Source organism: Sulfuricurvum sp., from assembly GCF_036279695.1.
Taxonomy (GTDB): domain Bacteria; phylum Campylobacterota; class Campylobacteria; order Campylobacterales; family Sulfurimonadaceae; genus Sulfuricurvum.
Genome location: NZ_DASUIQ010000008.1, coordinates 1 through 57,671 on the forward strand (window position 1 = coordinate 1; position 57,671 = coordinate 57,671).

Below are 57,671 nucleotides of genomic sequence, written 5' to 3' on the forward strand. Positions count from 1 at the left end.
CCTTTTTGATACATACCACAACACCGAACTCCTCAGTAACGCTATTTATGTCGGTTATGTGTTGCGTTTTCACCCGATTTTTGAGCGGATCAAATCCCGCTTGGGCACCGAAACCCCAATCGCCGTATCCATCAAATCAGGCTCCTACCTCCCCTCATGGAGACCTCAGAGAGATTATCGTACCCTCTACAGCGCATCCAAAGAACAAGGGGGCGGTGTGTTGCTCGATCTGAGCCACGAAATCGATTATGCCCAATGGCTCTTTGGTCCTCTCACTCTCCTCAGTGCGTATCAAAGCAAAATGTCCGATTTAGAGATCGATTCGGATGATATAACCGTTATAACGGCGCAAACTCCCGCTAAAACACACATGAATATCTCTTTAGATTACATCAGCAAAATTCCCCTTCGCGAGATCGTTATCCTTACCAATACCCAAACTCTAATCGCCGATTTGATTGCAAACACCTTAAAAATCGGAACCCGTGATGGAGAAATCGAAACGATAACACTAGAGCCCTTTGAACGCAACGAGCTCTTTATCCAAATGCACCGCTCTGCACTAGGCGACAAAACCGATCTATGCACACTGAGCGAAGGGCTGAGCGTCATGAAAACCATCACCGAGATTCAGGAACATGCTCATGGCTAAAATTTTATGTACGATATGCGCACGCGGCGGATCAAAAGGGGTTAAAAACAAAAACATCAAACTCCTGGGCGGCAAACCGCTCATCGCCTACACCATCGAGCAGGCGAAGCAGTCAGGGCTGTTTGAACACATCGTTATCAGTACCGATTCGGATGCGATAGCACAGAGCGCACAGGAGTACGGTGCCGAAGTCTTTTTCAAACGCTCAGAGGAGATGGCATCCGATACTGCCGGAAAGCTCGACGTCATCCGCGATGCGTTCAAACGCTCTGAAGAGTATTACGGCTGCACGTTTGATACCTTGATCGATCTGGATGCCACCGCACCCCTTCGCAGTGTTCAAGACATCGTTGATTCCTACGGACAATTTCTACGAGATGACAACGATAATCTCATCACCGCAATGCCCTCTCGTCGAAGTCCCTATTTTAATCTCGTCGAGGTAGATGCTTCAGGAAAGGTAGCGTTATCGAAAAAGCTCTCCGAGGGTGTCGTACGCCGACAAGACGCCCCCAAAAGCTATGATATGAACGCATCAATTTACATTTGGAAGCGGGATATAATTTTGAATGAAAATTCTCTGTTTCTGGAAAAAACAGGACTCTATGTTATGCCGGAAGAGCGCTCGATCGACATCGATACGGAACTCGATTTTGAATTTGTCGAATTTTTGATGAGGAAACAGAATGATTAAAGACCATGTAGTCGTCATTACCGGTGGAGCGGGACTGATCGGAAAAGAGTTTGTGAAAGCCGTCGTCGCCAATAACGGTATCGCGATCATCGCCGATATTAATGAACAAATCGGTAACAGTGTAAAAGAGCAGCTATCACAAGAATTACAAACCAATGCTATCGATTTTATGAAAGTAGACATCACCTCCAAAGAGTCTCTCAATACCGCAATAGAGTATCTACACAACACATACGGCAAAATCGATGCATTGGTTAACAACGCCTATCCGCGCAATAAAAACTACGGGAAACACTTTTTTGAGGTTGAATACGCCGATTTTTGCGAAAATCTCAACCTCAATCTCGGCGGCTATTTTTTAGCGAGTCAACAGTTCGCCCTCTATTTCCAAAAACAAGGCTTTGGAAACATCATCAACATCTCCTCTATTTACGGTGTCATTGCCCCGAAATTTGAAGTCTACGACAATACCCCGATGAGTATGCCGGTTGAGTATGCGGCGATCAAATCGGCACTCCTTATGCTGACGCAATACATGGCCAAATATTTCAAAGGGATGAACATACGGGTCAATGCCATCAGCCCCGGCGGGATTTTTGATCACCAACCGGAGCCTTTTCTAGAGAGCTATAAAAAACAGTGCCTTAACAAAGGGATGCTCGATAAAAGCGATTTACAGGGAACCCTCATCTATCTGCTAAGTGACATGAGCCGATATGTCAACGGTCAAAATATTATCGTCGATGATGGGTTTAGTATATGATACAAGAGATCGTTTCCAAATACCGATTTGACAAAAACAGTGACCGCATCGGTCCGGATTGTCCGTTTACCCATTGGAAGCTTTATTTCAAATTTTCGATGGTGACTCTGTGCCAACAAAAATTTAGCTATTTTGGAAAAAATGCGGAGTTTCGCCCCGGAGCATACGCTATTTGCTGCAGTAAGATCTCTATCGGAAACAACGTCATTATCCGCCCCGGAACGATGCTTTTTGCTGATCCAAGAGAAGGGGAAAGCGGCTCGATCACCATCGAAGAGAACGTCATGATCGGTTCAGGGGTTCACATGTATGTCCATAACCATCGGTTTGATGATCCGAATCTTCCAATCATTGCTCAGGGTCACTACCCCTCAGAATCGATCACTTTGAAAAAAGGCTCTTGGATCGGTGCCAATGCAATCATCCTTCCCGGTGTCACCGTCGGTGAAAACAGTGTTATCGGAGCGGGAAGCATTGTCACGTGCGATATTCCCCCTTTTTCGGTTGCGGTAGGTTCCCCCGCACGCGTTGTCAAAAAAACGACGGAAAAGTAAAATGTCAGCGGAAGAGAGTCTTAAAAAACGCTACCTCATCAAGCTTCTCTCCAACCTTATCAACGGCGCGATCAATATCCTCTTTCTTGCACTTGTTCCCAAAGCGCTAGGACCCGTAGCGTATGGGCAATTTAGTTATCTCCAACAGTTATTTTCACAACTTTTCGGCTTGGCGGATGCCGGAACCTCGATGGCATTTTTCACCAAGCTCTCATCCCATCCTCAGCGCAAAGAGTTGATCTCTTTTTATGCTCTGTATATGGGGGTGGTTTTAATCGCTATCTCTCTTTTCATCTATCTCTTGTACACTACTGCGCTCACTCAAACGCTGTTTCCGAATATACCGAAAGAGTATATTGTTATCGGAATGGGACTGGGATTTCTGACGTGGCTCAACCAGATTTTTATTAAAATTTCCGATGCCTATGCCCTAACCGTATCGGTCGAAATCCTCAAAAGTATCCACAAATTTATCTCTTTGGGATTATTGCTTTATTTTCTCTACTATCTCACTTTCGATCTCACCGCCTATTTTCAGTTTAACTACATCGTCTCAGTGCTCTTTATCGCCCTCGCGTCCCTCCTTTTTGTACGACGAAATGTCTTTAGCTCCAACTTATGGCGACAGAGAATTCATATCGTCCAAAACATCAAAGAGTTCGCCCATTACAGCCATCCGATCCTCTTATTTTCCCTTGTCGGAGTAGGGATCGGAATGTTTGATATTTGGCTGCTCCAGAGCACCGGAGGAGCCGAACAAACAGGATTTTACACCTTGGCGTATTCCGTTGCCGCCGTCTCGTTTTTGTTTACAAGCTCGATGACCCCGATCATCACCCGCGAGTTTGCCCGCTCTTTTACTCAGGGGGATATGGAAAAAATTCGACTCCATTTCAAACGCTATATTCCGATGCTCTACTCGGTTGCCGCATTTTTTGCCGTATTTGTTGCCCTCGAAGCGGATCACCTCATTCACCTCTTTAGCGGTGAAAAATTTGCCCTCGCCGCACCCGCGCTCAGCGTCATTGCCCTCTACCCGATCCATCAAACGTACGGTCAACTCAGCGGATCGCTCTTTTTTGCCAACGGTAATACGTCGCAATATCGCAATATAGGACTCTTTACCTCATTGATTGGAGTTATTTTTACGTTTATTTTTCTCTACGTTTTAAACCTTGGTTCCCTCGGTCTCGCCTATAAAATGCTCATTACTCAGCTCATCGGGGTAAGTATACAGCTCTATTTCAATACGGTATTTTTAAAAATCAAAATAGCTCCGTTTCTCTTCCATCAGATCTATGCTTTGCTCTTTTTTATACTCGCCGCATTTGTAAGTATTTTTGTCACCTCATCAATACAAACACCGTGGATCAACCTAGCCGTTTGTGCCGTTTTTTATGCGGGTTTGACTATAATCGGAACAATCATTTTTCCTCAGATTTTTGCAACATCCCGAGGTGAAATCAAACGATTGTTTTTCAAAAAAACGAAGGATACTTCTGTCGATGCCTAACACCGTTGCTTCAATAGCTCCACGCAAATCGCACTACCGCAACATTTTTATTCTCGATTCACTCGAATGGTGGGATGCTGCACGCTATGACGCTTCCGCCGATTTGGTCCTTACCTATGATTTTGGACTCAAACATAAAATAGCCGCAATGGGGGGAGAGGTGTACTATATCGATCATCTCATCGACCCCTCGATCATGCAAGAAAATAATTTTTTGGTGACTGAGTTTTTGAAAAACTGGCATTATGACGCAAATAAAAAAGATATTTTTACCTACAAAGAGATTCCGTTCGGATTCTCATTACGGCTCGATATATGGAACGAACTGGTAACGCTCTCGCGTCTTGCCCTATGTCTGGAATCTTTAAAACACCTCTCTTTTGATACGTTGTATTTGGGAAGCGACGATACGCGGATCAAAACGGTTTTGGATCGATACAAAATCGAGACGCATTCTGTATCCAAATCAACCTCCGCTCCCATCTTTTATTTCCCGATAGCGCAGTGGCTGGATGACAAAATCCGCTCAAGCGGTTTACGCGGTTTTCTGGTTCGTGTTCGGGAAATCGTTACGGCATTCTACGGTTACATCGTCCCTTTTATAGATGCACTTATCCCCCGTTCCAAACCTCAACAAGCTCTTTTCATCCAAGAGTATCATCCGACGCGAAAGCTCATCGAGATCCTCAAAAAAGACCCCTTATTGCGTGTTATTTTGGTCAATTTTACCCGCGGCTCAAAACTGCTCGATCACCGCTTTGAGCGCCTTATTCCCATCAGCGGTTCGTTAAATACCTTTGAGCCTATTGCATCAACACTGCTCAGAGCCCTCAAAGAACATCGCCACGCGTCTCTCATCCTCACCAACGGCGAAGATATAAGCGATGAACTCTATACGATTATCGAAGCGCGGATCACACCCCGTATCGTACCTGTTCTTCGTACGCTTCACAGCGTTATCCGTTATCTCGACAACCATCCTATCCGGCTCGAGATCCTAATCGCCAATATGGGGCTAACCGCAACATTGGTCGATTGCGTCTGCAAAGCCAGAGGAGTTCCAAGCTATCTGATCATCAACGGTATGCTGACCAAAGAATTTATGGACGAAGCCAAATACGCTACCACGATCAACGCCTATTCTACAAGTATCAAAGAACACTATTTTCGCAACATAGAGAATATCGTATGTTTGGGAGACCCTCGGATGGACAACTATCCACCGCTCGATGCACCCAGAGTGATCAATCGCACCCGTCCGACCATCACCATCGGTACGTCGGGATTTAATCCGATCGATCTGAACTCCTACGTCGCGGTCGAATTTGAGTTTATGTACGACGTCTTGAGCGCTCTGCAAACCATGATTGAGCAAGATTTTCCGATGGAGATTATCATCAAAGTACGCCCGAACGGCTACCTCAAACAATATGCCGATTTTGTCTCCGCTTTTTTCCCGAATCTAAACGTTGAACTCATCAGTACAGCTCCGATGAAAAGTGTTCTGGATAAAACCGACCTCTACATCAGTATTTATTCGCAAACCCTTTTCGAGGCTTCTTGTCTGGGTATCCCTGCTATCTATTATAAAAAAGATACCGAGGTAATGGATCCTCCGTTCAATGGAGAGTGTGAGCTTGTCACTGCTCGAAACGTCGATGATTTACTTCAAGCACTACATGATTTCCAATCGGAACATACACGTTATAATGCTTTCTTGGATCGCTCCGTTATGGAACGCTATATCGGTCCTCTGGATGGGAACAATATGCAGCGAAATGTTGATTATGTGTATGAACTCTTACAAAAAGAGGGGCAAGCGTGATGATCTCAGCGATAAAAAAATCAGTGCGACAATGGCAATTACGCAGACGATTTCCTACAAGTACCATTTATGCAGGAGCCGTTGCAGACCACTCATCCACCTTGGGGTTACACACCGTTTTATTTCCCGATGCGATAATACTCCGCAGCGTGTTAGGAAAATACACGTATGTACAAAGCCGCTCGGTAATCAATAACGCGCACATCGGCCCGTTTTGCTCCATCGCCGCCAACGTCCATATCGGCTTGGCATCGCATCCGATTGATGGAGTGAGCAGTTCTCCCGTATTTTATGACGCCAGCCAACCGCTTCCTCACTTCTTTGCCACATCGGCATCCTCTATCGAAAACACTCCAAAAACTACCATTCATGCCGATGTTTGGATCGGTCAAGGGGCTATGATCAAAGCGGGTGTAACCATCGGAGTGGGTGCGGTGATCGGCGCGGGTGCGCTCATCACCCGTGATGTCGAAGCCTACAGCGTTGTCGGCGGTGTCCCCGCACGCGAAATCAAAAAACGGTTTGATGAGGAGACGATTGAACGCCTATTGATCTCTCGCTGGTGGGAGTTTGATGAAACGAAACTACAAAAGCTTTCCCCTTTGTTCGCTAACCCGAAAGCTTTTTTAGATGCTGTAGAGGAAAAGAACCAATGATACCTTTTAGCTTTTATCGGCGAGCACTAAACGCTCTAGGGCGCCGTTGTTTTGCCCTCTTTTTTTCCCATACGTTCAAGCGATTCGGTAAAAATGTAGCGATCATTTCTCCCGATATTATCGAGGGAGAGCGCTTTATTTCGCTGGGAGACAATGTCTCGATTAATACCCAAGCGTGGCTCTTGGCACTGCGTCAAAACGATACGCTCCCGCAGCTCGACATAGGGGCGGGGACGACTATCGGCAGATTTGCCCATATCGTTGCACTGCGAGAAGTGATCATCGGAAATAACGTCCTCATCGCCGATAAAGTGTATATCTCTGATAACCTGCATGGATACGAAGATACAACCATAGCGATCAAGAATCAGCCGATTCTTTTTAAAGCGCGTGTCGAAATCGGGGATAACAGTTGGATCGGCGAAAACGTCTCGATTATCGGTGCTTCCATCGGGAAACATTGCGTTATCGGCGCCAATTCGGTCGTTACTCAGGATATTCCTGATTACTCTATTGCCGTCGGTTCTCCCGCACGGGTAATAAAAAGGTATAATTCGCTCACACAACAATGGACAACCATAGACCAAGAAAGTACGCATGAATAAAACAGTTTTAATCACCGGCGGTGCCGGATTTATCGGTTCCAACCTCGCCCTTCGCCTCATCGAAAAAGGGTATCGAGTTACCGTTTTGGATAACTTGTCCCCCCAGATTCACGGCGATAAGGGAGAAAACTCCATCCTCTACCGCGCTATCTGCGATAAAGTCCGCTTCATCAAAGGGAGCGTTCTAAACTATGATGATTGGAAGAGCGCTCTCGAGGGGGCTCATATCGTTGTCCATCTCGCCGCAGAGACGGGGACGGGACAATCGATGTATGAAATCGAGAAATACACCGACGTCAATATCAAAGGGACTTCTATTTTCCTCGATATTTTGGCAAACGAAACCCATACGGTCGAAAAAATGATCGTTGCTTCCTCCCGTGCCATCTACGGAGAGGGGAAACATAGCTGTCCCGATCACGGCATCGTCTATCCGAGCGAACGGCAAGATTGTGATATGAAATCGGGGGATTTCAATGTAAAATGTCCCCTTTGCGCTAAAAATACAGAGCTCATGAGCACCGATGAAGAGAGCAAAATCCATCCCACCTCCATCTACGGTATCACCAAACAGGTTCAAGAACAGATGTTTATGGTAATGGGCAAATCGCTGAACATCCCCGCCGTCGCCTTCCGATACCAAAACGTCTACGGGGCGGGGCAATCGCTCTCCAACCCTTACACGGGGATCCTCTCAATCTTCTCCACCCGTATCAAAAACGGAAATGACATCACCATTTTCGAAGACGGCAAAGAGAGCCGAGATTTTGTCTATATTGACGATGTTGTAGAAGCCACTATCTTGGGGATTGAAAAAGAAGAGGCGAATTATCAGGTTTTTAACGTCGGTTCAGGCGTCGCGACGGATGTCCTCACGGTAGCGCAAACTCTCAAAAATGCCTACCGAAGTGACTCGCAAATACACGTTAGCGGAAACTACCGTCTCGGAGACATCCGCCACAACTACGCCGATTTGAGCGTGATTACCAAACAGCTCGGATTTAAACCCTCTATCAACTTTGAGGAGGGTATTCGTCGATTTACCGCGTGGGTTGAACAACAAGAAGTTGTAGAAGACAAATACGACAAAAGCATCGAAGAGATGAGGGAAAAAGGTCTTTATAAATGATCGATCTATCGGGGAAGAAAATCCTCTTTATCGGACCGAAATATTACGATTATCACACCAATATCGTCCGTAAACTGGAGCAATGGGGCGGAGAGGTCGATTATTATCCGGAGATGATTAACACCTTTTTCCAGCGAGCGGCAAAGGTAATCAAAGGGAAATTTCGTACCTTCGTTCAAGATCGCTATCTCCATCGTCTTTTAGACTCTATCGGCACCAGATACTACGATCATGTTTTACTGATACGCGGAGAGATTATCACCCCTCCATTTATGGAAGAGTTACGACGTCGTCTCCCCCAAGCGAACTTTACCCTCTATCAATGGGACTCACAAAAACACAACGACTACCTCCCTATCCTTCCCTACTTTGATCATACACTCACGTTTGATCCGATTGATGCACAAAGTTTTCAGCTCGATTATCTTCCCCTATTTTATACCGATGCGTATAAACAAATTGCCGAATCACCACAACCCAAAGAGTATGACATCGCTTTTTTCGGTGCGTATCATAGCGACCGCCTCGCCGTCGTAAAACAGATCGATACAGAAGCAAAACGGTATGGTTTGAAGTTTTATCACCATATTTACATTACAAAATTTTCCCTTTTCAGAGCCCTTTTACGGAGCAAAATCACCCTAAATGATCTACATTACCTCAAAACATTTACCGTCGATTCCTCTGTGATTCATGATATTTATGCCAAAACAAAAGCTGTTTTGGACGTAGAGATGACCCATCAAAACGGTCTTACGATCCGAACATTGGAAGTTCTCGGTTCCAATCTCAAACTCTTAACCACCAACACAACGATCCAAAAAGAACCTTTTTTTGATCCCCACAGAATAGCGGTTCTCAACCGTAGCTCTATTGAACTTTCTCCCGATTTTTTTGCCGCACCTCTGGCACAAGACCCCCGTTTGCAGCAATATCATATTGATCACTGGCTTACCACCTTACTCACACGAGCCGCTCAATCATGAAAAATCCTTTGATTTCGATCATCATCCCACTCTACAACGGTGAGCGTTTTATTGCCCAGACCCTTGAGAGCGTTTTGGCACAAACCTATCGTAACACCGAAGTCATTATCGTGGATGATGCATCGACCGATGGAGGATGTGACATTGTCCGACGCTATGGCGCCGATGATTCCCGAGTGAACCTGATACTATCCGAAACCAACTTCGGCGGTCCCGCAAGACCTCGCAATATCGGTATTGAAAATGCCAAGGGGGAATTTATCGCCTTTGTGGATGCCGATGATGTATGGAAACCTCATAAACTGCAAACCCAACTCGATTTCTTGATGGATAACCCAGACATCGATATGCTCTACTCACCCGCCGAAATCATTGACGAACACGGGGAAATTTCTCCTAGCCGAAAACAGCGGTTTCTCATCCTCCTCTTGCGATTGATGTCACCGAAAAATGCAATTATTTACGGCAATTTTATCAATATCAATACTCTGATGCTACGACAACCCCTCACTAGCCGCTTCATCGAAGATAGTCGCCTTGTCGCTATCGAAGACTGGATGTTTCATATCCTCAATTTGCAAGATGGAATGACAGCCGCCTCCGTTGAGGAAGCACTCATCTACTACCGTGTCCATTCCGCGTCCATCTCCAACCGACACTCCGATAAAAGCTACCGCAAAATCTTTTATATGCTCTCGCTCCTGTTCCTCGAAACGCGCATCTCCTTTGGTCATTTTTGCTTGGCAAATATCCTAAATAGCGCTAAACTGTTGCGACGTAAACTTGCTAACGGATGGAGTTCTCATTGACTACCCTCATCATCGGTAAAAACAGCAATCTGACCCAAGCGCTTCTCTCGGTGCTTCCAAACTCCGTAGCCCTCTCATCACGAAATTTATCCGATACGATAGAGTTGTTAGAACCTTACAAACATCAAACCATTAACCTTATTTTTAACAATTTTCAAACCGCGACACAGCTTGGAGAAGCCAGCCATATCAGCCAGTATATCGAAAATTCGATCCACATCACAGCCAAAGTATTGGAGTATTTCAACGAAACACCGATTGCAAAAATCATCTATACCAGTAGCAGTTCGGTGTATGGCAATAATATTTTTTGTGACGAACAAGATGAAGTCACCCCTCTCAATCTCCATGCAGCACTCAAAGTGAGCAATGAAAAATTGATCGAACAATACGCCAAAAATCGTCAAATCGATTACAGCATTGCTCGGATTTTTAACATGTTCGGAGGCAATGACACCTTCTCTATTATCAGCAAAATACTCACTGCCTACACAGAAGAGAAACCTTTGGTTATCATCAACAACGGCAATGCTATACGTGATTTTATCCACATTGACACCGTTGTAGAGGTCTATAATAAGCTCCTCACAACCTCAGGAATCCCACTTATTAATATAGGTAGCGCTAAAGGGACATCGATCCGAAACATCCTCGATTTTTTGAAAAATCATGGTATCGATCTACAAACACAAAACCTTTCGCGCGAAGAGCTCAAAATCTCTACCGCTAATAATGCGATCATGGTCGAACTCCTTGAGCATAACGGCTTTATCGATGTCGAAAATTACCTCCTAGAACGGCTCAAAAAGAACGGATGAAAAAGAAAATTTCGATTGTACTCACCGTCCCTCTCTCGATAGAGACATGGTTCAAAGGACAACCCCGCTATCTGAGCGACTATTACGATATTGAACTCATCACTTCATACAGTAACAGTATCGAAAAAATCAAAGCGCATGAGAATGTGACGGTCACCCTTGTCGATTTTACCCGCCAAATCAATCCCCTCAAAGATTTGAAAATTCTCTTTGAGCTTTGGCGCCATTTTCGGCATCGCCGACCCGATATGGTTTACTCCATTACCCCTAAGGCGGGATTGCTCGGTATGATAGCGGCATGGCTGGCTCGTGTTCCGCACAGACTCCATCTCATTGTCGGGCTCGCTTACTTCGGCTCAAGCGGAAAACGGCGGTTTCTTCTCAAAACGATCGAGAAAATTACCTATTGTTTTGCCAATCATCTTTATGCCAACAGTCTCAACCTACCAAAAATCATCGCTAGAGAATTGACTTCCAAAGCGGTGAATGTGATCGGACACGGCTCGGTCAACGGAGTCGATACCGACTATTTCAAAGACACCATGAGCACCGAGGAAAAATCTGCTTTACGCCACAATCTCACTATCACGGAGGATGCTTTCGTCCTCCTCTTTACGGGTCGTATTGTCGGTGATAAAGGGGTAAACGAACTGGTCAGTGCCTTTGATTCTCTCTCTTCAACCTATTCAAAACTTACCCTTTTGATGGTAGGAGATTATGAGCACCATTTAGACCCCATCTCAGCCGAGACGTATGAGCTAATTCAAAACCATCCCCGTATCCGTGTCGTCCCTTTCCAACACGATATTCGTCCCTATTTTTGTATCTCCGATCTGTTGGTTCTCCCCTCGTATCGCGAAGGGCTACCCAACGTCCTTATCGAAGGGGGAAGCTGTGGACTTGTGATGATAGCCACCGACATCAACGGATGCAACGAGGTAATCAAGAGCGGAGAAAACGGTCTGTTGATTGAGCCGAAAAATACGCTGAACCTGATCGAAACGGTACAAAAACTCCTCGATCATCCAAATCTCTACGCAACGTTAAAACAAAATGCACGACAAAGCATCCTAGAGAGATATGACCAACATTATTATTGGGATGCGCTCCACCGTGAGCTGGAAACCCTCTTCAACACGGATTCATCCCATGTATAAAACCTTTTTTAAGCCCCTCTTGGATCGGCTCGGAGCCCTCTTGCTCCTCATCCTCTTCGCTCCCGTATTCATCGCCGTAGGACTTAGCGTCTATCTCACTATGGGTCGCCCTCTCGTTTTTACCCAAAAAAGACCGGGATATAAAGAGAACATTTTTACCATTTATAAATTCCGTACGATGAGTGATGAACGTGACAGCAACGGCGAGCTTCTAAGCGATGAGTTACGGCTCAAGGGCGCAGGTAAGCTTATCCGAAGCCTAAGTCTCGATGAGCTTCCGCAGCTCATGAACGTCCTAAAAGGGGAAATGAGTTTTATCGGTCCGCGCCCGTTGCTGATCGAATACCTTCCGCTGTATAATCACGAACAAAAAAGACGCCACGACGTTCTCCCCGGTATCACCGGCTGGGCACAGGTCAACGGACGAAACGCCATCAGTTGGGAAGATAAGTTTCGTTACGATGTTGAGTATGTGGATAGTCTCTCGTTTTGGAATGATCTTAAGATCATTTTCCTGACCGTCAAAAAAGTGCTCATCAAAGAGGGGATCTCCCAAGAAGGCACTGTTACGATGGAGAAATTTCTCGGAAATCCAACACCAAAGGATAGTCTATGAACAACCGTATTTTTTTATCCCCCCCGCATATGGGAGGAAACGAGCTTACCTATATCCAAGAAGCGTTTGAGAGCAACTACATCGCTCCGCTCGGGCACAACGTCGATGCGTTCGAAGCACAGATCAAAGCGTATACGGGGGCAAAATACGCTCTGGCCGTAACCAGCGGAACGGCGGCGATTCATCTGGCTCTTCGGGTATTAGGGATCAAAGACGGCGATGAAGTGATGGCAAGTACCTTCACCTTTATCGGCTCGGTTGCCCCGATCCTGTATGAGCGCTGCACGCCGTTTTTCATCGATTCGGATACGGCGAGCTGGAATCTCGATCCGAACCTCCTCGAAGAGGAGCTTTCCCATCGCGCCGCTACGGGGAAAAAACAGCCCAAAGCGCTCATCGTGACCCACCTCTACGGACAATGCGCCGACATCAAACGACTTGCTGCTATCTGTGATCATTATGGGGTTCACCTCATCGAAGATGCGGCGGAGAGTTTGGGGGCGACCTATGCGGGGAAACAGAGCGGAACCTTCGGGAAAATGGGGATTTACAGTTTCAACGGCAATAAAATCATCACCACCAGCGGCGGCGGAATGCTCGTCAGTGATGATGAAACACTCATTTCCCACGCACGCCACCTCAGTACTCAAGCGCGAGACCATGCGCCGCACTACGAACACACCGAATACGGTTATAACTACCGAATGTCGAATATCATTGCAGGGATCGGTCGGGGACAAATGGAGGTTTTGGACGAACGTATTAAACGCCGAAGAGAGATATTCAATCTCTATTACAACGCCCTATCAGAGATCGAGGGAATCTCTTTTATGCCTGAGATCGAGAACTCACTCGGCAACCGATGGCTTACCACGCTGATATTACCCGAACACGTCTCACCCGAACATGTCCGTCTCTCACTCGAAGAGGATAATATCGAATCTCGCCCTTTGTGGAAACCGATGCACGCACAACCTCTGTTTCAGGGTGCGCCGAGCCTCCTAAGCGGCTTTAGCGATACCTTATTCCAAAGAGGGATCTGCCTTCCGAGCGGCTCTTCTCTGCGCGATGAAGAGGTAGCAACAATTGTTTCTCTTCTGAAGAGCTTGATTCATTGATAATGCGCCCCCATTTGGCTAAAATACCCTTACTAAAAAACGGAGCATAAATGCACATGCTAAAACTACACGAAGACAACACCTCGTTACGTACCCTCTTTATCTTCATCGTTATCGCATACCTTTTCTCCGTCTCCGTCCGTTTTATTTGGGTTGATGCGTTTAAAAATACGCCGCAGTATCGCTGGAATAACGAGTTGATGATCAACAACAATGACGGCTACTATTTTGCCGAAGGGGCGCGCGACATCCTCTCTAGTCATCATGATGCAAACGATCAGTCACCGATCAATGAAGCACCCTCGCACCTGATCGCAACACTTTCTCAAATCATCCCGATCAGCTTTGAAACCCTGATTCTTATGATGCCCGCTTTTTTAGGCTCCTTGATTGTTATTCCGATGGTACTTATCGGTCGCGCCCTCAACCAAACAACCATGGGTTTCATTGCCGCCCTCATTGCATCGGTTGCCCACAGTTACTACAACCGCACCATGATGGGATATTTGGATACCGATATGCTCAATGTCGTTTTTCCGGTTTTGGAGATGTATTCCCTCATCCTCGCACTCACCCATCAGCGCAACCGATACTTGATCCCTATCTCGGTCTCAATCGCACTGTATCAATGGTGGTATCCTCAAGCGTATGCCCTTGATACCGCTTTATTCGGAATGATTATCGGATATACGCTTATATTTGACCGTAAAAATGTTTATCTTTATAAAATCGCCCTCTTCATCCTCATCGGAATTTTAGCAATACCGTTTATCGCTAAAATTGCACTGGCTCTCATCGTGTTTGCACTCTTTCATTTCAAACAGGATCTCCCGATCAAAATTTTCGGAGGCATTTTCGGTGCCGTTGTTGCCGTCTATTTTTACACCGGCGGTGTTGATCCGATCCTCCATTTTATCCAAGGGTATTTCTTTCGCGGCAATGAGGGAGCGGTCTCTACTTCCCTCATCTTTTACGATGTTGTTTCCACGGTTCGTGAAGCAGGACATATCCCCTTTAGTGTATTTGCCGAACGGATCAGCGGTCATCCTATCGCGTTTGTCCTGGCGGTAATCGGGTATATTATGGCGATCTTTGCCTATCGACCGCTTCTCATCACCCTTCCCCTCGTCGGATTGGGATTTATCGCGATGTCTGCGGGTCTGCGTTTTACCATTTACTCCGTCCCTCCTATGGCGATCGGTATCGCATTTTTGATTCTTTATGTCAGCCAATTTATCCGCAAACCATTGCTCCGGTATTCGAGTATCGCGGTATTGACACTTGCCGTTCTCTACCCTAACTATACCCATGCAAAAGCCTATCTGACGCCAACCGTCCTTACCAGCGATGAAGCTCTTGCTCTGAATGAATTGGGTAAAATCACTTCCGGTGAAGACTATCTGATAGGATGGTGGGATTACGGTTTCCCTATCCGCTATTATGCCGACATGAAAACATGGGCCGACGGAGCGCAACACTCCGGCGGACAAAATTATCCCGTTTCCTTTGTTTTAACGGGACAAGACCCGCTATCAGTCGCCCATATGATGCGTCTCAATACCGAATATTTGGAAAAAAACTTTACCGATAAACATACGGTCTATGGAAGTGTTTTTGAACATATTATGGCCGAAGAGGGGTTCAAAGACCCGAATGATTTTCTCAATGCAATAGCCTTGCCGGAGTACAAAACACCTCTCAAAACACGAGACGTCTATCTCTATTTACCGCTACGAATGATGGAAATTTTCCCGACCGTATCGCTCTTTAGCAATCTGGATCTCAAAACCGGTAAAACATCACCTCAACCTTTCTTTTACACGACTCAAAACTTTCAAGATACGGGAAAAACTGTAGAATTAGGGCAAGGTGTATCGATACTCAAAGAGACCAATTCACTCAAGCTTGGGACACAAACGGCCCCTATTAAAGCGTTTTATCAAGTCGGATACGATCAAAAACAAAAACTTCAAATCACTCGGCAAACCTTTGCATCCGAAGGGTTTAATGTTATTTTTATGCCGAGTTACGGTCAATTCTTAGTTGTTGATGACTACTTTTTTAACTCAACCTATATCCAAATGTTTGTATTTGAGCAATATGATAGAAACCTTTTTCAACCCGTTATCCTAAGCCCGATGACAAAAATTTACAAATTGAAGATTTAACCGATGGAATTGGCAGAAAAAAAGACAAAACAGAGCTTACTCACCCCTAATTTTACGACGAGGTTCCTCTTTTTTCTAAGTGCCGATTTTATCCTCTTTTTTGTATCGCTCTTTTTCGCGTATGCCCTCCGGTTTGATTTTAACATCCCTCCTCATTTTATGTCCAAATTTTATATCGTCTTCGCAACTCTTGTAGTGCTCAAATGGGGAAGCTTCTATCTGTTTGGGATCTACCGTATGACATGGCGTTTTTTCGGTCTCCATGATGCTAAAAACCTTTTTTATGCACTTGCAGTATCGTTTTTAGCCTTTTTTATCCTCTACAGCATTAATACGCCGTTATTTTCCCCGATGCCTCGCAGTGTTATCGGTACAGATTTGGTTTTATCATTCCTATTAGTAGGGGCTTTGCGCTTTTCCAAACGTCTTTTGATCGAATCTTCCAAGATCGAGGCACATAAACCGACTCTCATCGTAGGGATCTCGGCAAACACCGCCAATCTGATCAAAAGCATGGTGGACAGTGAGCTTTCAAATGACTATTATCCGATAGGGATCATCGCGATCCAAGAAAAAAATTACAATCTGATCGGTTCCACCGTTCAGAATATCAAAATAGCCGGCACTTCTGACATCCCTTTTTTGATCGAATCCAAACAGGCTTCCGCCGCTATTATAGACGGTTCCCTCCCGAGCGACTATCTCCAAAAAGCGTATCAAATACTCTCAAATGCAGGGATCAGCGACATAAAACGCTCAACTCTCCTCTCCGATGGAAAAGAATCCATAACCTCCTTATCGGTAGAAGAGCTACTGGCACGTCACCCCAAAGACCTTGATACCCAAACCGTTGAAGACTTTATACGGGGGAAAAACGTCCTCATCACCGGAGCGGGGGGGAGTATCGGAAGCGAAATCGCAGTGCAGTGCCACCAATTCGGTGCGGCAAAGCTTCTTTTGATCGATCATAGCGAGTTCAATCTCTACCAAATCGGAGAACAAATCCCTTCTGCGGAACTCTATCTTTGTAACATTATCGACAAACAAAGATTGGATTCTATCATCCAAAACGGTTCTGTCGATATTGTCATCCATGCCGCCGCATACAAGCACGTCCCCCTTTGTGAGGCAAACATCCAAACGGCAATCATGAACAACGTCGTCGGGAGCCGTAACGTCATCGACAGTGCCATCGAGCATAACGTCCCTAAAATCGTCATTATCTCCACCGACAAAGCGGTTCGTCCGACGAATGTTATGGGGACGACCAAGCGAATCGTAGAGCTTTATGCCCAAAACGTCGATCCGAAAAACAGTGAGATCGTAGCCGTCCGTTTCGGAAATGTCCTCGGATCCAGCGGGAGTGTCATCCCAAAATTCAAATCCCAAATCGAAGCGGGCGGACCGATCACCCTAACCCACCCCGATATTACCCGCTATTTTATGCTCATCAGTGAAGCGTGCCAGCTGGTACTTCAAGCCTCAGCCATCGCGCGCGGTGGAGAGCTCTTTATCCTCGATATGGGAGAGAGTGTCAAAATCGCCGATTTGGCACACACGATGATCCGCCTCTATGCTACCCAACCGATCGAAATCGTCTATACCGGCTTGCGTCCGGGTGAAAAACTCTACGAAGAGCTTTTGATCGATGATAGCGAGCAAAAAACGTCGTATGAATCGATTATGATCGCCCGCTCGACGCCGTATCCGATTGAAACATTAAAAGAGGATATTGAAAAGCTAGTGGGAAGCGATAACGCTATTGAAGCGTTACAAAAAATTGTACCGGAGTTTCAACCCTCCGGTAAATAAAAGGTTATAACTCGGTTTTAAGCGCCGCACCGTTAGAGGCGTTGGAGACGAGGAGGCTGTAGCGTTTGAGCCATTTGGACGGAATCTCTTTTTTGATCGGTTTCCAGTGAAGACGGCGTTGCTCTAGCACTTCATAACTCACATTGAGTTGCAATAGATGGGTATCGACATCGAGCTCGATCTCATCACCGTCTTCGATAAGGGCGATTAATCCCCCCTCAGCCGCTTCAGGACTGACGTGACCGATAGAGGCACCGCGTGTCGCACCACTGAAGCGTCCATCCGTGATGAGCGCTACGCTCTCACCCAGACCCATCCCCATAATCAGTGCCGTAGGGGCGAGCATCTCTTGCATCCCCGGACCACCCTTAGGTCCCTCGTAGCGGATAACGACCACATCGCCCGCTTTGACTTTATGCCCTACGATCCCCGCTATCGCCTCTTGTTGAGAGTTAAAACAAACCGCGCTCCCTTTGAACTTACGCATATTCGGAGTGATACCCGCCGTTTTGACAACCGCACCCTCTTCCGCGAGATTACCGAAAAGGATAGAGAGTCCACCCACCGGAGAGTAGGCATTTTCATTGGTGTGGATGATGTTCGGATCTTTGATCACCGCATCTTTGATCCGCTCACCGAGTGTTTCACCCGTCACCGTCATCGCATCGGTATGGAGGATTCCGCCGCGTCGAGAAACCTCTTTCATAACGGCATTGACCCCACCCGCGCGGTTGATATCATCCATATGGACGGTTGAGAGGGATGGAGAGATTTTCGCGATGTGTGCGACGTTCTCAGAAATTTTATTGATTTGGGTAATATCGAAATCAACCCCCGCCTCTTTGGCGATGCTCAACATGTGCAATACGGTATTGGATGATCCCCCCATCGCCATATCGACGACGAATGCATTATGGATCGCTTTTTCGTTCAAAATATTTTGCATATTCCATTTTTGGGAATTTTCATCTTTGACCATCTCGACGATACGGCGTGCCGCCGTTTTAACCATCTCGATACGCTCCGGTGTCATCGCCAAAACCGTACCGTTCCCCGGCAATGCAACCCCCATCGCTTCACAGAGAGTATTCATCGAGTTTGCCGTAAACATCCCTGAACATGACCCGCCGCTCGGACACGCCTCACACTCGATTTCATAGAGTTCTTCATCGCTCATTTTCCCATCCGCATGTTTCCCGACCGCTTCAAACGCCGTCGCCAAATCGATCGGCGTACCGTCTTTTTTATGCCCTGCTTTCATCGGTCCGCCGGAAACAAAAATCGTCGGGACGTTGACACGAAGTGCTCCCATAAGCATCCCCGGAACGATCTTGTCACAGTTAGGGATACAGATAAGCCCGTCAAGTTTATGGGCATTCATCACCGTCTCGATACAATCGGCGATCAACTCACGGCTAGGGAGAGAGTAAAGCATCCCATCATGCCCCATCGCGATACCATCATCGACACCGATGGTGTTAAACTCGAACGGAACGCCTCCCGCTTCACGGATCGCCTCTTTGACGATACGACCGTACTCTTGGAGAAAAAAGTGCCCCGGAATGATGTCGATATGGGAGTTTGCTACCCCGATAAACGGTTTGTTAAAATCGTCATCTTTAAGTCCAGTTGCACGGAGCAAACTGCGGTGTGGGGTTTTGTCGAATCCCCGTTTAATGGTATCACTGCGCATAAAATGTCCTTTATTATCTGTTTTTCCTTATTACATAGAAGAAACATCGTCATTATTATCGTGATTATACGGAAATTTTCTCTAAAAACTCTTTACACGCCATTATTTTTTTGCTATACTTCCAGTCCACAAAAACAATGCGGGAATAGCTCAGTGGTAGAGCACAACCTTGCCAAGGTTGGGGTCGCGAGTTCGAACCTCGTTTCCCGCTCCAGAATCTCAGTTGAAACATTGAGTTTGATGTTTGAACTGAGATATTTTTTTCTACTCAGATGCCCGGATGGCGAAATCGGTAGACGCAAGGGACTTAAAATCCCTCGGTGGTAACACTGTGCCGGTTCAAGTCCGGCTCCGGGCACCACCTAGGTGGCGGCATAGCCAAGCGGTAAGGCATGAGCCTGCAAAGCTTTGATCCCCGGTTCGAATCCGGGTGCCGCCTCCAGCGAGAAAAAAATAGCTTCAATTTTACTACGGGTCACTGGCAGAGTGGTCGATTGCACCGGTCTTGAAAACCGGCGAGGGTAACACCTCCCAAGGTTCAAATCCTTGGTGGCCCGCCATCACAACATAAACTTCCTTCAAAAATTTATCCCCATTTTATCAATCAAATATAACACGGTATAATATCTATATCAAAATCATTGTGTATTCAACAGCTTAAGGTGTTTTATGGGATTCGAATCGGACAAATCAATACTATTTCAAATCGCAAAAGCGAGAAATATCCTCAAAAAAGAGTTTGAAAAAGAATTAAAGCCTTATGGTCTCTCCTATGCGCATCGTGTTATTCTAATCAGACTTTCAGAACAAGATGCCCTAACCCAAAAAGAACTGGCACAAGATACCTATTTTGAACAGTCCAATCTAACACTAATGCTCGATAAACTCGAGTTAAAGGGTCTTGTGAAACGTTTCCCAAAAGATAATGATCGAAGAGCCTATCTCATAAAAATAACACCTGAAGGGGAGAAGCTAATAGATACCCTTGTTCAAATGGGAAATAATATAATGGAAAAAGCTCTGCTTGGGGTAACTCAAGCGCAAAAAAAAGAGTACTCAAATTTTCTTGAATCGATTTACAACAATCTAAAAAAGTAAAAATACCTCTTTTTACTTTTATCCGTATAACCGCCCCCCATCCTTTTCAATTTCTACAAAAACAAATTGCAAGAATATAAAATTAAGTTATTTAAATATACAATTTCATAATAGTTATCATAGTAACTATTACTATCTCATCAACTTAGGAAAAGACTTTGAAAAATATGACCATTAAAGCAAAACTCTATCTCGTTCCAATTGCTCTTTTACTGGTATTTATCGTAACGTATATTGTTTACTCAAATAAACACTCAGTTGCTGAAGCGGCAATGCAACGCTCAATCGAGTCCAAAGATGCCGTCAGTGAATTTTTAAATACACGAATAACGGTATATCAATTTTTAAAAAATCCATCCGAAGAGACTTTGCTAAAAGTAAATACGAATCTTGATAAAAACCTAAAAAGTGTTACCGAGCTAAAAGACAAACTCTCTTTGCAAGAAAATAAAGATAAATGCTCAAAAATCATTGACCTTATTCAACAATACAAAGAAGAGTTTGCTATCAAATCAAAGCAAATCATGATGGCTGATGTTGAAAATCGAAATAATATTGATTTAAGTAAGCTAGTAACCATCAGTGGAGAGTTACAACAGAAACTAGAAGAGATCACAACAAGTGCGGTAGCGCTCAGTGAAAAATCTTTAAGCGCTGTCAATACACTCCTTATTTTTTGTTTTATATTCGCGGTATTACTCGTCTTTATTATCAATCTTGTTGTTACAAAAGAGATTACAGGATCCATCCATCTTTTGCAAACAAAAATCAAAAATTTTGTGGATACAAAAGATTTAAAAATCCGCTTGTCGTATGATCGAAACGATGAAATAAAAGCAATCATCGATAGCTTCAACACACTATTAGAAACATTAGAGCATACGATTCAAGAAGCTAAAACTGCCGCAAATGAAAATGCCTCCGTTTCCAGTGAACTCCATAGTACCAGTATGCAAATTGGTCAAAATGCTGAAATAAGCATGGAAATTGTTCAAGATACTATTAGTGAGATTCACGAAATAAAAGCTTTTATTGAATCAAGTGTTACCCTTTCCATTCAAACAAGACAGAGCATTGAAGCCTCAAGTGAAAAACTTCATAACGTGCTTATAGATATGAAACAATTAAAAAATGATGTCTGTGATGCAAGTGAGTTGGAATCTAGCTTGGCCAGTAAATTAGAGCACATGAGTTCGGAAGCGGCTCAGGTCAAACAAATTCTCGTTGTCATCAGTGACATTGCCGATCAAACAAATCTTTTAGCACTCAATGCCGCTATTGAAGCTGCACGTGCAGGAGACCATGGAAGAGGATTTGCAGTGGTAGCCGATGAAGTCCGAAAACTTGCAGAAAGAACTCAAAAAAGCCTCACAGAAATCAATGCAACGATTAATGTCATCGTCCAATCCATTATCGATTCCTCAGATCAAATGGGGATTAATGCCAAAAATATCGAACGGCTTGTCGAAGTTTCTGAAAGTGTGGAAAATGTCGTTGAAGAAACCGTATCCTCGATGAAAGAATCGACACAGAGTGTCTCATTAAATGCAGAAAATTCATCGAAAATTGCAGAAGATGCTTCCAAAATTGTTACATCTGTGTCAAGAATCAATGGATTAACTTCCGATAATGCACGAAGCGTAGAAGAGATTGCAAGCGCAGCAGAGCATTTATATAAACTAACAGACGGTCTAAATCTAAAACTGCAACAGTTCAAATCATAAATAACTTCTTTAATACATCTGGGAGAATAGCTTTCTCCCTTTATATTAATCCTAAACTTTTATCCTATTCAATCGTACCCGTGATATTATTTTTTCATATCGTTTGAGGAGTATGACATGGAAACCCATTTTCAAAATGCACCGTTCAAAGCATCATTGGATGCAAACAAAGAGTATTGGTATTGCACCTGCGGACAATCGAAAACTTTTCCGTTTTGTGACGGAAACCATGAGGGTACCGGTAAAGCACCGATAAAATTTTCCGTCGACGTTGAAACCGATAAATGGCTCTGTCGATGCGGGCGATCAGGACGAAAACCTTATTGTGACGGCTCTCATCAACAGGGGGGCTAAAGAAACTTCTCCATCAGAAACGCTACTAACGGTAATGTCACCAACGAGATAATAAGTCCATATCCCACCAATGCGGCACTCAGCGCTGGGGCAAACCCTGCCGCTATCGCCAATGCTCCGGCGGTAATCATAGAGGGCATCCCCGACTCTAAAACCGCTGTTTTAAGTGCAAGCGGTTCGGTTCCCATCGCAATGAGCATCCCAAACGCAATCAGCGGCATAATGATGAGTTTTAAAATAAGCGATTGGGTGAACAAGCTATAATCGACCTCACCGCCGAATTTCATCGAATACCCCACCGAGATAAGTGCCAGCGGAACAAGCGTCGATGCAAGGGTTTGAATATACGGCTGTACATTGCTCGGTGTTTCTCCGAACAACAGAGCAAAAATCAAGAAAATAAACGGAGGAAAAAGGAGAAGTTTTTTCATAATCAGCCGTTTATGAAATACTCCGCTCTCATAGCGTGCAATCACCGCCGCACCGTAAAGCGAGAGGATCAAAAACGTCCCGAATTGATCGTACATCAAAACATACCCTATCGCTTCCTCGCCCAAAAGAGTATGGATAATCGGTATCCCGACAAATGAGGTATTGCCCAGCGGCATAACAAGCAACAGTGCGGCACGGACGTGAGGGGGATGGTTACGGGTCATAGCGAAGACAAGAGCCACCACTATCGGAAGGAGCAGCCACGGGATGAGAATGACCCCTAAAGCGGACGCGTCGAAATGGATCTTCGGCACTTGGAGCAATACGGTGGCGGGGAGAGAGACGTAGATGACAAAAAAGTTGAGACTCTTCGCAAAATCGATCGGAGCATCGGCTTTCTGCAGGAGGATACCGATAGCCAATAAGGCGATAATAAAAGCAAACTGCTCCATCAATTACTCCAACTTTAGTATCGCAATAGTAGTCGCATCCCCCTTTTAATCCCCTAAAGCATTGCTTAACAGCACTGATACTCGCAATTCTTCATCAATGCAAGCCCTGCTGTATGGTTGCTCTCTTCAAATAACTCTTCTATATAGAATACGGAAGCACACACATGGTACAGTACCTTTTCATCCGAATTTTTATCAAAGTACGTTTGAGGTATTTTTGCTTTGAATGCTTCCCAAAAACGATTATTATAGCGCTCATCTTGAGTCACTTCGATAATTGCATCTATCACTTCGGTTGCATGTTTATAACAATCAATATTCATAAAAGTAACATAGCGATCCACTGCTTCTCTATGGTGATTTTCCATACTTTCCTCTATTTTCAATTTAAAAGATTGTATAGCAGATAGAGAGAAAATAGGGCTACCTCTAATAAAAAAAATCTCTTTTTTATGCCTAAAAAAAGGGCATCCCTCTTTTAATCCTCTAAAAGGTACAATAAACTAAAAAATTAGAGAGCATAATGCCGCATCGCTATACCTCCCCCAAAATATCGTTAGTATCGATACTGAAATGGCAATATTCCAAACTCTCTCTCACAAGCAAAAAACAAAACCCTCTAAACTCCCTATCATCGCTCAAGAGAATCTCCCCTCGGACGAGTATGCCCTGTGGTTGGGTCACGCAACCCTCTGGCTAAAGCTCGCAGAAACTACCGTTGCCATCGATCCGGTACTCGGAAATCTGCCTCTTTATCGCCGATATTCCCCCCTGCCGATCCCCAAAGAGAAACTCTTCGCCGATGTGATCCTCATCACTCATGCCCATTATGACCATTACGACAAAGCCTCGCTCCTCTATCTCCTCAAACAAAATCCCAAAACGATTATCGTCGCACCGAATGGATTTTGGCGTTATCTCAAAGGCAAAATTGATCGTGAACGATGCTTTGAACTGGAGTGGTGGGAGTCGGTGATGGTGGGCGGGTTATTTATCACGTTGGTTCCAAGCCTGCATTGGAGCAACCGTACCTATCTGGATATGAACAAAGCATTGTGGGGAGGGTATGTAATACAAAATGCAGATCATTCGATCTACCATAGCGGTGACACTGCCTACGGAGAGCATTTCAAAGAGATACACGAGCGATTTGAGATCGATGAAGCGTTTTTACCCATCGGGGCATATCGTCCCGAAGCAATCATGAAGAAGGTGCATATCAGCCCACCCGAAGCGCTCCGAGCCGCACACGATTTAGGGGCAAAAACCCTTATCCCGATCCACTACGGAACCTTTAAACTCTCCGATGAACCCGTGGATGAGCCGATAGAGTGGTTTGAGCACTTAGTTAGCACATCAACCCACTCGTTTCACTCTCGAACGCTCAGAATAGGGGAAATTTATCGTTTCAACCCCACATCGACACTCAAATCAACCTGATCGCGTACCGTCAAAAACATCATTTTGATCGGTTTGATCCCGAAATCGGTCATTTTCATACTGCTTTGAGCTTTAATGCGCACCTTATTCCCCTCTTCGGTAATCGTCCCCTCGAAGTTCATCGCTTTACTGACACCGTGAAGGCTCATCACCCCTTTTAATACATAGGTGTCTCCCCCTTTGGATACAACCTCTTTGACATCAAAAACCGCTTTGGGGAAAGTCGAAGATTCTAACGCTTCTTGCATATGCTCATCACGTTTTTTGTTATCGCTGAAAAGATCATTCATCGAGATCTCAATGGAGCCTTTTAATGTCGTAGGAGAAGCATCCATACTCAAACGCGACGTCGCTTTTTTAGTCATCGGGTCAATCGTAGTATCCCCGAATACTTCCGTATGCGCTTTAATACTCCCAGACTCAAAGCCCAAATTACCCGCATATACCGAAGCGGCCAATAACAATGCCGTTACACTTAACTTAATCATGAAATCCTCCTAAAATAAAATGGAACTACGAGGGAAAATACCCCCAAAACGGCCGCCGCAATCCAAAGCTGATGCTCTATTGCGATTGCATTAGCCGCAGAGGTGGCAATCCAGCCGACACCGACCATACTCAACGCAATCACTCTGACATTTCGTAACTGCATTAGTTTGTGAAATAAAAGAACATTATAATACGAAATGACAACGGGATAGACAATGGCAAGCGCCAAGGGGATTTCCAACCAATAAAAGAGATAACTCACAACAAACAGCCCTAAAACGAGCGGGATCTGTTTGATTAGTTCATCTCCGAAATGATACGCTCCGTACACACCAATTAGGTGAGATACAATAATCACCCACGTATACTCACTCCAAATATCCATACCGCCGGATCGGCTCAATGTCTCAAAGAGCGCCGAATCGGCAAAAATCCAAAGCATCATAATCGCCACGATGCGCCACGGAAACTTTTTATATTTGATCACAATAAGACGTTTAAGATCAAAGAAATAGAGTGCAATAATAGATATTAGCGGTAAAACTAACGCAATGACCCTCCGCTCTTCAAACGGATAGGTATAAAGTGCCGTACCGATCGCATAGGATATTGCCAACCCGAGCGCGAGCTGGGCTTTGCCCTGAGAGCTGAAAATATAAATCAGAATCGGAGTGGTATACCCCACAACAAACCCTAGTGTCAGTAACACCCCAAGCGAATAGTTGGGATAAAACCACGAGATAACAATCTGAACTCCAAATAAAAACATAAGCTCCATTTTGAGATCAAGGTGACGCCAAAGAGCACTAAGCAAACTTCCGATTATCCCGCCGATAGGGAGGGTGTAGAGATCATGGATATGGGAATCAAACGCCCCGACCACCCCTGTTTGGGCAATAAGAAGATAGTATAAAAGCTGTGAGCTAAGGACAAGTACGAGTAGATTCACGCTCTGCCTCGTAAAAACAACCAATAGACCAATGCAAAACCAGCGTCATAAAGAGCTACCAAAAGAGCAATCCCATCGAGTATCCCTGCCATATAGAGAGCCACAAATACGGATGCGCAAATGGCACGTACCGATGCACTAAATTCGCCGAATCGGTGCGGGTCATACTGAAGTCCATACCAATGCGCCAACCCCGTCCCGATCATAAAGGCAAAAACGACGTACTCATAGGTTCCGCTAAAATGAAATCCCAACAATGGAAACAATGCCGCTCCAGAAAGGATGAGGATCACCCCACCCCCCGCATCGCTCAAAAATCCGCTCAAGTGATAGAGTTTTAGCGGCGAATCCAGTTTGAGCTTAAGCCTCTCATAGGTAATCCACACGATGATCCACACAAGCAATGCACCGATAAGTGCACGGACCCCCAAATAGGGTTCTACTGCTGTACTATCTCCGCTGGCTTCCAGTATCCCCGCTATCGTAAGAACGAGCGCCATCAGCGCCATCAGCGCTGTCCAGAGCACTGCATAGACCCGTCGGAAAAGGTTCGGCAAAAGATGGTGCAAAATGGCGAGTGCCATAAACGCTACCCCAAGCCCCATTGCGATATGCGCGTGCCCCACCACCAAATCATTGCGGTGAATCAATGCACGTATTTCGGGGATAAAGAGAAAATTCCCCTCTACATCCACAAACACAAATGCCCAAATGGAGAGGATCAAATAAGGGTTGGTATTAAAATTTACCCCCGCATCACGGAGCCATACCCATAACAGCGGGAGATAAAGGAGAGTGAGATACTGAAAAAACCACTCTTCGTTGTAGCTCAGAGTGTGAAAAAAGTTACGGATGATGAGGGATAGCACATACCCCACTAACGGGACAATCCACAACCAGTGCCAGCGGGGTTTGAACTCCTGTGTGGCTACCAGTTTAATAAGGAGATAGTAGATCGGGATGAGGGTAAAACTCATCCCCAATGTATTATCCCCGTGCGGTCCGACAAGCGTTTGCTCCACCTGACCGTACTGCGGGTTCATTAGCACTACCAAAGCGATAGGTGCGGTAATGACGGCGGCGAGCGATACATTGACCCACAGAGGACGCTTTTCATAACGACGCAGTGCATCGAGCAGGGCTAGGAGATAAAACAGACCGCTAAAAGCAAGGAGGAAATTGAGCTGATAGGGAAAATCGTAGAACGGTAATCCCCGAATATTTCCGAATAGCAATGCCATAGACATAAAGAGTAAAAAGAGGTTCCAAATTACGAAATAGCGGCGCAAATGAACTATCGCCGTTTCAGACAGTACACCCTCTTTTTGGAAAAGGGCAAAGGGGAGCAACGAGAGCATCAGCGGGAAAAAGCCGTACAGCATCTGCGAAATATGGAGCGAGCGTGCACGCTCAGGAGAGAGCAGTGTCATCGTCCCATCCAGCCCCAGCATCTCGAGCGCATAGACAAGTCCCGCGAAAAGCCCAAGAGTCAGCCAAATAAAGGCTAAAGGGAGCTCGTCATTGATGAATTTGTTTAACAAGTCCATCCTCCATTTCGATGATAATATCTGCATAATCGGCGATCTTTTTGTCGTGTGACGCGACCACAAACCCCGTCCCCTGATGCGAGAACTCTCTAAAGAGCTCATACACCCCAAGAGCATTTTTACTATCCAGATTCCCCGTAGGCTCATCAGCGAACACGACTGAGGGGGCATTCACCAACGCACGTGCGATGGCGGCACGCTGACGCTCTCCGCCTGAGACCTCATCACTATAGCGATGAGAGAGTTTAGCAATTCCCAGTGATTGCAATAACGACTCAACACGGCTCTCATCGATCGCCCCCAGCGCAATATTTTCGCGCAACGTCAGGTAGGAGATGAGATAGTGAAATTGAAACACAAACCCGATGTTATGCCGACGGAAACGGTCGATATTGCCCAGTTCGCTCAGGATTTTCCCATCGTATTTGACAATCCCCGCTGAGGGTTGCAACAGTGTCGATAGGATGGAGAGGAGTGTCGTTTTCCCGCTCCCGCTCTCCCCGATGATCGCGGTAAAACTCCCCGGTAGGATCGTAATATCGACACCGTTTAACACTTTTTCATGTCCGTAGAAGTGCTCAACTCCGAGTGCTTCGATTTTCATGCGCCACCTCGCTGGATCAGGCTCATCGGATCGACTCTTGCGGCATAAATAGCCGGAAGCAGCGTACCGAAAAGTGCCATAACCACGGAGACGACAAAGACCTTGATCGCTAACACTGCCGTGATCTCTCCGTTGATATACCCCTGAAATTTATCGGCATGTTTGATCATCTCCAGTACCGCTTCCGAAACGCCGTACGCTACTGCAAATGCCAACACGGCAATAATCAGCGTCTCACTGAGGAGTTTAAATATAATGGTACTCGATGAGAGTCCGATGGAGCGCATAATCCCAAATTCGGTTTTGCGGTCGTTCACCACCATACTCATCATGCTCACGATCCCCAAAATTCCCATCAAAAATGCCATTGCACCGATCACATCGGAACTGGTTTTGATGATCTTGAACTGATTATACGAGTCGATAAAACCGTCGGTTGTTTTGGCTTCCATTTCAGGGTGTGCTTTGTTGATCTGGGCGATGATGGTATCGCTTTGACTCAAATCAACGAGGGCAATGAGAAAGATCGATGCACTTTTATGAAATACGACTCCCGCATCACTCAACGCCATTACGACTCCGCCGTCTTCAAATCCAATACGGCTTTTAAATACGCCGCTGACACGAAACTCTTTTTTAGAGAGGGAGATTGTTTTGGGATGTTTGAGCGTCTCATAGATTTTAGATCCCAACATCACTTCGCCCGCTGTAGGATACGAGCCTTGTATCAACGCGTAACTTTTAAACCGGTTTTCACTCGCACCGTAAATACCGACGATAGGGAGAGGCTCTACCGGAGCCGCACCCAAGATAAGGGCACTCACCTCTTTCACACCCTCTATTTTAGAAATCTCATCGGCAACGGTACGGTTAATGTCACTGAAAAACGTATCGGCGATACCACGCTGAGTGATGATAATATCACCATCGGTTTTGAGCATCGAACTGTACATGCTCACGACACCGCCGGAAATCGCACTGATGAGAAAAATAGCGGCAATCGAAACGCTCATACTGATAAAGATCAAGGCGGTTTTAAACCGATTTTTACGAAGCGCTTTGATCGGGGTTATCACTGCTCAATCGCTTTTTTGAGTTGTTCGGCGGTTTCGATAAATTCCACTTTGGTGAGAAAATTGCCCCGAAATTTCATCACGGTGATTTTATCTTCCTGATACGGGAAATTAAGCCCCTGCTCTTCATCTTGGATCAACAAAACGGTATGGGTGTATTTGCGCATTTTCGGCAATGCGAAACTTTCGGTGATAAATTTAGGCATTTGGCTGATGTCGGCGACAAACGCCGCTTTGTTTTTCGCTAAATACCCTTTTTCTTGGACAGTCAGGTACTCATTTACCGTCGCTCCCGTCCCTTTCTCGAACGCCATAATGAGGGTTTTAGGCATCACTTTGAGGGTATAGCGTTTACCGAACTGATCGTTCAGATCAAGCGGCATCACCGACTGACCTACTTTGTACGGAGCCGCTGCTAGGCTCATAACCATCAACAACAAAAGTGCTATTTTCTTCATAAAAAATCCTTATAGAGTATCTTTTAAAAGTGTAACGTAATAAGCGTAAACGGATGATTTTTTCGCGGATAATACCGATGAATTATGAATTTTTGATGAAAGAGGATCAACGGCTTGTCGCATAGCGACCAAAGCCCCCTAATGGGTGAGTTTGCTTACAAGAGTTTCGAGTTTTTCATGTTGTTCGTAAGTGAGGGCAAAACTCTGATCCATCACTTTATCGAGGTGATTCATCTCGGTGAGGGTAATCCCGAAAGGATCTTTTTTCGTCACTTTGCTCCCTGCTTGCGTGATCACAACATTATCGAGTTTTTTGGAGCTGTGCCGGATGAAATAGGTGAGAAAATAGCCGCCGGAATGGTCTTTTTCGATCGCTACCACCACACGAGAAGCGTTAGAGCCCTCCCATTTCAAATCAGGGGCAAGGAGCTTAAAATCATCGACGCAGAGGTATCCCACATACACTTTCGTGTAAATATCGTGATAACGCTGAGTTGCCGCGCGACGGAAGAATTCGAGGTCGATAGGGTCCTTCCCGCGAAGCGATCGGAGCATCCATGAAAGTGTCGCATAATATTTGAACGCGGCGATTTTAAGCTCTTCGGCATGGGCGATTTTATCACTCTCGATACGGATCATCGGTTCACGCGGCGATTTGGCACTGAGCCGCTCTAATATATGGCGGGCGCTGTAAGGCTTGGTAAGCCATACCGACGCATACGGCGGCAAATCCGACGTTCCCGTTGCCCCCTCGTTGAGTACCAACAATGCTTTGACGCTGTAACGGGGAAACAGAACTTCGAGCAATGCCCGTTTTTTACGGAGCCGTTTTTTGAGATTGCTCACCGATTTGACCAACGTCATCTCAACAAAATAGAGCTCTTTGTCGGTAAAGAGCAATCCGTCGAATTCTCCGATCTCTTTGTGGCGGGCACGGTAGATAATCTGCCCTTTCCAGCTCACCGAGAGGGCATCGCTTTGCGCACGGGTGCGGTGTTTATGAGGACCTTTGATGATAAAACTTTTGATACTCGGTTCATTGGCGGCAAAACGGAGGAGTTTTTCGTAGATGTAGTTCTCATACACCTCCCCCTCAAATGAACGAAAGGCACTGATGTACCCCTCATCCTCCATCGTAAGCCCTTTTGCCTCCAGCGACAAAAGGTGATCGATGTTATAGTCGTAGTACAAAAGATTATCGCCGAGTTCTGTATCACCCTCGGGGATAACGGTGTGGTCGATGGTTAGGATGGGAGCCTCTTTTGGCGGATTAGGGTACCCTGTAAAATACCCGTTGATATTTTACCTTATTTTTAACCAACACGGTTCAAAAGATTGGGCTCGCACATGATATTCCCGATTAGACGTTAAATCTCTTTGTACAGCACCACTTGATTACGCCCCATATTTTTAGCGCAATAGAGCGCTCTATCGAGTTGATGAAATAAGTTTTCCGCAAGAGTTGAGGAGTCATACTGAGCAATACCGAAACTAGCCGTTTTTTTCCCGACGACACTAAAAGAGTACTCTTCCACACGGCTACGCAGATTTTCTGCAATCACATGCACCCCCTCCTCATCCGTATGGGGGCAAATGATTAAAAACTCTTCGCCCCCCCATCTTCCGAGCATATCAACGTCACGAATATTCGCTGAAAGGATTTTTGAAAACTCTTTTAAAATCATATCTCCGACTTGATGTCCATAGGTATCATTGACCTCTTTGAAATGGTCAATATCGATCAAAATAGCCGACAGCGGATAGGAGTAGCGATGAGATCGGTGGATCTCATCTTCCAATATTTTGTCCAAGCCCGCACGGTTTATCAACCCTGTAAGGCTGTCGGTATTGGCATCACGTTTATAGCGCATCTGATCATCGATATTTTGATAAAACGCAATATATCCGTCCAGTTCTCCCTGATCATCGTAGTCCGGGGAAGCGGTTACATGAAACCAATTGGTTCCTCCCGAGAAATTTCGATCCTCTATATCGCCGCTAAATGTCTCCCCGTCCTCAAGCGCTTCCCATAATTTTTTGTACAATTCAGTCGGTGTGTTAGACGAACGTATCAAATTGATATTTTTTCCAATGAGATCACTTTTAGTACAATTCAGAACCAGACAAAAATGCTCACTCACCTTTTGTATGATCCCCTCCAAATCGACTTTGATATAGGAGACGTATTTATCGATGACTCCCAAAAGCATGCTGTTCGTACGGAGGGCACTGCGCAGCTCTCTTTGGAGATGATAGGTCTGAACACGATTGCTCACCCGTACCGACATCTCTTCGGGACGAAACGGTTTGGTAATATAATCAACGGCTCCGCTTTGAAAGGCTCTAACAACCGTTTCCGGTGTCGAATCTGCCGTCAGATAAATGATCGGTATATGGGAGGTGGTTGATGTCGAACGCAACACCTCTGCTACCTCGAATCCGGACATCCCTTTCATAACAATATCGAGCAATATGAGATCCACCGTATGGTTTTTAAGATACTCAAGCGCCTCCTCTCCGCTTCGGGCAACGAGAACCGTGTAATCCCCTTTTAACGTTTGCGCCGCTAACTTCAGATTGAGGGGTTCATCATCCACTACCAAAATTGAAAAACTATGCATGAAGTTCTCCGTAAACGCGTTTCAAAAGCTCTGTTGCGATCTCGTAATCAAATTCCCCCACCGCCTCTCGAATTTTCTCCAATGTTTCCACGGAAGCATAAGAGACAATGTGGGATAGACACGACTCAATCTCATCATCATCCACAAATGTTTTCTCTTCGAGCCGCTTTATCATCAACTCGAGAATGGAGATAATCTCTTCTTTACTTGCATCACACTGGTTTAACATCGCTTTTTGCGGAGGGAAGTGATTATCAATCGTATGTATCACATTCTGTAGTTCTTTGCATAACGGAGCGCTCATCGTAGATTGCCACTCTGGATCATCGCTTTCATCTATCAGAACCGCAAGTTCATACACTCGCTTCGAACCGATCGTGCCGCTCGCCCCTTTTAGGGTATGAATGAGACGCTTAAAGGCTTCATCGCCGGGAGCACTTTGCATGAATCGGGAACAAAAGTCTCTGTAGCTTTCCGCAAATTTTCGTAAAAACCGTTCAATCTGTTCGGGCTGAAGCATTTGGGAGAGGGCACTCAAATCCAACCCTTCTACGGTTTTTACCGATGGTTCCGAATCATTCAAACCATCCCGTTTTTTCATGATGAGATAACGTTCCAAAACCGCCATCAGCTCATCCAAATCGATCGGTTTAGAGAGATGGGCGTTCATCCCCGATTCCATCGTCAATTTTTTATCCTGTTCCATAACAGCCGCACTTAACGCAATGATAGGGATGGTTTTATTAAACTCTCGGATGCGCCGTGCGGCACCGATCCCATCCAACACCGGCATCTGCAAATCCATCAAAACAAGATCATAAGGGTTCACCCGAACACACTCAACCCCGATCTCTCCGTTTGCCGCAATCTCTACTTCTACGCCCAAAAGCTCTAGTAAATCACGTATGACCAACTGATTGATCTCGTTGTCCTCAACGACCAAAATACGCCCGATAAACGAAAAAGATTGCGGCTGAATCTCCTCGTTGAGCGGTTTTAGCACCCCTGTGCTAATCGCTTCTAAAAGCACCGAAGGGGTTACGGGCTTATACAATACCCTCTCAAGTGTCACCTGTTTTTGCGATGCCGCTTTGTGCAACTCTTCTTTGACGTGCGCCGTAACCATAATAATCTTCGGGAAACCCCGATTTGAGGTCTGCTGCACCCGCTTGATAACATCAAGTCCGTCCAATCCCGGCATCTGCCAGTCGACGATGAGGAAATCGAATGTTTCACTCATCATAAGTGCCAAAGCCTCTTCTCCGCTTGCGCACACGATTGCAAATGCCCCCCATGAACGAAGTATCGATGCGATCAATTCACGTTCGAGTTCATTGTCATCCGCGATTAAAAAGCGCTGATTATGCAATCGTGAAATAGGTACACGCCCCTGTGTACCGTGACACATACGAAGTTTGACCGTAAAGTAAAAGGTCGAACCGACCCCTTTGGTACTTTCGAGCCAAATTTCTCCCCCCATCAACTCACAGAGCTGTTTGGAAATGACCAACCCCAAACCGGTACCGCCGTATTTTCGTGTGTTGGAAGCATCACTTTGCGAAAAGGCACTAAATAGCCGTAACTGCTCTTCTTCGCTGATACCGATTCCGCTATCGGTTACCGAGCACTCCAACACAATCTCTTCCGCATCTTTTGAGAGAGATTTCACCCTCACGGTAATATCCCCTTGGTCGGTAAATTTCACCGCATTACCGATCAGATTGTTAAATATTTGCCCCAATCGCAGAGGATCACCCTCCAGCTTCAGCGGAATGCTCGAATCAATATCGATATGAAATTCCAACGATTTTTGCGCAATGGAATACTCAAACAGATCCGAAGAGCTCCGAAGAACCTCCTCCATGGAAAACACCCTGTTTTCAAAATCGAGTTTTCCCGCTTCGATTTTGGAATAATCGAGAATATCGTTAATAACGCTCATAAGGGCTTTAGACGATTGCTGTGCTTTTGTCATATACTCTTTTTGGGTAGAGGTGAGATTCGTACTAAGCAGCAACGTGTTCAATCCGATAATTCCATTGAGCGGTGTACGAATCTCATGGCTCATGTTGGCAAGAAATTCACTTTTAGATCTGTTGGCGTCTTCGGCATCTTTTATGGCGCTGTTGAGCTTTTCTTCATAGAGTTTTTGTTCCGTAATATCGATATTTGTTCCGATCATAGCCATCTTATTGCCCGACTTATCGTACTGACAAATACCGGAAGCTTTGATATAACTCATCTGATTTGACTTGGCGTTGATAATCCTAAACACCGTGTCAAATTTCCCCTCAAAAGCTACTGCGCGTTGCACTTCTGCCTCAGCGCGGACTCTATCCTCAGGATGTAAAGCCTCTAGCCATAGACTATAGGGATTGCTTGTGCTTGAACGCTCAATCCCGTAAATAGCATACATTTGGGTATTCCATTCAAGGGTATTGGAAGCAAAATCCCATGTCCAAATACCTATATCAGCCGATTTTGCCGCTATTTCAAGCTTGAGAGCCCCTATCTTGATTTGCTCATTGATGGCATTTTGATCCGTCACATCTTTAGCGCTAATAAGAATCCGTTTTTTATCCGGCATGAGGGCGATAGACATATTTATCATTACCCGTTTGCCGTCTTTGGCGATATAGGTTTTCTCAATATTGCGGATATACCCCTCTCTAATCGCCTTCTCTATCGATTTTTGGGAGTGTTCTCTGTCTTCGGGTGCACTGATTTCGATACTCGATTTTGTCAGCAACTCTTCTCGCGTAAATCCGGTCATTTCGAGATAGGCGTCGTTGAACTCCAAAAAATTGGTTTGCAGATCCAAAACAGCGACCCCGTCACGAGAAATATTAAAAATTGTCTCGAATTCCTCTTTTTGTCGCTGCATTTCAAGCTTTTGATTCTCGTGCTCGGTGATGTCTATCCCGATGGTCGCCAAATACTCCATCGATCCGTCGCTTTTTTGAACCAGCATATTGGACCATTCAAAGACCCGTTCTTCACCGCTGCGGGATAGCCATGAATTTTTAAATCGATCTTTAATGACCCCTTTTTGCGCATTTTCAAGGACACTTTTCACATTTGAACGCATCGATACAGGTAAAAAACGCTCCCAAAAATAGGGGACGGAAGCGACTTCTTCTTGGGTATATCCTACAAAGTCCTGCCCATATTGGTTGAGACGTATCATCCGTCCCTCCCCATCGATCAAAGCGACAATGGAGTGGATGTGATTAAAAATCGTCAAAAAAGCATGATGTTCATCCATGTTTAATGCGTTGGAATGGGAAAAATGCACTGTATCCATATGCGACCTACTAATAACTATTATATTTTTGTATTATACATTATCCCGCGTAATGTTTTTTGATTTATACTGATTGTACACGGTTTTGGTCAAGTAATGGTCTCTTCACCCCTCCAATAACATGACCGTAATGTGACTATTTGCCCATAATCGTCCTGTTTCTTCCTAATTTTGAAGCCGACAATGATCAAAACAACCGCTTCCTATTCGATAAAAAATCTCTATTTTATCTCCAAATGCTATACTTCTATTATGCAACACAACCGACCGACCGAAGATCAAATCCGCGCCCAATTCGTCACATCGCTGATGGAGTATTTCAAAATCGAAGAGGATATTAACCTCCGCGCGCACGTCGCCGATTTGGTACGCCAGATCCATCCCTCGAACTATCGTGAATTTTTTCGCCGCTTATCCCTTCGTGATATGCCCTATAAAAACGGTTTTGAAAAAATTGCCCTCATCGCCGATGAGTTTGAATCCCAAGCTCTCAGCCCTATCGATCAGGAAGCACAGGAGCGTGCCGCTAAACTCTATACACTGATGTACGATATTCGACGTGACGTGAGCTTGGTACGAGACGCTGATAAAAGTGCGCTGGAGCGGTTTGAAGCGATCCGATTTACCTCCATCCGCCGTGCAGAGGACGAGAAACCTATTCTGGATGGAACCGACATCAATGTCGTCAAAACCCTCACCAAAAAATGGATTTACGATTATGTTTCACTCGATCGAAGCCTCTTTGAAGCGCGAGTTATCCACGAATATCGCAATGAAATCCTCCGCCATAAACGCGAATATAATGAGACCCTTGCCGCTCCCCTCAAGGCTAAACTCATCTCCTCGGTCAATCGTTCATGATCACCCTCCCGACCTCGCTGATCGATCGCGATGATCTCACCGTGATGGAGCGCGCCCTCATACCGCTCATTGCCCGTCATACGCAACAGTGGGGAGACAAACCGAGTGATGTCGATGCCTCAACGCTCGCCCAGATCCTCCGCCACACTCCGCGCGAAGTGATCGAAGCCCTCGATGCGATGGTCAAAAAAGGGATACTCAAAACTCTCCGCCGTAAAAGTGATCAAGGGATGATGATCTACTATACGTTTGCTCCGATCACTACACTCACCCCGCTAGCGATGAATCTCACCCCGACTCAATACAGCGACAGCAGCTATTTTCTCAACCTCTCTAACGAGTCGTTCGAAGAACTTCACGCGTTTGCCTTTGAATTGTGTGACCGCGAAGGGCTGCGACGGGAGTTGTTTGAGGATTTTGCCCTCTATCAGCGCTCGAAAAACAACCGTTCGTTTGACTGGTGCGCCGAATTTGAGCGTTGGGTTCGCAAAGAGATCGCCTCCAATGCTCCCGTAATCGCTTCATCCCAAGAAATCGCCGAAACCAAGCCGACCACCGAAGAGTTCGAGATGGCGCAGTATTTTATCCGTCACCTCGCCTCCATCGATCCGCAGTTTGAAGAGCCGTTTGATGTGATGAGCTGGGCAAAGCAGATCCGCCTCCTCATCGATACGGGAGGGTATAGTCTCCTCGATGTCAAAGCCGCCATTGATTGGCTTTTCAGCGCCAAAGGGGATTGGTTCCGACCTAATGTCCCAGACGCCTACCATCTGCGCAAACACTTTAAACGCCTTATTGCCCATACCCGCAGTTTCCGAGACGGGAAACCTCGCCTTCCTGATGGGATCGATCTTTTCGACCTATATGAACAGATGTAGGAAGATCTATGGGTGTGTGGCGTTGGCTGATTAGTTTTTTTATCCTCTCTTCCTCTTTGTTTGCCCTAGAAAAAGTCTCTTTACAGCTCAAATGGCACCATCAGTTCCAATTTGCGGGGTATTATGCGGCACTCGAAAAAGGGTTTTATCGCGAAGAGGGACTTGATGTTGAACTCAAAGATCGAGATCTCGCTCAAAACAATGTAGAACAGGTACTTCAGGGAAAATCACACTACGGTATAGCCGACTCGGTCCTCTTTCTCTATCAGGCACGAAAAGAGCCTATAATGATCATCGCCCCAATCTTCCAACACTCTCCGAATGTGTTGCTCACGCTCAAATCCAGCGGTATCGACAGCCCTTATAAACTGATCGGAAAGCGGGTTGCTTTTTATCCAAACGATGCCGACGGTCTGCCTATCCTCGCCATGATGCACGAAACGGGAGTCCTAAAAAAAGGGTTCAAACGGGTCAATGCCGATTTTGATTTCAAAGAATTCATCAACAAAAAGGTCGATGCACACCACGGCTATATTACCAACGAACCCTACGCCCTGCTCCAAAAAGGGGTAGAGACCAATATCATAAACCCGCAACACTTCGGGGTTGATCTGTACGGAGACATCTTCTTTACCTCTCAAAATGAGTTCCAAAAGCACCCTGCGCGAGTTGCCGCTATGAAACGCGCCACCATTCGGGGATGGGAATACGCATTGTCCCACCAAGAAGAGATTATCCAACTCATTAAAACGAAATATGCGCCTGAAAAAACCCTTGATCAACTCCGCTATGAGGCCAAAGGGATCGAATCGGTTATCTCGGCCTCGACCATACCCATCGGTACCCTCGATTACGGTCGACTCGAATACACCCAAAATCTTCTCAGCCGCCACGGTCTTATCAACGCCAAAATTTCGCTCGACAAGTGTATCTACAAAGACGCGATAAACAATCAACTCGATTTAACCCCCCAAGAGCGCGCTTGGCTCAAAGAGCATCCGATAATTCGCACCGCCATCGATACCTCATGGGCTCCGTTCGAATATCTCGACGAAAAAGGCTCCTATCAAGGGCTTGCCGCCGATTATCTAACCCTCATCTCCCAAAAATTGGGTGTCCGTTTTGAACCTCACACCAAAGGGGTTTGGAACGATGCGGTAAAGCTTATGGAACAGCATCAGCTCGATATGTATCCTTGCGCCGTTAAAACTCCGCAGAGGGAGATGTACGCAACGTTTACCCACCCTTATCTCAACTTTCGGATGGTTATCCTAACCGATGAAAACGTCGGCTATCTCAATGGGATGAATGACCTCAAAAACAAAACCGTTGCCGTCGCCCGAGGCTATATCAGCGAAGAGATACTTAAACGCAACTACCCCTCCATTAAGCGGGTCTTAGTTAGTACCGTCGCCGAAGGGCTGGATGCGGTTGCGACAGGCAAAGCGTTTGCCTTTATCGATAACACGGCTGCCATCTCCTATGCCATCAAAAAAGAGGGATACTCTAACCTAAAAATCTCAGGAGAGATCCCCTATAACTCCGAGTTATCGATCGGGATACGAAATGATTGGCCGATTTTTGCAGGAATAATGGAGAAAGCTCTTCTATCCATCACCCCCGAAGAGCGCGAAGCGATTTACAATCGCCATATTCATATCGAATACACGCAGCAAATGTCATGGGAAAGGATCTTAAAAGTAGTGGCACCGCTAGGGTTTATTGTTGCCCTTTTGCTTTACTACACCCGTAAACTCCGCACCATAAACCGTGCACTTCACACTGCCATCGACTCATTGCATACGACCCAAGAGGAGCTCAAAATTCTCTCTACCACCGACCCTCTTACCGCTCTTTCCAACCGATATTGGCTCGATGAAACTCTCAAACAAGCGATCCAAAATGCCTCGCGTTACGAACGTGCGCTATCTGTCATTATCATCGATTTGGATTTTTTCAAAGGGGTCAACGATACCTACGGACATCATACGGGAGATGCGGTACTCAAAGCGGTTGCCACGATTTTCCGTCAAAATTGCCGCAGCAGCGATACGGTAGGGAGATGGGGAGGAGAAGAATTTTTGATTATTTGCCCCGAAACCGATGTTTCTGAAGCCGCGATCTTGGCTGAAAAACTCCGAACGACTCTTGAATCAAAAACTATATTTGACTCGTATGTTCAAACAGCGAGTTTCGGAGTGTGCGCCTATACCAAAGACGATACCCCCGAGACACTCATCATTCACGCCGATGAAGCTCTCTATGCCTCAAAAAGTGCGGGACGTAACTGCGTTAGTGTGAGCTGAGAATAAACTCAACCCGTCGATTTTTGGAGCGTCCCTCTTCATTATCATTGGAAGCGACCGGATTGGCATCCCCCATTCCGACGACTTTGATAGCCTCTTTTTCAATCCCTTGGCTCATGAGATAATCCGCCACCATCTGTGCGCGCGCGGCTGAGAGGATCTCATTGGTCGCATAAAGCGCTTTGAGCCGTTGCGGAGGGATATTATCGGTATAGCCGTTGATCGTTACCGACGTATATCCCCCTGTTTTATACAGCTGTGCCCATTCGCGTAAACGCTCTTTTCCCACTTCGCTCAACGCTACGACCCGACTCTCGAAAATTTGAAAATTTCTAAAATACGGCGACGGAGCTGTCACATGGGGAGCCGGTTTTTCAGGAGCTTTAACCACAACCGCCGGTTCAGCTTTCGGCTCTACGATGGGAGTGCTCTCTTGAACTTTCGGCTCTTCGGATGCAATAACAACCGGGGTGAGTGTTTTAACCTCTTCGACGACCGGTTCCGCAACCGCGACAACCTTCGGTGCTTCTTCAGCCGGTTTGATCACTTCGGCAACGTGAACAGGAGCAACAACCTTTGGTTCAGCTATCGCGACACTTGCCGCACTTTGACCCGGTTTTAGTTTCTCCAGCTCCATCATTACACACGCCCCTTTGACGTCACGTGCGGTGAGGGTATAGGTGTTGCCGTTGCGTTGCCACTGCGGATTTTTGAGCGGCTTGAGATCTTGATCCAGCCCTTGATATTTGCGGACGCCGTACCCTTTGGGAACGTTCACGGTCAAAATATTCTCTGCCGTCACGCAATTAGCGCTCCCTTTGCAGTCTCCGCCGCTAAGGAGGATTTTGATGATTCCGTTCTCTTCGGAAACCAAAAAGTCATCTTTATTGGCACGCTCAAGATACGAATAGCGGTCGGTGTTCTCAAATGAGAGTTTTGTTAACCCCTCTTTGGTTTTCTCCATCGTATGATTGGAAGGACGAACATAAACGATTCGACTCGCGTCAAACCCTTTTTCAAACATAAATCCGTAATTTTTATTTTTTTCGCCTTGGTAATTAAAATGAAAAATCCCCTCCGAAAAATCGGCTTGAGGATAAAAAATCATCTCCGAGACATCCGCTGAAAGCGAACTCCAGCTCACCCATAATCCTACTAATCCAACTGCTATTTTACTTTGCATTATCACCTCATTGTAATAAAGGGATGATACAATAAATCAAACCAATTTTCGGTTAAAGGATGACCATGAACCTCCTCTCTTTGTATCTTAACCATCCGCTTACCACCGCAACACTCGAATATGCTCTGGACATCACCCTAAACCGAGGGGTAGAAAACGGCTACTACGGCAAAAATGAGACCCTTCACGTCGTTTTGTCCCCCTTTGGAGTCCTAACCCTGATCGCTGAGGAAAAAAGCCAGATATTGGATGCCCTCACCCGTTTGCGCATTTCACTCGATGTCGAACATCTCATCACCCAAGACTACCCCATTCATATCAACCCCGAGCTCACCGTACTCTTTGACGTCTCCAATGAAACGATCCGCTTGCGGGAAGCCTCGACCTTAAATCTCAATGTGATCGCATTGGCGATCAGCCAAAGTGTCGGATTGGAGCATTATGAAAAACGGCTCGATACCCTTTTCTCCCAAAGCCGACGTATCGTGGAATCGATCCATACGTTCTCCATAGGACGACGATCCCATCTGATGCAGTTTGCCAAACGGCTCGCCCTGACTCGACACGATATGGTGAGCAATCTGCTGCTCCTCGACAAACCCAACATTTTATGGGATAACGAAGAGGCCGAAACTCTCTATAACCGTCTCGCATTTATCCTCGAACTCTACGACCGTCACGAAATCGCCCTCTCAAAACTCTCCCAGATCAAAGAGGATGTGATGCTGGTCATGGATCTGATCAACCATAAAAAGAGCGAATTTTTAGAGTGGATCATTATCATCCTCATCCTTGTCGAAATCGTGATGGGGCTGATTCAATTCGCCCGTTAAGCTATAATGTCGGATATTAAACCTATAAAGAGTACCGATGTTCAAAACCGAAACCTATTTGGATGCCATCCGATCCTCCATCGATGATTTTTGTATCGACTTGGAACGCGAAGGATACGTTCGAGAGGGAGAATGCGCCTACACCCGTGCTATCAACGACCATAAAGCCCTTTTTATCTCCCTATTTGGCTCACAAGATGTTCATGAATCCGAAGAGTACACCGATGAACTGGTCCATTTTTGTGTCACCAATGAAATCCCCTACATGTTTGTCTACGGGGAGTTGCTCACCATCTCTCGCAACCTGATGCGTCTTCTCGCCGAAGAGGGGGACGTCGAAAATCTCAAACGGCTCAGTACCTATTTCGATAAAATCGAGCATCAAATCACCATCGCCTATTTTCATAAATTCCTCCGACGCCTCGCCGCCAAAAACCATATCCGCCTTAGCCACCTCTCCAATCTGGTCGAAAAGAATCTGATGGTTCATTACCAGCAACACATCGAATGGATGATCAAGCTGATCGATTACGTACAGCACCTCGAAGAGGATTATCCGTACCCTGAACTAAACCACACCCTGTGTACTTTCGGGAAATGGCTTCATGACGCCTCCATCCCCTACATCATCACTACCAGCCATTTCAAAGAGGTGGGGTTGTTACACCAAAATCTCCACAATCTCGCTTCCGATGTCGTCTCCCACCCTAGAGGAAAACTGAGTAAACCGAAAAACCTGATCCATTTGATGCAGCGAATCGACTATATCTCCTTGGAGATCGGAAACGAGATCGCGATCCTCAACGACATGATCATGATCGAAGAGTATTCCAAAGATCCGCTCACCGCCCTGCTCACCCGCCGCCTTTTTGAGAAAGTGATGCAAAGCCAAATCGAGATTTCCAAAGCGACGGAAAGCCCGTGTTCACTCATGATGTGCGATTTAGATCATTTTAAATCGATCAACGATACCTACGGGCATCTCGCAGGCGATGCGGTCATCAAACATTTCGCTGAGACATTGCGGACTCTTTTGCGTAAATCCGATTTTATCTTCCGTTTCGGCGGGGAAGAGTTTATTATCGTTCTCCCCTCAACATCCGAAGCCAACACCCGCAAAATTGCCCAAAAGCTATGTGATTTTACCGCTGAGCAGGAGATTTCGTTTGAGGGGAAACCGATCCGCTACACCGTAAGTATCGGGATCACCCCTATCGCGATAGACTCCACAACCTATATTCTCAAAGACACCATTAACCGTTATGTTGCCGAAGTGGATGCCAAACTTTACCTCGCAAAACAAAACGGTCGAAATAGAGTAGAATAGGTTTTATGCTACAATAATCAAACACACTTTGGAGGTGATAACAATGGTAAAAAGAGTATTGATTTTGTCCGTATTAAGTGCATCCGTATTGATGGGTGCTGATGGTGCTAAACTTTTCGGTGCCAAATGTGCGGAATGTCACGGTGCCAACGGCAAAGAGGCTTCTATCGCCGGTAAAGCGATTGCAGGAGATGCAGCGGCGCTGACCAAACTCACAGGATACAAAGCCGGAACATTTGGCGGTGATCAAAAAGCGACCATGCAAGCCTCATTGGATGGGTTGAGCGACGATGATCTAAAAGCGCTCGCCGCCCACGTTGCTACCCTCAAATAACCTTATCGCTTAGATAAGCAATTTCTCAAACTCAGCCGCCGGAATCGGCGGGCTTTTAAAATACCCCTGATACATCGTACACCCTTTTTCTCTTAGGAAATCGATCTGTTCTATCCGCTCCGTCCCCTCTGCCAATACCTGAAAACCTAACGCTTGACCCATCGCAATAATCGCCGTAACAATCGCCATATCATCTTTTTCATACGGAATATCATCAACGAAACTCTTATCGATTTTCAATACATCGATAGGGAACCGCTTGAGATAACTTAGGGAAGAGTAGCCCGTACCGAAATCATCAATCGCCAGACGAATGCCGTGTGCACGGAGGGCATGAAGCATAGAGACCGTCTCCTCTTCGCGCTGCATTAGTGCACTCTCCGTCAACTCAAGTTCCAATCGATCGGCAGGATAACCTGATATTTTGAGGGCGCGTTCCACCATCTCAGGAATATTTTGGTGTCGTACCTGATGGGCGGATAGGTTCACCGCCAATGTGAGCCGATGCCCCTGATCGAGCCAAACCTTCCCCTGTCGGCAGGTCTCATTCAATACCCATTCGCCGATCTCTCCGATCAATCCCGTCTCTTCAGCTATCGGAATAAATTCCACAGGCGATACAATCCCTCTGATCGGATCATTCCATCGAATGAGCGCCTCTGCACCCACAATCCGCCCCGTCTGAATATGGACTTGCGGTTGATAATAGACCTCAAACTCTTCATTTTTAATCCCGTAGCGCAAACGGGTTTCACATTCGATCCGTCGCCGTGCAGAGTCGGTAAGTTCATCCGTATAGTATCGGTATCGTCCTCTCCCTTCGGCTTTTGCTTTGTACAACGCGGCGTCCCCATGCTGAAGTAATTCAGAAGCACTCTCTCCGTGATCGGGAAACAAAACGATCCCCGCACTCGCACCGATGTGGATCAACGCTCCCCCTGAGAGTCTGTATCCGCTCTCCAGCGCTGAAATCATCTCTTCAGCCAATCTTCCGGCATCTTCGGGTCGGGCAAGATTATCAACAATAACCGCAAATTCATCTCCCCCCAAACGGCTGATAATATCACCTTCTCGCAACCGCGAACCAAAGCGTTCTGCCACTTGTTGAAGCACCTCATCCCCTGCACTGTGCCCATAACTGTCATTAATGTCCTTAAAGCGGTCAAGATCGAACATTATTAATCCGATTTGTGTTTTATGCCGCTTTCCCTGAACAATATAATTTTGCAAATGGGAAAAAAGGAGCGAGCGATTAGCCAAACCGGTCAACGGGTCGTAATTTGCCAAGATTTCAAGACGCTCTTCATACCTCTTTCGCTCAGTAATATCATGATATACCGCGATTAGATGAGGCTTTCCCACCAGCTCGACGGCAACCACATTGATCCACATATTAAAAAGGGTCCCGTCTTTTGCACGGTGGATCGTCTCAAAACTATCTTTTCCATCGCGCATAATCGCTTCTATACGGCGATGCGTCTCTTCGGGTGATTCGATTGTTTCATAATCAGAAAGACTAAGCACCGCAAACTCTTCCGCCGTGTATCCCAAATGCTCATGTGCCGCTTGATTAAACTCAACGGCACAAAGGGTAGCCGTGTCAATCAGCACTACACCATCAGGAAGCGCTTCAAAGAGTTTGCGCAGCTTGGTCGCATTTTTTTCGACCTCTTCTTTTTCAGTACGAATAGCCCGTTTACGCTCACTGATCCGTGCGATTGCGGCGCTCTTTTCATCGATCACCCGAATTAAATACTCGAAATAAGCTCCGTGTACCGCATGTAGGACATCGTGACGGGTGAGGATACCCGAGAGGTTCCCCTGTGCATCTACAACAATCAGCTGATGGACACCGTGTTCTTCCATCATCGCCGCAGCGTGATGAAGGGCTATATCTTTTCCGATGATGACAATATCGCTATGGAATAGACTCTCAACCAATTCTTGAGACACATGGTTATCACGCGCGCATCGATGGGCGATGTCGCGCTCGGTTATCACTCCGATCGGTGCCGCTCCGTTCAAAACGATAGCGTAATCGCACTTGCGCTCATTCATCATAGATGCCGCGTCAAGGAGAGATGTTTTCAATTCCACTATGAGCGGAGACTCGCTCATCGCTTCAGCGACCGTTTTAAATTTCGTCAAGTGCTCTAACCCGATATGGCGGAGAAAGTCCCCCTCCGTAATCACTCCGACAAAATGGCCATCTTCATCGATAACAATGAGGTGGCGAAAGTGTTTTTCTTCCATCAATCCGTATGCATCGTGCATTTGCATCGTCTGCACCACACAAAACGGATTTCTCGTCATTACATCATTCAATGCGGCAGACGTCTCTATCGCTTCGGCAACCACTTTCAATGCGTCATGTTCGGTAAAAATCCCTATCGGATGATTTTCACCATCCGTAACAACAACGGAACTAATCGCATAATCTGCCATCAGTTCGAGTGCTTTGGCAACCGTATCAACCGGATTCAGCGTTGTAACGTTGTGTGAGAGTATCGATTGAAGCAACACCTGCTTCATGAACGAACCTCACACGCTACCGTCCGGTTACGCCCTGCGTCTTTTGCGGCATAGAGCGCGCTATCGGCACGTTCAATCGCATCGGCAAGCATATCCTCAGGCAAAACTTCCGTAATCCCTATGCTACAGGTAACCCGTCCCACCTCATCAAATGATTGGGATTCGATCATATTCCGGATTTTTTCTCCGACCAAATACCCCTCTTCACACCCCACATTTCGCAAAAGCAGTACAAACTCCTCACCGCCCCAACGGGCGAACAGATCGGCTTCCCGAATCGTCGAAACGACCAATGAGACAAAATTTTTGAGGACATAATCTCCGATATTATGCCCATAGGTGTCGTTTACCCGCTTAAAATGATCCAAATCGATCATCATCAACGAGAGTTTTGTCCCTTGCCTCTTTGCATTAGAGCGCTCCTGCGAAAATAGTTCCGCAAACATATGGCGGTTATGAATCTCGGTCAACGCATCTCTGGTCGCCAACTGCGTCAAATGGCGATTTTTTTGCTGAAGGATCTGGGTAATCTCTTCAAACTGCTTAAAATGGTCCTGCATGAGTTGAGACCATTTGAGATAGGTGCGTGAAATCAAATCCTGCTGTGTGACGATCCCGACAACACTCCCCTCATCATTTGTCACGACGATCCGTTTGAAATGGCGGGTACGCAGATATTCCAGCCCCTCATGAATGGAGGCCCTTTCACTCAGCATCTCCACCGGAGACGACATCACATCCGATACCCGAATGGTTGAGGATTGCCCCTCGCCGATAAAATTAATCACATCTTTGGAGGTTAGAATCCCTACAGGGACGGAGTTTTCTTGGATAATAACACAATCGCTGAGGGAGTCTTTCATATATTCTAAGATTTCCGACATCAGCGCATCGGGAGAAAAACTCTTATAGCCGAATTTTTTTTCAAAAATCGTCGCGATTTGTAGAGATTGTAAAATGACTTGCGGATCAACACTCGCCACTATGTCACTGTTTGTCACAAGACCGAAAAGGCTTCCGTCTTTGTTGCAGACACAGATATGTTCATCGATGTCATTGGTGAGGTTCAACGCATTGATGATATTGCTCTCTTTGTCGATAAGGGGAAGTGGGCGCAAAGTCACTTGGGAAAGGGGGGTCGAGAAACAGACCCCATCCAGTTTGAGGGCGATGATATCTTTGGTCGTAATGATATAGTGAAGTGTTTTATTGACCACAACAATACTGCGATGATTATAGTGATGCATTTTATCCAGCGCATCTTGAATACTTTGATGAATATCGACCGAAATGACATCGGTCGTCGCTATCAACCCGAGAGTGGGGAAAAACATACGTTACATCTCCTCTTTACTAATTATTTCTATTGTATCGCTTTACAACTCAAAATGATGTAAATTTTATAATGCAGTTTAATGTTATCATTATATTTAACATTATATAATTCCACAAATTATCGACAAGGATACGCCTGTTCCCATGAGTTCCCGCATGTTCTTTGTACACATTTATCGGTTACATTGTCCCCCCGCCGCTCCATCGGTTTTGTTTTTTCCCCCTTTAACTCGTGTTTGAGTCGTTAACGCTCCCCTTACTCATCGCCGTTTTAGCCCTTTGGGTTGCCCACTCCATTTTTTTAAACCGCCGCCTTAGCGAGAGTCAAAACCGCTATAGGCAATTTTTCAGCGACTCCCCCGTTGCGTTGATACTCATTGACAAAAAATACCGGATTATCGAATGGAACCAGAGTGCCGAAGCGATATTCGGATGGAGTGCCGATAACGCGGTAGGAGAGAGTATTATCGAATTTATCGTCCCCAATTTTGATAAAGCACACGTCAACAACGTCTTACAAAAAGCTTCAACCGAGGGGATAAGCTACTCCAAAAACTACAATATTACCCAACACTCTCATGAGATTTTTTGCGAATGGCGCAATCGCCGTTTAGACGGAGAGAGCGGAGATATTCTATGCATGGCGCAAGACATCACCCTCTCCCAAAAAACACTCGACGAACTCAGTAAACGCTCATCTGCACTGGAGAGTGTCGGAGATGCCATCGTCTACACCGACAGCAAAGGGCTTATCGAATTTGCCAACCCCAGCTTTTTTGCCCTTGAGCTGAACGATCACGTCGAACTATACGGAACCTCTATCGGAAACTATTTCTTTAAAGATCAACACACGTTCAACACCATACGCTCCCAATTCGCGATCCATAATACCTGGAGGGGAACCGTTACCAAAGGCTCCAAAAGCGGCGAAAAAGTACTCAGTATTACTATCACCGCGATCTATCGGCAAAAACGGTTGGTGAGCTATATTGTCAATCTCCATGACATTACCCACATCGCTTCCCATGTCGATGATCTCACCTATCGTGTCCAACATGACCCCCTCACCGGAGCCACCAATCGTGCTACACTGTATGATCGTCTTGAACATGCGATGAACCGCTCGAAACGGCATCATGAAAAAATAGCGCTCTATTTTATCGATTTAAACGATTTCAAACTGGTGAATGACCGATACGGACATGAAGCGGGAGACCGTCTACTCCAAAACGTCGCTCAAAATATCCGATCCTGTCTGCGCAACAGCGATACGGTTTGCCGATATGGAGGGGATGAATTTATTGTTATGATTGAAGAGGTAAAAGGGGAAGATCATCTCAGCAGTATCCAAAATGCGATCCAAACAGCGATCAGCGAGCCGATTTATCTGGACGAGCGTACAACCCTTTATGCCAAAGCGAGCATCGGAGTAGCACTTTACCCCGATGATGCCGATGACTCTGAGGCACTGATAAAAGCGGCTGATACGGCCATGTATATTGCTAAAAAAGAGAAAAATTTCAACGCGCGCGAACCAATACTTTGCGTTGACAGTCACAATCACTGAAGTAGACCCATTGTTCTTGATAAATCGGTTGCGGCATATAGACAACCGGCTCACGTTGGACATAGGTGACACTTTCTCGGCGCGGTTCAGATAAAGCATATCCAAGAACGCCTCCGATAACCAAAGGGACTACCCAGTTCGATGCGTGATGATGAGACATTCGCTCATGTCGCTCCGGTTCATATCTCCCCCTTTGATCATGATGAGCCGCATTGGCGCTCGACACTAACATAACGGTAACACCCAAAGCTGCTATCCACGGCTGAACTTTTTTCATAGGAGACTCCTATTGTTTAGATAGCGCTATCATGACAAAGCTCTGTGAAGTGATCGTGAATCAAAAAGTTTCGCTAAAATAACACCCATTATCGGAGGAAACTATGCGCCTACTACCCATTTTTGCCGCTTCGGCGTTGCTACTGACCCATCTTTGGGCAAATCCCCAATGCTACGTTGATGGCTATCCGACGTTAGTCGCTTCCGCCGACAAAGATTCGGTAGTACTCAAAAACGGCGTCACCTTCCCCTACCGAACCGATGCGTCCAAATCAACGTGGGAGGAGAGGATCAACCATGCCGATTTGGAAACACAGCTCTCGCAACGCTACGATGCAGGGGGATTCGATACCCCACCTGCGTATCTCTTTGATCCGGGACGGTTGCGTTATCAGCCGTTTTTCCAAGCCCTCTACGGTAAAGATAAAAAAACGATTGAAAAAAATCTCGTCACGATTGCTTGGCCGAGCCTCAAAGGCTCCATCAAACTTCAGGTTACAAAAGTAGGCGGAGCCGATAGAGCGCTTTATGCAATCGGACAGGAGATCGCTGCGTTGCCAAAATCCGATCGCATATGGGCAGAGGGGGCCGCCACCTATTGCTACCGTGTCATCAAAGACACCGACCGCCTCTCGATGCACAGTTTCGGAATCGCCATCGATCTGGCTCCGAGTAAAACCCAATATTGGAAAGACGAAGCCTCATCCGAAACGGCTCATATCGGCTATAAAAACACGATGCCGCTTTCAATAGTGCGTATTTTCGAGAAACACGGCTGGATTTGGGGCGGGCGTTGGTATCACTACGACACGATGCATTTTGAATATCGTCCCGAACTTCTTGCATCTTCATGCCAAGGAAACAAATGACAGCACATCGTTTATTTACCACTAAAACGGGGCAATTTATCCTGTTTAAATACATGATCTATGCACTGCTAACCTTCAACATTTATCTCTTTGCGATGAACGGTACCTTCACCGAAACCATAGAAACGGCGGCATGGGTTGTCATTCTCGCCCTCTTTGAATGGGAAACCTATCATCTCAAAGAGGAACATTGGAGTTTTATCGAAAAAGGGATCATTAGCGTATTGAGCTTTTTTGGGTACGGTGTTGTTTTATTCTCCTGCTACAGCTATTTTATCGAAGCGGAATGGCTCGATTTTATCAACTCTCTGACATGGATTTTTGTCATATTGGTGTTGCAATACGACATCTATTTTCCGGGGCATTACGGTAAAAGTGAATGGACGGCACGTAATATCCTCAAATTTACCCTCTATGGAGCTTTGTTTGTTTTTGCCGTTATATGGGGGGTTCAGGGAGAAGCACTCGATTTTTACGATGCCTTTTTATGGATACTCTCTTTCTTTGTCATCGAAATGAATGTCTTTAACTTCGAGCACCGTTTTGTCGAAGAGGATACCCCTACAAACGATGCATAAATGGATACAAATCGCTTATGATGAAGCACTAAAAGGGATGGAAGCCAATGAGGGGGGACCCTTCGGTGCGGCTATCGTCTGTAACGGTGAACTCATCGCGTCTGCGCACAACACGGTACTGCAGAGTAACGATCCAACGGCTCATGCGGAGATCAATGTCATCCGAAAAGCTTCTCAAACCTTAGGAAAATTTGATCTTTCCGACTGTATCCTCTATACCACCTGCTACCCCTGCCCGATGTGTATGGGGGCTATTCTTTGGGCGCGGATTCCGACGCTCTATTATTCCTCATCGATGGACGATGCGGCCAAGGGGGGATTTGATGATCAAGCATTTTATGCCCTGTATAACAAGCCGCAAGATGCAATCAATATCACCTCCATCGATAGCGATGAAGGGAAAAAATTATTTAGTTTGTGGAACGACAAAGAAGATCGAAAACTCTATTGAGTACTTTTTATCGTCCCTGAATCATTCCGCCCCGTCCTCCGGATGGGGCGGGGGAAGGTGTTTGATCATTTGATACGGCTGTATCCGGATTTGGCTCATAGCAAGGATAATCTCTGGGTTTTTCCATATACATCTCCCACTTGATCATTTCATCTTTGACTGAGCGTTCATCCTGGGCTCCTGGCAAAGCTTCGAGATAAAGCCGCATATCCTTGAGCGCATCAGAGTAACGTTCAAGTTTTGCTTCTACCAGAGCCGAGTTGTAATACAGACGTGCCGCAAAAGGGGCAAGACTCAGAGCCTTTTTAAATTCGCTCAATGAGGCTTCAAGTTTTCCTTCACTGGCGTAAAACTGCGCACGCACAACATGCCGGTGACTCTCTTCATCGAGCTGCAAAGCCGAATTGGTTGCCAGTTTAAAAAGCGCCGCACGGATCGGACGGGCCTCTTCTTCGCTTGGTGACAGCACCAGCGCATCCGAATAGGCGTTCGCCGCTTCAAGGGCCTGATTCGATTGTTCCAGCGCCACCCCTTTTTGATAGCGCTCCGCACGAATCGCGGAAAGAGATTTCAAAACTTCGGATCGCTCCTGCAAAAACGGGGTTCCTGCATTTGTATTCGTAATTCCTATTTCCCGAAGCAGCTCAAGTGCTTTAGAGGTATTCCCTCCTCGCGCATAGACAACAGTCTCAAAAATCTTGGCATAAGTATCTTGCGATACCGAAGCATGCCGGAGCACTCCGGCCATATCACCCCGGTCATAGGCGACGGCGGCCATTGCCAATACCCCTTCTTTTGGCTTCAGTGCATACGCTTTTTGGGCATCTTGCTGTGATTGTTCCGTCTTGCCGAGCTTACGCCCGATCATGGAGCGAAGCGCGAACATCGGTGCTGCTTCCGACGTGAAAAACGTTTCGCGTACCAGTTGTTTCTGTAACGTTTCAGTTGCTCTTTCTAGTATTAATCGAACCGTGGTATCCGGCTGCCCCCGTATTTTTTCAGTAACTTGCTGAACATTCCATCCGGCAATAGTCATCCCATCAACCTGAGTGATCCTGTCACCGATACGGATCCCATTTTTTGCGGCGGGGGAATTTTCCGTTACGCCCCGGACAATTGTATTGTTACCTATGGTTTCGATGGTTACACCGACCCCGTTGATGGCACTTTTGCGTACGGCTGCATCCGCGCTTTCCACAGCGTGCAGATAATCTCCGGTCTGATACAACAAACGTCCGAGTTCATAATCGATGCTCATGGAATAAGCATCGATTTGAGGAGCTTTTCGCAGCACGTCAATCGCCTTTGCCGTCTCTCCTACTTGTTCATAGCTTTTGGCGAGAAAAACCGTAGTAACCGAATTTTTAGGGTTGAGTTCACTTGCCCGACGCAAAGACCCGACAGCGTCTTTATACTCTTTTTTCTTCCAATAAGCGATCCCGAGAGTATGATACGTATCCGCAGATGCCGGCATCAGATCGATCGCGCGCTTGGAAGCGGCGATTGCTTCATCGTACTGTCCGTTTTTAACATAAAGAGCCGCTATTTTCATAAACGGTTCGCCCTGCCGAGGGTCACTATCAATCTGTTTTTGAACACCTGCAATCAACAAATCATACCGTCCCGCTTTTTCAAATACCGTCTCGGCTATCTGTGCACAGGACGAGACCGGAGCACCGCCCCCTCTCAGGGCACGCATCCTGGTGTTTTTTATATCCGTAGAAAACGACCCGACATCAGCATTTTGAAAAACGCCGAGGGCTTCGTCATAACGACCTAAATAGTAATAAGCACTTCCGAGATTGCAGCTATTGGTCTGAGTATAAGGTCCGAGCGCTTTTGCCTTAAGATACGTTTCGATCGCCTCGGCATATTGACCGTTTCCGAAATAGGCGTCACCGAGCCCTTTGAGATGGGCTCCGTTATTCGGTTCTTCGGTATTCGCCTGTCGGAAGGCCTCGATCGCCGCCGGGTAGTTTTTTGCGGCAAGATGTGTTTTAGCGACCTCCTGAGGCTGTGCACAGCCTCCTATAAGTAATGCGACCGACACCGAGAACGCGATTGATTTAATGTTTTGCATTGATTCCCTCCTGAGTATTTTTGGGCTTTGGTATTTGCGATTCAAGCGTGTTTTTCAAATCCACCATTTTGGTTTCAATCGTTTTTTTATCGTTTTGCAGCATCTGATTCTCACTTTCTGCGGCAACCGCTTCGCTTTGAGCCTCGGCCAAAAGGGCATTTGCTTCGGCAAGCAACGTATCTACCTGTGCTTTTTGTCCTTCATCCGTGGCCGATGATGCTTTGAGATTCAGATCCTTGACGATCATATCGGCCTGCTCCTGTTTCGCTTTTGCATCCTCTATCTTTTTCTTGTTTTCAGCCAATTTTTCGTCGATTTGACGAATTTTTAGAGCTTCTTCCCGCACCTGGACCGAAACTTCTTCGACTTTTTTGAAGAAAGCCATCTCCTCCTGAGTCCATACCGCATCAGGCATCGGCGCTTCTGGAACTTCGGGCAATCCGGCAGAAAGGTCGCATGTTTCTTCGTATCGCCCACCGGACATGACCTTGTCAGCCTGTGCACTGTAGTATCTGGCCTCTTCATTCGTGCGGCTATGGTTGGCTTTATCAAAAAAATAGCGGCTGCACACCGCCCGTTCAAGGGAGGAGAGTTTTGAGGCGTCATGTTCCGCACCGGCTACCGTCTTGAGCGCAAGCGAATCCGTCCCGCCGCCGGTACCGAAAAACGGGGTTCCTCCTATCGGCACCATCTGCAAACCGCCGCCGCCTCCCAGTTTGGCAGAGAGATCCGCAGTATCACGAGCGCCCTGCTCGTTTTGGAGTTTTTGCCTGAGTGCTTCTTCTTTTCGTTTCTTCTCCCACGCATCCTTGGCCGCTTTTTTTTCGGCCTCCGTTTTCTGGCGCCACATTTCCGCCTGCAACCGCGCTGCTTCTTGCTGTTGACGCTGCTGTTCCGCGCGCTGAGCATCTTCTTTTTGCTGATTTTCAAGACCCTGCATAAATCCCTGCATCATCCCTTCCACCAGTCCCTGCATCAGTTGATACTTCCATGCATCTTTACTGTAGCCTCCACTCGATCCGCCCGAAGAGTGCACCGATCCGCCACTTGAAATTGGATCACATGATCCACCCCGCGAATCGCACACACAAGAATAACGCACCCCATTATACGTATCATTCCATCTTGATCCGGGGCTATGGGTTCCGCCACGTGAATCAAAACAGGCGGCTACACTGACGCCAGCGTTGAGCGGTAGCACACAGACGAGGCTCCCCAACACCCCTGCGATAATCTTTTTGTACATCAGGGTTCCTTTCCGAAACGGGCCGAGTCAACAACGCGATCAAATACCCCCCTGCACTTTAAGATGCCCGATTCAGATGCCTTGTAATGAAAAACCCAAAAACCCTTTTCCTCCGGAAAAACCCGGAAAACTTCAACAACATCAGCCATTTTTGGAATCATTTCCCCGTTCAGACGATACATGATCCCCGGTTCAAAAAGCGGTTCGGTATTCACTGCCTCCGTTGTCCGTATCTCAAACCCGATCCCTTTTTTGCCATCAGCAACCGCATCAGTCACAATGGTCTTCGCATCATCGTCGCGGCGGTTGAAACTGTGACGCTCACGACGGATATAATCGCGGTAATCGGGGAAGAAACCGCCGTTTCCGTAGTAGATTACGGAAATTTCGGGGCTTATCCACCCATCATCAAGAGGAGCACTGAGGATCACACCTGCTGTTTTGATACCCGGAGATTCGTATGGAAGACGTTCTTCACGCTTATTCCATCCCTTAGGGATAGTAATGGTAAAAAACTCCTCCTTAGCACGGTAAAGTTCCGTTTCGAATTCGGAGATTTTTGCCGCTCCATATCGGGTGACATCGCATTCCCCACCCCAAAGCAGGGAAAAAAGGAGCGAAAGAAAGAGAAAGTTTCTGCTATTCATGGCTGGCTCCACCATGTTTTCGAAGGAAGAGTGAGCGGTTCTACCCGAATTTCCCCTTCTGTTCCCACCGTCGCTTTTTCACCTCCCCTCAGAAGTGTTTCCCCTCCCTTTTTAGGGTTCGAAACTGCCAGAGCTCCCTCTTCGAGTTCAATAACCGTTCTTCCGTTATCGTCTACCGAAATACCGAATGTTGTCCCTCGGATGGAAGTCACTGCCGAGGGTGTTCTTACTTCGAATTTATTGGATTTCTTCTTAGCCCATGCACGAATCGCTCCAAAATCATGCTTGAGAAGCTGTTCCGGATCATCGGCCGCCATCTGGGCTTGATTTTCCATCCATTTTCCGAAAGCTTCGGCTTTATCTACCGAGGCGTGTATCTGCCCTTTCGCTACTGTTAGGGTTTCGGAGAGAGGATTTTTTTGCTCCATTGTAACACGGCTATATTCACCGATCGTCATATTCCCCCGACCATCGAGAAACTGTACCTCGGCACGGCTTCCCCCATACGTCTCAATAGTGTCCCCTTCTTCGAAATATCCCGGATGATCCCCGTCCATTGCGACTGCTTCATAAGGAGGTTTCCCTGAAATGACCCGAACCCGTCCGCTAAAGTTCGTCACCATTCCCCCTATTTTCGTATCCGATCCTGCCCTTTCCTGCATCCGGTTTCGGACATACGCGATATTTCGGTCGATCTGCTGTTTTTTGGCTTCAAAGGAGCGTTTATTTTCCTGGGCCGTCTGAAGTGCTTTGAGCGCCACAGATTCAGCAACTTGATTGTCCAATTGCCGTGCCCGATCGATCAATGTATTGGCTTTAGCAATCGTTTCCTCGGCTTTACGAATCTTAAAAAGCGTTGTCTCCCTCTGCTCCAAAAATTTGAACACCATTGCCTGCTGTGTCATCTGCCATTCGTTTATTTCCCCCGCTGACAATGCACTGCCCCATCCCAAAACAATCAACAAAACGATTAACCATCTTTTTTTCATTTCCAGCCTTTCTAACTGTTCATGCCATAAATCATTATATTCGATTTATTCTGATTTTATTTGAAAACCTTGTGATTCTTTGACCTACCTGTATCCATAAAATTTTACACTTCTGCGCTTAGCCCAAAAATTCGATCACTTTCTCTACCGGACGACCGATCACGGCGCCGTTGTCTTCGATCAAAATCGGACGTTCGATCAGTTTCGGATGTTCTGCCAATACATCGATCAGCTTTGCTTCATCGGTGATGCTCGCCACTCCAAGCTCTTTATACAAATCCTCTTTCGTCCGCATCAGTTCCCGCGCCGAAACTCCTAATTTTGATAAAAGATCAACGATCTCATCCCGCGCTGGGGGGGTGTCAAGATAGTTAAATACCTCGTAAGCTTTAGCGCTCTCTTCGAGGAGCTGAAGCGCTTCGCGTGATTTTGAGCACTTGGGGTTATGCCAGATGGTTCTCATTATGAGCCCTTTTTTAGACGAATTATAACCGATCGAATAAATCAAATAAAACTTAAATAATTTTATTAACTGCTTAACACAAAATTAACACTGATAGTTCATAATCGTACTCTCGGAAATTACCATTAGGAGTGAAAAGGAGAAAAAACGAAGGAGAAAATACCCAACGATCCGCCCGCCAAATGAATTGGACCTCGCAGGCGAGCGGAAAAACGTATTGCATAGCAACGTCTAAATTATAGCGTTTTTTTACGCTATTTCTCCGACGTTGTCGTGCATATACACCTTTCAAATGCACTCTCTTAAAATCTTTTGCATTTATGCAAAAAGCTTTAGGGGGTTGCAAGGGACACCTGTGTCCCTGCCATGCCGATGGGCTTCGCTCATGGGCATGATATAAAACATAAAGGATATATATGTTCGATTTTCCCATATTCGAAATGCCCACGATTGGGCTAAGAATGCTCATGGCGATTAATGCGATCATCCACGTATTTGTCTCTCACGGCGGCGCCGTCGGAGGATCTGTGGTACTCGCACTCGCCGCATGGTGGACCAATAAAAAAGGGGATTTGGCGGGATATGAAACCGTCTATCGCCTCCTCATGGTCTTTTTTATCATCTCTACGTCTGTCGGTGCACTCACCGGAATCGGGATGTGGATTCACGCAAACATTATCAGCCCCAACGCTATCGGTGGACTTATCCGCGTCTTCTTCTGGAAATGGTTTATCGAGTGGATCGTATTTAACTTCGAAGTTATTTTACTCCTCTTCTGGTTTATGACATGGAAAACAAAAGCT

53 protein-coding genes and 4 tRNA genes (1 of these 57 running past the window's edge) are annotated in these 57,671 nt (G+C 46.2%); 36 read left to right on the forward strand and 21 right to left on the reverse strand.

The window, feature by feature from the left end; all coding sequences use genetic code 11:
• The 17 genes from VFW36_RS00695 to VFW36_RS00775 form a co-directional block, all read left to right on the forward strand.
• Window positions 1-652 (forward strand): Gfo/Idh/MocA family oxidoreductase (locus VFW36_RS00695; protein WP_329656902.1); only part of this gene is annotated, 652 nt, incomplete at its 5' end.
• A complete protein-coding gene (locus VFW36_RS00700; protein ID WP_329656903.1) occupies window positions 645-1,346 on the forward strand; it encodes an acylneuraminate cytidylyltransferase family protein in 702 nt (233 codons plus the stop codon). The genes VFW36_RS00695 and VFW36_RS00700, both read left to right, overlap by 8 nt.
• Window positions 1,339-2,109, forward strand: a complete 771-nt coding sequence (locus VFW36_RS00705; RefSeq protein ID WP_329656904.1) for an oxidoreductase — start codon at window positions 1,339-1,341, stop codon at window positions 2,107-2,109. The genes VFW36_RS00700 and VFW36_RS00705 overlap by 8 nt, the downstream gene beginning before the upstream one ends.
• Window positions 2,106-2,663, forward strand: coding sequence for an acyltransferase (locus VFW36_RS00710; protein ID WP_329656905.1), 558 nt, complete (start codon window positions 2,106-2,108; stop codon window positions 2,661-2,663). Before VFW36_RS00705 ends, VFW36_RS00710 begins: the two co-directional genes overlap by 4 nt.
• A 1-nt stretch (window position 2,664) precedes the next feature.
• The gene (locus VFW36_RS00715) at window positions 2,665-4,176 is read left to right on the forward strand and encodes a lipopolysaccharide biosynthesis protein (RefSeq protein WP_329656906.1); all 1,512 of its coding nucleotides are present in this window, start codon (window positions 2,665-2,667) and stop codon (window positions 4,174-4,176) included.
• Window positions 4,169-6,001: a hypothetical protein gene (locus tag VFW36_RS00720; protein WP_329656907.1), complete on the forward strand. Its 1,833-nt coding sequence runs from the start codon at window positions 4,169-4,171 to the stop codon at window positions 5,999-6,001. The genes VFW36_RS00715 and VFW36_RS00720 overlap by 8 nt, the downstream gene beginning before the upstream one ends.
• Window positions 6,001-6,657 (forward strand): CatB-related O-acetyltransferase, encoded by a 657-nt coding sequence (locus VFW36_RS00725; protein ID WP_329656908.1) that lies wholly within the window; start codon window positions 6,001-6,003, stop codon window positions 6,655-6,657. The genes VFW36_RS00720 and VFW36_RS00725 overlap by 1 nt, the downstream gene beginning before the upstream one ends.
• The gene (locus VFW36_RS00730; protein ID WP_329656909.1) at window positions 6,654-7,262 is read left to right on the forward strand and encodes an acyltransferase; all 609 of its coding nucleotides are present in this window, start codon (window positions 6,654-6,656) and stop codon (window positions 7,260-7,262) included. Before VFW36_RS00725 ends, VFW36_RS00730 begins: the two co-directional genes overlap by 4 nt.
• The gene (locus tag VFW36_RS00735; protein ID WP_329656910.1) at window positions 7,255-8,391 is read left to right on the forward strand and encodes an NAD-dependent epimerase/dehydratase family protein; all 1,137 of its coding nucleotides are present in this window, start codon (window positions 7,255-7,257) and stop codon (window positions 8,389-8,391) included. Before VFW36_RS00730 ends, VFW36_RS00735 begins: the two co-directional genes overlap by 8 nt.
• Window positions 8,388-9,377, forward strand: coding sequence for a hypothetical protein (locus tag VFW36_RS00740; RefSeq protein ID WP_329656911.1), 990 nt, complete (start codon window positions 8,388-8,390; stop codon window positions 9,375-9,377). Before VFW36_RS00735 ends, VFW36_RS00740 begins: the two co-directional genes overlap by 4 nt.
• On the forward strand, window positions 9,374-10,186 hold the full coding sequence (locus VFW36_RS00745) for a glycosyltransferase family 2 protein (RefSeq protein WP_329656912.1): 813 nt from the start codon (window positions 9,374-9,376) through the stop codon (window positions 10,184-10,186). The genes VFW36_RS00740 and VFW36_RS00745 overlap by 4 nt, the downstream gene beginning before the upstream one ends.
• Window positions 10,183-11,004, forward strand: coding sequence for an NAD(P)-dependent oxidoreductase (locus VFW36_RS00750; protein WP_329656913.1), 822 nt, complete (start codon window positions 10,183-10,185; stop codon window positions 11,002-11,004). Before VFW36_RS00745 ends, VFW36_RS00750 begins: the two co-directional genes overlap by 4 nt.
• Window positions 11,001-12,161, forward strand: a complete 1,161-nt coding sequence (locus tag VFW36_RS00755) for a glycosyltransferase family 4 protein (protein ID WP_329656914.1) — start codon at window positions 11,001-11,003, stop codon at window positions 12,159-12,161. The genes VFW36_RS00750 and VFW36_RS00755 overlap by 4 nt, the downstream gene beginning before the upstream one ends.
• Window positions 12,154-12,777, forward strand: coding sequence for an undecaprenyl phosphate N,N'-diacetylbacillosamine 1-phosphate transferase (pglC, locus tag VFW36_RS00760; RefSeq protein WP_329656915.1), 624 nt, complete (start codon window positions 12,154-12,156; stop codon window positions 12,775-12,777). Before VFW36_RS00755 ends, pglC begins: the two co-directional genes overlap by 8 nt.
• The gene (gene pglE, locus VFW36_RS00765; RefSeq protein ID WP_329656916.1) at window positions 12,774-13,895 is read left to right on the forward strand and encodes a UDP-N-acetylbacillosamine transaminase; all 1,122 of its coding nucleotides are present in this window, start codon (window positions 12,774-12,776) and stop codon (window positions 13,893-13,895) included. The genes pglC and pglE overlap by 4 nt, the downstream gene beginning before the upstream one ends.
• 56 nt (window positions 13,896-13,951) lie before the next feature.
• Window positions 13,952-16,063, forward strand: coding sequence for an STT3 domain-containing protein (locus VFW36_RS00770; RefSeq protein WP_329656917.1), 2,112 nt, complete (start codon window positions 13,952-13,954; stop codon window positions 16,061-16,063).
• A 3-nt stretch (window positions 16,064-16,066) separates the two neighbouring features.
• A complete protein-coding gene (locus tag VFW36_RS00775; protein ID WP_329656918.1) occupies window positions 16,067-17,875 on the forward strand; it encodes a nucleoside-diphosphate sugar epimerase/dehydratase in 1,809 nt (602 codons plus the stop codon).
• A gap of 4 nt (window positions 17,876-17,879) precedes the next feature.
• Here VFW36_RS00775 and ilvD read toward each other — a convergent pair whose 3' ends face one another.
• On the reverse strand, window positions 17,880-19,568 hold the full coding sequence (ilvD, locus tag VFW36_RS00780) for a dihydroxy-acid dehydratase (RefSeq protein ID WP_329656919.1): 1,689 nt from the start codon (window positions 19,566-19,568) through the stop codon (window positions 17,880-17,882).
• Window positions 19,569-19,707: 139 nt separating this feature from the next.
• On the opposite strand from ilvD, the gene VFW36_RS00785 reads away from it, so the two are divergent.
• From VFW36_RS00785 to VFW36_RS00815, 7 genes are all read left to right on the forward strand, one after another.
• Window positions 19,708-19,782, forward strand: a tRNA-Gly gene (locus VFW36_RS00785).
• Between the two features lie 60 nt (window positions 19,783-19,842).
• A tRNA-Leu gene (locus tag VFW36_RS00790) sits at window positions 19,843-19,929 on the forward strand.
• A gap of 7 nt (window positions 19,930-19,936) precedes the next feature.
• Window positions 19,937-20,010 (forward strand) — tRNA-Cys (locus VFW36_RS00795).
• Between the two features lie 30 nt (window positions 20,011-20,040).
• A tRNA-Ser gene (locus VFW36_RS00800) sits at window positions 20,041-20,128 on the forward strand.
• Between the two features lie 109 nt (window positions 20,129-20,237).
• Window positions 20,238-20,666, forward strand: a complete 429-nt coding sequence (locus VFW36_RS00805) for a MarR family transcriptional regulator (protein WP_329656920.1) — start codon at window positions 20,238-20,240, stop codon at window positions 20,664-20,666.
• 167 nt (window positions 20,667-20,833) lie between these two features.
• Window positions 20,834-22,390, forward strand: a complete 1,557-nt coding sequence (locus VFW36_RS00810; protein ID WP_329656957.1) for a methyl-accepting chemotaxis protein — start codon at window positions 20,834-20,836, stop codon at window positions 22,388-22,390.
• 117 nt (window positions 22,391-22,507) lie between these two features.
• Window positions 22,508-22,744 (forward strand): CDGSH iron-sulfur domain-containing protein, encoded by a 237-nt coding sequence (locus tag VFW36_RS00815; RefSeq protein WP_329656921.1) that lies wholly within the window; start codon window positions 22,508-22,510, stop codon window positions 22,742-22,744.
• Here the strand turns inward: VFW36_RS00815 and VFW36_RS00820 are convergent.
• Together VFW36_RS00820 and cowN are read right to left on the reverse strand one after the other, a co-directional pair.
• Complete coding sequence (locus VFW36_RS00820; RefSeq protein ID WP_329656922.1) at window positions 22,741-23,628, reverse strand: AEC family transporter; 888 nt, start codon at window positions 23,626-23,628, stop codon at window positions 22,741-22,743. The genes VFW36_RS00815 and VFW36_RS00820 overlap by 4 nt on opposite strands.
• 65 nt (window positions 23,629-23,693) lie before the next feature.
• On the reverse strand, window positions 23,694-23,996 hold the full coding sequence (cowN, locus tag VFW36_RS00825) for a N(2)-fixation sustaining protein CowN (RefSeq protein WP_329656923.1): 303 nt from the start codon (window positions 23,994-23,996) through the stop codon (window positions 23,694-23,696).
• Between the two features lie 205 nt (window positions 23,997-24,201).
• Between cowN and VFW36_RS00830 the strand changes: the two genes are divergently transcribed.
• Window positions 24,202-25,068, forward strand: a complete 867-nt coding sequence (locus tag VFW36_RS00830) for an MBL fold metallo-hydrolase (RefSeq protein WP_329656924.1) — start codon at window positions 24,202-24,204, stop codon at window positions 25,066-25,068.
• On the opposite strand, the gene VFW36_RS00835 is transcribed toward VFW36_RS00830, so the two are convergent.
• The 9 genes from VFW36_RS00835 to VFW36_RS00875 form a co-directional block, all read right to left on the reverse strand.
• The gene (locus tag VFW36_RS00835; protein WP_329656925.1) at window positions 25,029-25,556 is read right to left on the reverse strand and encodes a YceI family protein; all 528 of its coding nucleotides are present in this window, start codon (window positions 25,554-25,556) and stop codon (window positions 25,029-25,031) included. The two genes, VFW36_RS00830 and VFW36_RS00835, sit on opposite strands and share 40 nt — an antisense overlap.
• On the reverse strand, window positions 25,553-26,506 hold the full coding sequence (locus VFW36_RS00840; RefSeq protein ID WP_329656926.1) for a hypothetical protein: 954 nt from the start codon (window positions 26,504-26,506) through the stop codon (window positions 25,553-25,555). Before VFW36_RS00840 ends, VFW36_RS00835 begins: the two co-directional genes overlap by 4 nt.
• Entirely contained in the window at window positions 26,503-28,053 is a 1,551-nt protein-coding gene (locus tag VFW36_RS00845; protein ID WP_414720205.1) for a hypothetical protein, read from the reverse strand. The genes VFW36_RS00840 and VFW36_RS00845 overlap by 4 nt, the downstream gene beginning before the upstream one ends.
• Window positions 28,025-28,657, reverse strand: coding sequence for an ABC transporter ATP-binding protein (locus VFW36_RS00850; RefSeq protein WP_329656928.1), 633 nt, complete (start codon window positions 28,655-28,657; stop codon window positions 28,025-28,027). The genes VFW36_RS00845 and VFW36_RS00850 overlap by 29 nt, the downstream gene beginning before the upstream one ends.
• Complete coding sequence (locus VFW36_RS00855; protein WP_329656929.1) at window positions 28,654-29,733, reverse strand: ABC transporter permease; 1,080 nt, start codon at window positions 29,731-29,733, stop codon at window positions 28,654-28,656. Before VFW36_RS00855 ends, VFW36_RS00850 begins: the two co-directional genes overlap by 4 nt.
• The gene (locus VFW36_RS00860; protein ID WP_329656930.1) at window positions 29,730-30,188 is read right to left on the reverse strand and encodes a hypothetical protein; all 459 of its coding nucleotides are present in this window, start codon (window positions 30,186-30,188) and stop codon (window positions 29,730-29,732) included. Before VFW36_RS00860 ends, VFW36_RS00855 begins: the two co-directional genes overlap by 4 nt.
• A gap of 138 nt (window positions 30,189-30,326) precedes the next feature.
• Window positions 30,327-31,379: a hypothetical protein gene (locus VFW36_RS00865; protein WP_329656931.1), complete on the reverse strand. Its 1,053-nt coding sequence runs from the start codon at window positions 31,377-31,379 to the stop codon at window positions 30,327-30,329.
• Window positions 31,380-31,555: 176 nt separating this feature from the next.
• Window positions 31,556-32,809, reverse strand: a complete 1,254-nt coding sequence (locus tag VFW36_RS00870; RefSeq protein ID WP_329656932.1) for a diguanylate cyclase — start codon at window positions 32,807-32,809, stop codon at window positions 31,556-31,558.
• The gene (locus VFW36_RS00875; RefSeq protein WP_329656933.1) at window positions 32,802-36,074 is read right to left on the reverse strand and encodes a response regulator; all 3,273 of its coding nucleotides are present in this window, start codon (window positions 36,072-36,074) and stop codon (window positions 32,802-32,804) included. Before VFW36_RS00875 ends, VFW36_RS00870 begins: the two co-directional genes overlap by 8 nt.
• A gap of 291 nt (window positions 36,075-36,365) precedes the next feature.
• On the opposite strand from VFW36_RS00875, the gene VFW36_RS00880 reads away from it, so the two are divergent.
• From VFW36_RS00880 to VFW36_RS00890, 3 genes are read left to right on the forward strand one after another with little or no spacing between them, the layout of a single operon-like run.
• A complete protein-coding gene (locus VFW36_RS00880) occupies window positions 36,366-36,974 on the forward strand; it encodes a hypothetical protein (protein ID WP_329656934.1) in 609 nt (202 codons plus the stop codon).
• Window positions 36,971-37,852, forward strand: a complete 882-nt coding sequence (locus VFW36_RS00885) for a hypothetical protein (RefSeq protein WP_329656935.1) — start codon at window positions 36,971-36,973, stop codon at window positions 37,850-37,852. Before VFW36_RS00880 ends, VFW36_RS00885 begins: the two co-directional genes overlap by 4 nt.
• A gap of 8 nt (window positions 37,853-37,860) precedes the next feature.
• Window positions 37,861-40,158, forward strand: coding sequence for a diguanylate cyclase (locus VFW36_RS00890; RefSeq protein ID WP_329656936.1), 2,298 nt, complete (start codon window positions 37,861-37,863; stop codon window positions 40,156-40,158).
• Here VFW36_RS00890 and VFW36_RS00895 read toward each other — a convergent pair.
• Window positions 40,145-41,341, reverse strand: a complete 1,197-nt coding sequence (locus tag VFW36_RS00895) for an OmpA family protein (RefSeq protein ID WP_329656937.1) — start codon at window positions 41,339-41,341, stop codon at window positions 40,145-40,147. The two genes, VFW36_RS00890 and VFW36_RS00895, sit on opposite strands and share 14 nt — an antisense overlap.
• Before the next feature lie 65 nt (window positions 41,342-41,406).
• On the opposite strand from VFW36_RS00895, the gene VFW36_RS00900 reads away from it, so the two are divergent.
• From VFW36_RS00900 to VFW36_RS00910, 3 genes are read left to right on the forward strand one after another with little or no spacing between them, the layout of a single operon-like run.
• Window positions 41,407-42,174, forward strand: coding sequence for an RMD1 family protein (locus VFW36_RS00900; protein WP_329656938.1), 768 nt, complete (start codon window positions 41,407-41,409; stop codon window positions 42,172-42,174).
• Between the two features lie 37 nt (window positions 42,175-42,211).
• Window positions 42,212-43,501 (forward strand): sensor domain-containing diguanylate cyclase, encoded by a 1,290-nt coding sequence (locus VFW36_RS00905; protein ID WP_329656939.1) that lies wholly within the window; start codon window positions 42,212-42,214, stop codon window positions 43,499-43,501.
• Window positions 43,502-43,544: 43 nt separating this feature from the next.
• Entirely contained in the window at window positions 43,545-43,835 is a 291-nt protein-coding gene (locus VFW36_RS00910) for a c-type cytochrome (RefSeq protein ID WP_329656940.1), read from the forward strand.
• 9 nt (window positions 43,836-43,844) lie between these two features.
• Here the strand turns inward: VFW36_RS00910 and VFW36_RS00915 are convergent, their stop codons facing one another.
• On the reverse strand, window positions 43,845-46,367 hold the full coding sequence (locus VFW36_RS00915; RefSeq protein WP_329656941.1) for an EAL domain-containing protein: 2,523 nt from the start codon (window positions 46,365-46,367) through the stop codon (window positions 43,845-43,847).
• Complete coding sequence (locus tag VFW36_RS00920) at window positions 46,364-47,701, reverse strand: diguanylate cyclase (RefSeq protein ID WP_329656942.1); 1,338 nt, start codon at window positions 47,699-47,701, stop codon at window positions 46,364-46,366. Before VFW36_RS00920 ends, VFW36_RS00915 begins: the two co-directional genes overlap by 4 nt.
• A 233-nt stretch (window positions 47,702-47,934) precedes the next feature.
• Between VFW36_RS00920 and VFW36_RS00925 the strand changes: the two genes are divergently transcribed.
• The gene (locus tag VFW36_RS00925; protein ID WP_329656943.1) at window positions 47,935-49,269 is read left to right on the forward strand and encodes a diguanylate cyclase domain-containing protein; all 1,335 of its coding nucleotides are present in this window, start codon (window positions 47,935-47,937) and stop codon (window positions 49,267-49,269) included.
• Here the strand turns inward: VFW36_RS00925 and VFW36_RS00930 are convergent.
• Window positions 49,223-49,546 carry a hypothetical protein gene (locus VFW36_RS00930; RefSeq protein WP_329656944.1) on the reverse strand — a complete coding sequence of 108 codons (324 nt, stop codon included), beginning with the start codon at window positions 49,544-49,546 and terminating at the stop codon, window positions 49,223-49,225. The genes VFW36_RS00925 and VFW36_RS00930 overlap by 47 nt on opposite strands.
• A gap of 103 nt (window positions 49,547-49,649) precedes the next feature.
• Here VFW36_RS00930 and VFW36_RS00935 point away from each other — a divergent pair, with 103 nt between their 5' ends.
• From VFW36_RS00935 to VFW36_RS00945, 3 genes are read left to right on the forward strand one after another with little or no spacing between them, the layout of a single operon-like run.
• A complete protein-coding gene (locus tag VFW36_RS00935; protein ID WP_329656945.1) occupies window positions 49,650-50,414 on the forward strand; it encodes a M15 family metallopeptidase in 765 nt (254 codons plus the stop codon).
• Window positions 50,411-50,992, forward strand: coding sequence for a hypothetical protein (locus tag VFW36_RS00940; protein ID WP_329656946.1), 582 nt, complete (start codon window positions 50,411-50,413; stop codon window positions 50,990-50,992). Before VFW36_RS00935 ends, VFW36_RS00940 begins: the two co-directional genes overlap by 4 nt.
• Window positions 50,985-51,443, forward strand: coding sequence for a nucleoside deaminase (locus VFW36_RS00945; protein WP_329656947.1), 459 nt, complete (start codon window positions 50,985-50,987; stop codon window positions 51,441-51,443). Before VFW36_RS00940 ends, VFW36_RS00945 begins: the two co-directional genes overlap by 8 nt.
• A gap of 7 nt (window positions 51,444-51,450) precedes the next feature.
• Here VFW36_RS00945 and VFW36_RS00950 read toward each other — a convergent pair whose 3' ends face one another.
• From VFW36_RS00950 to arsC, 5 genes are all read right to left on the reverse strand, one after another.
• Window positions 51,451-53,523, reverse strand: coding sequence for a tetratricopeptide repeat protein (locus tag VFW36_RS00950; protein WP_329656948.1), 2,073 nt, complete (start codon window positions 53,521-53,523; stop codon window positions 51,451-51,453).
• Entirely contained in the window at window positions 53,510-54,769 is a 1,260-nt protein-coding gene (locus VFW36_RS00955; RefSeq protein WP_329656949.1) for a hypothetical protein, read from the reverse strand. The genes VFW36_RS00950 and VFW36_RS00955 overlap by 14 nt, the downstream gene beginning before the upstream one ends.
• Entirely contained in the window at window positions 54,769-55,416 is a 648-nt protein-coding gene (locus tag VFW36_RS00960) for a hypothetical protein (RefSeq protein ID WP_329656950.1), read from the reverse strand. Before VFW36_RS00960 ends, VFW36_RS00955 begins: the two co-directional genes overlap by 1 nt.
• Entirely contained in the window at window positions 55,413-56,405 is a 993-nt protein-coding gene (locus tag VFW36_RS00965; RefSeq protein ID WP_329656951.1) for a FecR family protein, read from the reverse strand. The genes VFW36_RS00960 and VFW36_RS00965 overlap by 4 nt, the downstream gene beginning before the upstream one ends.
• Before the next feature lie 118 nt (window positions 56,406-56,523).
• Entirely contained in the window at window positions 56,524-56,868 is a 345-nt protein-coding gene (gene arsC / locus VFW36_RS00970) for an arsenate reductase (glutaredoxin) (RefSeq protein ID WP_329656952.1), read from the reverse strand.
• Window positions 56,869-57,284: 416 nt separating this feature from the next.
• Between arsC and VFW36_RS00975 the strand changes: the two genes are divergently transcribed.
• Window positions 57,285-57,671, forward strand: partial view of a cytochrome c gene (locus VFW36_RS00975; protein WP_329656953.1) — the start only. The gene runs 1,008 nt beyond the window's last position; 387 of the gene's 1,395 nt are visible here — the first part of the coding sequence; its start codon is at window positions 57,285-57,287; its stop codon lies beyond the right edge, outside the window.

Coding starts and splice junctions, on each gene's coding strand:
- VFW36_RS00700 (WP_329656903.1), top strand. CDS start 645: ATGGCTAAAATTTTATGTACGATATGCGCACGCGGCGGATCAAAAGGG.
- VFW36_RS00705 (WP_329656904.1), top strand. CDS start 1,339: ATGATTAAAGACCATGTAGTCGTCATTACCGGTGGAGCGGGACTGATC.
- VFW36_RS00710 (WP_329656905.1), top strand. CDS start 2,106: ATGATACAAGAGATCGTTTCCAAATACCGATTTGACAAAAACAGTGAC.
- VFW36_RS00715 (WP_329656906.1), top strand. CDS start 2,665: ATGTCAGCGGAAGAGAGTCTTAAAAAACGCTACCTCATCAAGCTTCTC.
- VFW36_RS00720 (WP_329656907.1), top strand. CDS start 4,169: ATGCCTAACACCGTTGCTTCAATAGCTCCACGCAAATCGCACTACCGC.
- VFW36_RS00725 (WP_329656908.1), top strand. CDS start 6,001: ATGATCTCAGCGATAAAAAAATCAGTGCGACAATGGCAATTACGCAGA.
- VFW36_RS00730 (WP_329656909.1), top strand. CDS start 6,654: ATGATACCTTTTAGCTTTTATCGGCGAGCACTAAACGCTCTAGGGCGC.
- VFW36_RS00735 (WP_329656910.1), top strand. CDS start 7,255: ATGAATAAAACAGTTTTAATCACCGGCGGTGCCGGATTTATCGGTTCC.
- VFW36_RS00740 (WP_329656911.1), top strand. CDS start 8,388: ATGATCGATCTATCGGGGAAGAAAATCCTCTTTATCGGACCGAAATAT.
- VFW36_RS00745 (WP_329656912.1), top strand. CDS start 9,374: ATGAAAAATCCTTTGATTTCGATCATCATCCCACTCTACAACGGTGAG.
- VFW36_RS00755 (WP_329656914.1), top strand. CDS start 11,001: ATGAAAAAGAAAATTTCGATTGTACTCACCGTCCCTCTCTCGATAGAG.
- pglC (WP_329656915.1), top strand. CDS start 12,154: ATGTATAAAACCTTTTTTAAGCCCCTCTTGGATCGGCTCGGAGCCCTC.
- pglE (WP_329656916.1), top strand. CDS start 12,774: ATGAACAACCGTATTTTTTTATCCCCCCCGCATATGGGAGGAAACGAG.
- VFW36_RS00770 (WP_329656917.1), top strand. CDS start 13,952: ATGCTAAAACTACACGAAGACAACACCTCGTTACGTACCCTCTTTATC.
- VFW36_RS00775 (WP_329656918.1), top strand. CDS start 16,067: ATGGAATTGGCAGAAAAAAAGACAAAACAGAGCTTACTCACCCCTAAT.
- ilvD (WP_329656919.1), bottom strand. CDS start 19,568: ATGCGCAGTGATACCATTAAACGGGGATTCGACAAAACCCCACACCGC.
- VFW36_RS00805 (WP_329656920.1), top strand. CDS start 20,238: ATGGGATTCGAATCGGACAAATCAATACTATTTCAAATCGCAAAAGCG.
- VFW36_RS00810 (WP_329656957.1), top strand. CDS start 20,834: ATGACCATTAAAGCAAAACTCTATCTCGTTCCAATTGCTCTTTTACTG.
- VFW36_RS00815 (WP_329656921.1), top strand. CDS start 22,508: ATGGAAACCCATTTTCAAAATGCACCGTTCAAAGCATCATTGGATGCA.
- VFW36_RS00820 (WP_329656922.1), bottom strand. CDS start 23,628: ATGGAGCAGTTTGCTTTTATTATCGCCTTATTGGCTATCGGTATCCTC.
- cowN (WP_329656923.1), bottom strand. CDS start 23,996: ATGGAAAATCACCATAGAGAAGCAGTGGATCGCTATGTTACTTTTATG.
- VFW36_RS00830 (WP_329656924.1), top strand. CDS start 24,202: ATGGCAATATTCCAAACTCTCTCTCACAAGCAAAAAACAAAACCCTCT.
- VFW36_RS00835 (WP_329656925.1), bottom strand. CDS start 25,556: ATGATTAAGTTAAGTGTAACGGCATTGTTATTGGCCGCTTCGGTATAT.
- VFW36_RS00845 (WP_414720205.1), bottom strand. CDS start 28,053: ATGGACTTGTTAAACAAATTCATCAATGACGAGCTCCCTTTAGCCTTT.
- VFW36_RS00850 (WP_329656928.1), bottom strand. CDS start 28,657: ATGAAAATCGAAGCACTCGGAGTTGAGCACTTCTACGGACATGAAAAA.
- VFW36_RS00860 (WP_329656930.1), bottom strand. CDS start 30,188: ATGAAGAAAATAGCACTTTTGTTGTTGATGGTTATGAGCCTAGCAGCG.
- VFW36_RS00870 (WP_329656932.1), bottom strand. CDS start 32,809: ATGCATAGTTTTTCAATTTTGGTAGTGGATGATGAACCCCTCAATCTG.
- VFW36_RS00875 (WP_329656933.1), bottom strand. CDS start 36,074: ATGGATGAACATCATGCTTTTTTGACGATTTTTAATCACATCCACTCC.
- VFW36_RS00880 (WP_329656934.1), top strand. CDS start 36,366: ATGCAACACAACCGACCGACCGAAGATCAAATCCGCGCCCAATTCGTC.
- VFW36_RS00885 (WP_329656935.1), top strand. CDS start 36,971: ATGATCACCCTCCCGACCTCGCTGATCGATCGCGATGATCTCACCGTG.
- VFW36_RS00890 (WP_329656936.1), top strand. CDS start 37,861: ATGGGTGTGTGGCGTTGGCTGATTAGTTTTTTTATCCTCTCTTCCTCT.
- VFW36_RS00895 (WP_329656937.1), bottom strand. CDS start 41,341: ATGCAAAGTAAAATAGCAGTTGGATTAGTAGGATTATGGGTGAGCTGG.
- VFW36_RS00900 (WP_329656938.1), top strand. CDS start 41,407: ATGAACCTCCTCTCTTTGTATCTTAACCATCCGCTTACCACCGCAACA.
- VFW36_RS00905 (WP_329656939.1), top strand. CDS start 42,212: ATGTTCAAAACCGAAACCTATTTGGATGCCATCCGATCCTCCATCGAT.
- VFW36_RS00910 (WP_329656940.1), top strand. CDS start 43,545: ATGGTAAAAAGAGTATTGATTTTGTCCGTATTAAGTGCATCCGTATTG.
- VFW36_RS00915 (WP_329656941.1), bottom strand. CDS start 46,367: ATGAAGCAGGTGTTGCTTCAATCGATACTCTCACACAACGTTACAACG.
- VFW36_RS00920 (WP_329656942.1), bottom strand. CDS start 47,701: ATGTTTTTCCCCACTCTCGGGTTGATAGCGACGACCGATGTCATTTCG.
- VFW36_RS00930 (WP_329656944.1), bottom strand. CDS start 49,546: ATGAAAAAAGTTCAGCCGTGGATAGCAGCTTTGGGTGTTACCGTTATG.
- VFW36_RS00935 (WP_329656945.1), top strand. CDS start 49,650: ATGCGCCTACTACCCATTTTTGCCGCTTCGGCGTTGCTACTGACCCAT.
- VFW36_RS00940 (WP_329656946.1), top strand. CDS start 50,411: ATGACAGCACATCGTTTATTTACCACTAAAACGGGGCAATTTATCCTG.
- VFW36_RS00945 (WP_329656947.1), top strand. CDS start 50,985: ATGCATAAATGGATACAAATCGCTTATGATGAAGCACTAAAAGGGATG.
- VFW36_RS00950 (WP_329656948.1), bottom strand. CDS start 53,523: ATGCAAAACATTAAATCAATCGCGTTCTCGGTGTCGGTCGCATTACTT.
- VFW36_RS00955 (WP_329656949.1), bottom strand. CDS start 54,769: ATGTACAAAAAGATTATCGCAGGGGTGTTGGGGAGCCTCGTCTGTGTG.
- VFW36_RS00960 (WP_329656950.1), bottom strand. CDS start 55,416: ATGAATAGCAGAAACTTTCTCTTTCTTTCGCTCCTTTTTTCCCTGCTT.
- VFW36_RS00965 (WP_329656951.1), bottom strand. CDS start 56,405: ATGAAAAAAAGATGGTTAATCGTTTTGTTGATTGTTTTGGGATGGGGC.
- arsC (WP_329656952.1), bottom strand. CDS start 56,868: ATGAGAACCATCTGGCATAACCCCAAGTGCTCAAAATCACGCGAAGCG.